We start from the raw sequence: 57671 nt of genomic DNA on the forward strand, positions 1-57671 counted from the left end.
TTTCCCACCTTTGGTAATGCATCACCTGCGACTTCATAGTCTTCGACTAACCCACTGCCTGCCGTCTTTGTACCATTCAAGTAAAGAGCTATTAACTTATCAGTAATGCTGAGTACCCCAGCAGCGTTAGCCTCGACGGTATAGTCAAAATGAGGCTCGATTGCTGGTTGCGAATCAAGGTACTTATTCCAAAATGCCAATTCAGATTCTGTTAATTTCAATTGCTCCTCCTGAGCTGCAGTACGCTTAACGTCGCAATAACGGGCGCTTACCAAACCGCCAAAACTGCATTAATCCTTTGTATTAATGACACTTTTAAAAGCTGCCACAGTGACAAAGCGTCCACGTTTATTACCTTGTTATGCCTGGGCTAAACGCTGACAAATCTCTTCATATTCATAGCTAGTAATCTCATAAGGATTACCATATGGGTCAACAAAATAAATAGACCAAGACAGGTTATGATCACTTTCTCTGAAATCAACACCATGATTAGTCAGTTGAATTTTCCACTTATCGTAATTTACTGAATCCACAGAAAATGCCACTGTTGTATTTACCAAAGTTTCAGACTCAAAAAGGGCGATATGAACACCTCCGTTTTCCATTGTTAACGGCCCTCCCTCTAGAAACCAACATTCGAGCGACTCAACTCGAGTGAATCCCAGCACTTCGTTGTACCATTGCTCTGCTATCAAACGATTTGGTGCGTAAATATGAACATGATCTATCTTTTCTAACTTTGGCATGACTACAACCTCCGTGAACTTTTAGGTTGAAAGGAATAACAGTGTATTAGATGACAAAGTGTCGGAATTAAACACGACATTTAGTCCCTTAGTAACAATGCACCATACCTTAACTATTCGTGAGTATCTGATTTTAAAGACTTGTTTAGTCGTTTGGCATTTCAGTTTGTGAAAAAGCTCCAAAATGTCATTTTTCATCACCATGTGTTGGATTTCTTCGATGCTGTTGTTATCAACAGCAAAAAGGTCGGTTCAGATTAGAAAGGGTAGGGTCAAAGGAGGGAGCTATTATTCGAGCAGACAATGCGGAAGAGGGATTCCGCATTGTCGCTATTCTTTGTGTCTTCTTATGACTTGGAGTTCTTCAGCGCCTTCTGTGCTAACACATCCGTCAGTTGGTGCATTTCAGGCATGATTCGGTGAATCAAATGCAGTTGCTGCAACACCATTCTGGCAGAACTGCTTTCTTCATCTCGCCATCTTTCCAAATGCTTACCTAACGCATCAGATAAACATGGCGAGTGTGTCTCAGAGTTGCCTGAAAGGGTGGTGATCAAACAATCGAGTTCTTCATGAATGCCCCGGTGTGCTTTGGATACCAGCTCATGGATGCTGTCATCATCCATTTGCATGCGGTGCGCGCCCAGCGTTGAGATATAGCTCAGCATTGCGTGATTCAAACAAAGAAAACGGAAGCTTTCGTCGATAGCGGTGCGGTAGCGCCCTGGCTCTGCCAGCATATTACTGATGGCGGTGGTGAGTTGGGCGTCTTGGTTGTGCGCTTCTCGACGCGCAACGCGATAGGCCATGGTGTCGCGTTTACCGATGCGATATTGGCCGATGATCTGCGCAAGGTAGTCGCGGTTTGCGGCCACAGAATCTTTCATGATCCCGCGTAAGCGGTGAGCCTGCCAATCTGGCAGTACAAAGCGCACCGCAGCAACCGCGAGTAAACAGCCAATCAAGGTATCACCCAATCGTGGCAGCATCACGGCATAGCCTTCTCCGAGTTGGTTGAAACACATCAACACCAATAAGGTAATAAAGGCGGTTGCAGCGGCATAGTGGGTGGTTCGGAAGGCAAAGAACAGCACCCCAAATAGCACCATCAATACCAGTTGGCCTGTTAAATCAGGGAACAGCGTGAGTAACGGAAGGCCGACGAGTAAGCCAATCAGTGTGCCAGATACCCGTTCTGTCAGCTTACTGCGTGTGGCGGAATAGTTGACCTGACAGACGAATAGCGTCGTCAGCAATATCCAGTAGCCTCGTGTCAGGTCGAACGCTTGAATGATGCCGTAGCCTACGCCCAGCGCCAAACTCAAGCGCACCGCGTGACGAAACAGCAAGGATTTTGGCGTCATCTGCGCCCAAACGCGGACACATTTTTCTTTGAAGCCGTGGGCATTGGAATCTGGGATTTCTTTGTCTTCGTCGTTGATCGTTGCATCAGGATTGCTGATGTTAGATAGCTGACGCTCAACCGTGGCGAGGTTATTGAACAGGAAATCGAGTTGCCCTAGTAGCAGGTTCCACTCAGGGTTGTTTTCCGCTTTGATATACAGCAGCGACTCATGCAGTTCATCCAGCGCTTTCACGCTTTCTTCGCCATGGCGATAGGGGCGAGACAAGGTCAAGCAGTGAGAGACTTCCAAGCATGCTTTGGACTGCAGGTGCAACAAACGTTGAAGGCGGAACATGACATCGCTATGGAAAAACACTTCTGCTAAATCTTGGTAGCGAGAGTGGGAAGAGTTAGCGCGTTCGTGAATATCTTGAGCCAGAAAGTAAATCTTGAGCAGCTGACGTGTGTCGCTGTTCACGCGACCACGACGCATTCGGTTCATGAGAGCTGTTTTGGCGCCGTTCAGCGCGTTAACGACTTTGATGTTTTCATTCGCATCTCTCAGGCGCAATGGCTGAGGGTTGATGTTTCTGCTGGGATGAAACATCTGAGACTTTTGGTCGAGATACTGAGACAAGGTGTTAAATACAAGGGCGAGGCTTTGTTGTACCGGCTGCAAAGGCCAAAGAAGCAGCCATACTAATGAAATAAAGCCGTACCACGCTGCACCTGCGATAAGCAGGGAAGGCTGATACCACAAAGAGACTGATTCATGCGCACCGAGCATGGTATATATCGCGGTGAGAACGGATGCAAATGCAATGCTGGTATACCGCGGACCAATCGCCCCCAACATAATGAAGCTGAAGGTAGAAACAACCATTCCTGATACAAATAAAAGGGGATACTCAAACAGTATCTCGACAGAAAAGGTGGTGATGGCAAAACAGAATAACGTGGTGATCAACGCGGAGAATCGGCCGGAGAAATTGTCATCCGTTTCCGCCAGTGCAGAAGCAATAATGCCTAGAACTAGGGGCGTGATTGCTTCTGACGCGCCATACCACCAACAAGGAATCGCGACGCCTACCAGAGCAATGAAAACTCTCACGCTATAATTGATACGACTGTTGGCCCAGTATTCACGGAATGTAAGCGAAGTGCGTTTTGAAATCATGAGAACGAAACTGGAGGAAGAATGGGAGTAAGATAGCAGATTGACGCCTTCATCCAAGGGGTGAGATCAAATTCGATGTCATTTTCGCTTTTATCATCCCAAGCATCTTCAGATTTCTTGGATACAACATCATTTTGTTGTATTTCATTCACCTAGTCCCTGCTAGACCGTGAGAAGGAAGCGAGAAATTGTTATCATCGGTGTTGTTATTCCTAAGATAGAAACCGTTCATGAAATTGTCTGCCAGTAAGCTTGCTCAATGGTGTGTGCAGGGCGATCACTACAGCATCGCATTGTGCGACTACCACCTAGTCTTTGAGTCAAAACAGCTCACAGAGACTGTTCCTTTTGCGATTTGGGACGGTCAATGCAGGCTTACCCGTGGTTTGCTCTGGGGCAAAGTCACTTTTATTGTTTCTCCTTCTGATCAACCCGCGCGTTCTATCTCTGTGTATGGCCTGCCTTGGCAAGATTTAACCGCGTTTGTAAATCGCATCACCGATGCGTATCAATTGTGGCTGGGCAAACAACAAAACAAATTCATGTTGATTGAGCACGAGTTGATCGCGCTGCGTGACGAGATCCGAGATCACAAAGGTTACTTGCGTGATGCTGACTTGCAGCAATGGCTGGCGAAAGCCCGTTCGCAAATTGAAGAGTTAGGTGTTAATCCTCAGGTTGCCGCCTTGGCGAACCCTGAGCTTTATCAGTCGCTGTTCGTGTGGCTACAAAACGGCAGCGCCATGCGGGATGCGCAAAATGCCAAATGGACGAAAAACCAACTAGCACGCTGGTCTCAGTGGTTTGATGGCATAGAGTCCTCACCGCTCAATTCTTCGCAGCGACAAGCGGTTCTTATGGATGACAACCATAACTTGCTGCTCGCGGGCGCGGGGTCGGGCAAAACCAGTGTGTTGATGGCGCGAACGCAATATCTTGTAGCCAGCGAACAAACCACGGCTGATCGCATTGTGATGTTGGCGTTTGGCAAAAAAGCCAGTGAAGAGATGTCTCAGCGGTTGCTCTCTGCCGGTTTGAAAGAGGTACAGGTGGCAACGTTCCACAGCTTTGCGACCCGAGTAATCAAAGAAATCACAGGAAGTGCGCCAGTATTGTCGTCGTTAGCAACGGATGAAGAAGCGAAACTGGCGTGGATGACATTGTGGTTGGCAGAAAACTTGTCACAGCCAGCAATTGAAAAACGATGGTTGAAGCATCTATCGCAGTGGCAAGTTTCAGGGTTGAGCAGCGAAAGAGCGCTGGCAGAACAAGCGCATGAGCCTCGTCTTCATAAGTGGTTATGGCGACAGGTTGATTTGCTTATTCAGCAAGACAAGTCGCAATCGGCGTTTCGTGGTGTGGTGAAAGGGGACGCCCGAGCGGAAAGTGAATTCGCATTGGTATGGCCGTTGATGCGCAGCTATCAACAGCATCTTTCTCAAGCCAATGAGCACGATTTTAACAGCCTGATAAAAACAGCAACCAAACTGCTATCGAAAAAGAGCAACACATTCTCCGCGCAATATGACCACATCATGGTGGATGAATACCAAGATATTTCGCCTTCGAGAATGGCAATGCTAGAGGCGCTGTGCGGCGGTAAGCGAGAACGTTCGCCTTCGCTGTTTGCAGTCGGGGATGACTGGCAGGCCATTTATCGTTTTGCAGGGTCAGATGTCAGCTTAACCACTGACTTCTTGTCGCGATTCCCTGCTGGCGTGATTAATTATTTGGATGTGACCTATCGCTTTCACTCTCAAATAGGGGCTGTCGCTAACCCGTTCATTCAAGAGAACCCCAGGCAAATCACCAAACCACTCAATAGCCAGAAAGTGCAGAAGAAGAAAGGCGTGCACCTTTTGGCGACGGAATCGATGGAAGAGACGTTAGCTAAGCTGGCAAATACCGTGGGTGATCGCGATGTCACTCTGATGATGATTGGGCGTCAACACGCCAGTAAACCAGCTGATTTGGCATCGTGGCAAGCGCGTTGGCCCTCACTAAACATAACGTTTGTGACGGCTCACGCCAGTAAGGGCTTAGAGGCTGATTTCACATTTATCCTTGATGTGAATGAGGGGGTGTTTCCTGCCAATAACCAAAGTGAAGGGCTTGAGTATGCACTGTTAAGCGTTGATGGCGAGATGGTTCATGCTGAGGAGCGACGCTTGTTCTATGTGGCACTCACCCGTGCTAAGCAAGAGTGCTGGATCTTCTCACAACCAGAGAAACCTTCTGAGTTTGTAAAAGAACTCTGGCAAGGTGATTATCCGGTAACGGTAAAACTGCCCAAAAAAGCGCTCCAATCTACCCAGTGATGAATGTCTGGTCTTTGTTGAGGGCGGATAACGCTTGAACGCGTGAGCGGTGGAATGGGGTATCAAGCGGCATCCGCGTCTTTGTCACTGTATTGCGCGGCAATATCAACAAACTGATGTTCGCACGCAAGAAACGCGTCAACGATGGCGGGGTCAAAATGGGTTCCATTGCCCTGCAAAATGATCTCTTTGGCTTTTTCATGGCTAAACGCGGGTTTATAGACCCGTTTAGAGATCAACGCATCATAAACGTCCGCGAGGGCCATTAAGCGCCCTGACAGCGGGATTTTTTCTCCGGTTAACCCTAGCGGGTAACCAGATCCATCCCATTTTTCATGATGTGTCGCCGCAATTTCCTTGGCGAAGCGCAAGAACGCAATGCCATCAACGCTTTTTTCCGTGATTGATAACGCATCAGCGCCTAACTGCGCGTGGGTTTTCATGATCACAAACTCTTCATCGGTCAGTTTGCCTGGCTTGAGAAGAATCGCGTCAGGAATGCCAACTTTGCCCACGTCATGAAGCGGCGCGGATTTATAAAGTAGATCTATCGTTTCATCGTTAAGGTAAGCCGCATATTTGGTTTGTCTGCGCAGCGTATAGGCGAGTGCGCGAACGTAATTTTGTGTACGGAGAATATGTGCGCCTGTTTCGTTGTCCCTCACTTCCGCGAGCGTCGAAAGCCCAATGATGGTGGCATCCCGTGTTCGATTGATTTCGTCATAACTGGCATGAAGGTCGCCCAGCATCTTGTTGGTGTAGTGAGCAATAATGCCCAGTTCACCCACATGATTGGAGGGAAGGGTTTGATCTAACTGGCCACTCGATGCGAGCACCATAGTGTGGGTTTGACGCTCCAATTGCTGGTGGATCAAGTCAGCCCCATTTTTAGAGATCACCGCGATATAACCAACGACCACGAGTGCAACGAAGAAGAATTCCTTCAGAATGCTATCAATATCGGCAATCGCGGGTTTGTGTTCAGAATGCTCGACCAACCAAAGCAAATCTTTGGTAACGACCAAGCCCAAGAGTACGGTGACCATGACAACGAGAAACATCGCCCCCAAACCAATTTGCCCAGCTAGCGGCGTGCATTGATCTGGTTCATCTTGCCATTGAGCGGGGCATTCAAAATGATGGCGCGTGTTGTCGATGGCCAAGTCTAGGCTGATCACAATGCCCAATAGTGTTATGCCAAACATCACCTTCAAATTGCTGTCCATAGGGAAGTCATAGAGCACGCCGTACCACGTCGCAAAACCTATTCCTGCGATCGCGAACGTAGTGATATTCGCCAGCAGGCTGACCTCACCATGGTAAAGGGTGCGAAGAATTAATCGCACGAAGAAGAGGGCGATAAAGACTGTCGCTGTTTGAATCAGTAAGACAGCCGTGGGGAGAGAATCAATAAAGGGGCACACTTTAGAGCCATAGAGGGTGAACACAATAACCGCGACGACATAGTGAATGATGGCCCGTTTGGGAGACTGTACCCTTGCTCTTTCCGTCATATTCTCTTTCTCTTTTGGGGAGTGAAAGCGTTTAGTTTGTAAGGCTGGCGCTAACGCCACATTGCATCAGCGTTTTTTCAGCGAGCAGTTCCGTCACCAGCACATGAAAATAGAACGGCGCCTTGCCAGAACGCATTTGTTGTTCAGGTTCATTCAAGGCGTTTTTCGTTAACGAACCAAACTTCTTGAAGACAATGGATGACGACTCACCCGTTATCGCCATGCCAAGCTTCGCGCAAGTGGAGAGGTTGTTCATCAAGGATATATGCATCCTATGTTCGTCTGCGTCGCTGACCCCTAACACCGCAAAATAGTCATTGTTCCGCAGCCAAATCTCTCCATTTTCGATTATCTGTTTTTCTCCCGAACTCATGCTTGCCCACGGCTTTTCAAACCCCAGCACTTTGAGCGTTTTCTTGATGTTCTCTGTTGGTGGATAGCCTTTTCCTTCGGAAGAATATGCTGACACGGAGTAAGCCGAGAACGTCATCACACACCCAAAAAGGAGAAGAGCGGACGTGAAACGCCGCAAACCGCTGTTAACCACATGCACCACGTTTATCTAAGAATGTTCTCTAAGTGTAGACGGATGAATTAATTTTTCGATGAATCCCTAGTTCGAAGATTATGTCTGGCTGATGATTCACATCACAGAACCCATGATTCCCTGTATTTTCACGTGGGGGTAATAAGTAGCGAATGGGCATAAATCAATAAAATATAAGGAAATGAAGAGTGAGTTACGAATAAAGACAGCCAACTAGTTTGTTGAATTTACGCGATCTTTTGCCTATATATTAATGATAGAAAAAAGAAATGTTGGTCATGAGATATGCGAGTGATGTGTTAAAAATTCTGACATTTACCATCAGCATGTAACTGACTCTACGCACTAGAAATACGTATTTCCGGCGAGGGATAGCAATGAATACAAACTCGGCACCAGCAAAAAGTCCGCCGGCAAAAGCAAAAGAACGTGTGATCATGGGCCTTCAGGCCATGGATTTTATCCAGCACGGTACTGAAGCGTCATTGGAAATTGTCACGCCCCTCGGACAAAGGCTTAATTTCAAATCTAATTTTATTGGTTTTGATGACCAACAACATATTTTCTTTACGATGCCAAAGCTGAATAAACGTGAATATGAAGAGTTTTTCATGGAAGGCTTTAACGTTGATATCGAAGGCATCTCTGAGCAAGGCGAAGGGGCATTGGTGCGTTTTAGAACACGCATCGCACATGTGGTGTTACGTCCTATTCAAGTGCTGGTTTTTCCCGTTCCTCAGCAAGCAAAACTGGTGTTACTACGAAACGAAGTGAGATATGACTTGCGTTTGCCGGGCGATATTCAGCTGTCGAACAGAAAGTTGGGTGTGATTTTGACGGACGTGTCATCAGGAGGTTGCGGATATAGTTATGAAGCTATTTCGCCAGAATTTGATGTCGACCAAAAGATCGTTTTAGAAGTGGTTAACAAAGCAAACGGGGATACTTACGCACTGAGTGGTTCGGTGAAAAATGGTCGTAAAAAGCGAGGTAAACAAACGTATGGGATGGTGTTTGATGAACCCGGAAAGGCTAACTGCCGTCGCTTACTGTCAACCTTGATTTATGATGGGACGAAATACGTATTTAGAAACCCCAAAAAAGACACAGGGCCAGGTGGAAGTTAAGCACTAGCGACATGAATTGTCGTGAAAAAACAAAGCGCGAAAAGCACCGGATCTCATCGGTGCTTTTTTTGTATTTGTGTTGTTGAGTTTGTTAGTCAAAAGGCGCTAAGAGCTGCTTCAAATCAAATAATTAACAAAAAACGTCTCATTTCTGATTACATGAGAAATCTTGTCTAAACTTAGCGGATAGCGTTATAAATCAGAGCTTTTCATGAATGACCTGAATGTTGATAACCATTTTGTTACAGCTGCCGTTGTTGCCGCAGAACTGTACAAAGCACGGGAAATCGCCAATGACATTTCATTGACGGCGAGCAATGCTCGTGCGCTGGCGTTGCGCGCAGGTCAAGGGGCGGCGGGTTTTCGTGCCATCACTGATTTCATTGATCAGTTAGCCGAAACCACGGTTCAGACGTCAGATACCATCAATTTTAAGGCTGTGACTATCAGTCGCTTAGCGACGGATATCGTGCGGAGTGAACGAACAATTGCGCGTTTTAATCAGGCAGCGAAAGCCAGCCACGATGCTCAGTTTGTGCAGAGTATTATTGATCCTATCGTGCACATGAAAAATGACCACGCGATCGTGCTACGACAGTTTCATCGCGAAGTGGCTCAATTATCCGAACTTCTGGAAAACCTTGCGAGAGAGATAAAAACGGCATCTGTGCTGTCTGCCATGTCTCGTGTGGAAGCGTCCCAATCAGGGAAAAAATTTGAAGAAGGGCTAAATGTGGTGGCAGACAATGTATCAACTGCTGCTGAGCGTATTCAAGTACATATCATGCTCTCTCAGTCGCTATGTCGAGAATTGTCAGACGACTATTACTGAGGTCATTAGCAATTATAGGAACGGCTCTTATGCCTCGGAGATAGGCTTTAATGATTACAAAAGAAATCTATTCAGGCGAAACACATCAGTGGTTTATGTTTGGTCGAGATCCCTCTAAGCCCGAAAAAATCATAGATACAAACCAGTATATGATTCGCACCCCCAAAGGTGCCTTGTTGATGGATCCTGGTGGCATTGAAATATTCTCGGCGATGCTGGCATCTGTCGTAAAACAAATTCCCATCACGCACATTACGCATTTGTTTGCCTCTCACCAAGACCCCGACATTATTTCGTCGCTAGGGCTTTGGGACACGGCATTAAAAGGCGCGAAGCTTCATGCGCCTTGGCTGTGGGAAGGGTTTATCCGTCATTTCGGTATGGAAAATATCGAATATGCCCCGATTGCAGATGAAGGTGGTACGCTGGTTTTAAATGGCGTTGAAGTGCGGTTTATTCCTGCTCACTATCTGCATGCATCAGGCAATTATCATGTCTATGATCCTGTTGCTAAAATTTTAATGAGTGGTGATGTTGGTGCCGCTTTGGAAGCGGATGATGCGCCATTGGAAGTGGAAGATTTCGAAGAGCATATCCCGAAAATGCAGGGGTTCCATCAACGTTGGATGCCGTCGAACGAAGCAAAAAATGACTGGGTCAAGCGAGTCAGAATGTTAGATATTGAGATGATGTGCCCACAGCATGGTCGCGTGTTTACAGGCAAAAACGTTGGTAAGTTTTTGGATTGGTTTGAAAAGCTCGATGTCGGTGTTGCTATCAAATAGGCCGATATCCTGACGTTGAGATACTCTGCAGATGCCCTGATTACTGAATAGAAGCAATAGAAAAGAGCGCCAGTGGCGCTCTTTTCTATTCTCTGAAGACAAGCAATAGATTGAGCGCTTCACCGGGGTCAATTTGGTGATTTGCGTCATCGGAAAAAAAGCGATTAAAACCTGCGAGCCTTGGGTCGTCATTGTTGATGTGATGAAAGCCCATACTCCAATTGCTAAATTGACGCTTGGTGATACTTTTGCGCATGAGTTCGACAATCGAATAGTGCCGATGATCGTGACATATCACATCAAAAAGTGGGTAGAGCACGTCTTCCTCACCTTCAATGACCTGAATAAAGTCACCGTCTTTGTAAAGAAGCATTCCGGTCACACCGATCTCTTCGTTGTTTTTGCGCATCGAAGCAAGCATATTTGAAAGCTCAAGCTCGCTAAAAGGGTGTTCCCCGCTACTGATATAGACAAGCTGTCTTAGTGTGTCACTCATTGTTCGCCCTATTCCCTCGATCTATGCCTCACCTAGTAAGTATGTATTAAGTCTCGGTATTTGCACGACAATTTAATGCTTTCACGTAGAGAACAGAACTTTCTATGTGTTGTTGGTTTAAGAAGTTGAGCCAACGGATTTGGTGTGGCTGAAGTTTGTCTCCGGGACCTTTAATTTCCACAAATTGGCATTGTTTTCCTTTTACCATGAATAAGTCCGGATGCCCGGCTCGGTTGGATTTTGGATCAAAGAGAATGCGCTCAACACATCGAATGATCTGCGTCGCAGTGAACGTAGTGCTTATCGCCTCTATCAATGGCCTATCGACGAGCTGCCATTGCACCCAATCATTGGTGATGCCGGTTTTTTCATCGTATACATCAAGCAACGAATAGGTGCCTTCTTGAAGATCAAGGAAGCGTTTCTCTATCAGCGAGTTCCTGTTTTCGACAAATTCAGGGGAATACATGTCTCTCGGTGAACGCTGAAAAGGGTGCATAAATGCCCCTTTAGTAGGAGAAAAAATAATGTCCCAGAATAGAAGCCCAAACACAGCGTTCAGCACCGCATTTTCACAAAACCAAACTGTCCATCCTTGCGCTTCATAGGCCAATGCTGCAACACGCTCAACGCGTTGTTCGATGTCCATTGAGCACGTAACACTGGAAAACTGTTGGGGTGGAACGGCAATATTCTCCAAAAGGAGAGGGGACAAGGATCCGTCGGATTTTGCGGCTTTTTTGGCGATTTGCCTTGCGAGTCGCTGCGCCACCTCTTTTTCATCTTCGTTGATGGGAAGGCGCAACATGGATTCGATCCATTCACATGCGAGGTTAACGTTCTTTTGCTTAATCGCGATGCGCGCGAGCCTCTCGCGTGCTGGCGGTAAGTCGGATTGAGCAAACAAGGTTGTCGCTGTTTCTAAATCATCAACGCGTTCTGCATCTCTTGCTAGTCGGTTAGCTAAACGATCCCATTTTCTGCGTAGTGGTGGCCAATTTGGCTTTTGAGGCAGCGCATCTATCATTGAAAGTGACGATTTAACCTCTTTATTTTCAGTGAGTTTTACTAAATCGTCGTTTAGTGTCGAAAAAATTAGCCAATCTTCCACTTGGTCTCTGGAGTTAAACAGTCTGTCTCGATAAAGAAGTGGTACTCTTTCGAACCGATAAATACCTAAGTCACTTAAAACAAACTGGCTAAGGTCTTGTCGTGAATTACCAAAATATAACAAGAGAAAGACAGGCAGCACGTCATGCGAAATGCAGAGGCAGTCAAATGTCATTGGCGGGATATCTCTCCCTTCTTGTAACACCACAATGTCGTCTACGAGATCAGCTTTCTTAGCTGATGGTTTGAGTACGGATGATAAGTGCGCATCTGAGGATGAAAAGTGCTTAATGAGTTCAGGCTTGGTCATGAGATCGGCTGCAACTCGTACTGGTGGTGTTCGTGTGGCGCGAATGATGTCGCACTCGACAATCTCTCGAATTGCCACATCAATATCAGTGATTTCGGCGTAATGGAGTTTGTCTCGACGAAACCAGTTTCCTTTGCGTGAAAGCAATCTCACCGTCAGCAGCTTTGCGTCTGTGGAGAGGTCTGCAAAAGAAGCTAGCCAAGTTTTTTCTGTTTTTGTCAGCAGATCTTCATAGCGTTGCGTGACGATATCTACGATGGATAAAAAGTTGTCGAGATAATAGCGCGCAGGCAAAACCTCGGTAGGGTGGTTTTCCATATCATCCTGTTTTTTCAAGGGGTACGCACGCTTCATAGAATGGTATTTTTTGATGTTTATCGACCCAGTATGGCAGGGGTCATTTTGTTTTGATAGAGGTTCTCGGCTCGTGAAAATCGTTCGCTTAATGACTGTGTTAATGGTGTTCTTGGCATTCAACGTGTTTGCTAAGGCGGCAGACAATGCAATCAATAGCACCCTGCCCATCAAAGCGGCGGATTGCCTGATCGTTGATGATGCGGGCAATATCTTAATGGTTCATGAAGTGATAAGCGGCAAGTACGCCATTCCTGGCGGAGCCATCATTGATGATGAGTCGCCATCAATGGCTGCTATCAGAGAAGTTTATGAGGAAACCGGTTTTCATGTCTCAGTAGGAGAGATGATTGCACGAACGTATAACTCTGCGATTTTTGCGTGTCAGATAAACTCACCGACGCCCTATTTTGTCGATCAAACCGGCAAACGCGTTGTGATGGGATGGTCTGCTCCGCACTTTGGTAAAGAAGTGAAGCGGGTTCTCCTTTTGCCAAACACGGCACGTGTTCGAAATAACTACCGCTTTCCTGAACATAAATGGAGGTTCCCCAAGTGGGTGCCGATGGTTCAAGCCAGTGATTTTGTGTTGTCCCCAAGAGAAGATAAAGCGCTGACGCCGTTTTATCGGGGTCAGTTACATGCCCTTCAAACCTTACACAGCGCAAGCATTTCGAGCCGCGGATACACCTATGTCAGTAATACTGTGATTGCGTTTGGGGGGCTGTTTACGCCACTTTTCTTCGTTTTTTCTTTGGCCTTTATTCGCGCGTTTCACGGACACCGTGCTTTGTTAATTTATGGGGCAGGTTTGCTCGGGGTATCAGTTCTTTCGTTGTTGCTGAGCACGGCGATTGAATTACCGAGACCCTATTTCATTGACCCTGTGTTTGGTGAGCAAGATACCATTGGCTACACACTCCCTAGTATGAGCTTGGCGTTGACTGTTTTCATGTTTAGTTGGTTTGTGCTGTGTTGGGACAAAGAAAAACAACCGAAAGGACGAAAGCGATTGGCACTGTTGGGTATCGTTGCCGTCATTGTAGTGAGCGGAAAAGCCTTGCTGCAAGGCGAACATTTTCCATCCGACCTTGTTATCGGTGCTTTGATGGGGGTGGGGGCGAGCTTTGCACTTCGGTGGGTAAAAGATTTACGTTTTTCTAATCGAAACCGCATGCTGACGTCGGCGAGATTTTGGCTGCTGGCTTTTGTGTTTAATGCGGTAATCGGGCTTTGGATTCATAAGCCCCAAATTATCTACCTCTCAGCGATTTGCTTGGGCACATATTGCTCATTATTGTGCTTAAAGCTATACCCGATTTACGTGTCGGCCGTTCGGCGTCCGGCAAAAGTGACATTTTTCGCGTTGGCGACAGGGGGTATTCTGTTGCTGGTAACGGGGAATCTGTATGTGACGGGCAAGTATGCGATTAATCAAATCGTCGTCGCCATGAATTGTGGAACTGCTTGGGCAATCGCCGTGCTGCTGTTGGTTGTCACACCGAGAGTGTTTCTGCGTTTGATGCGCTAATCGTATTGTTGATTACGTGTTTGAATAATTTGGATTAAAAAGCGGTTGAGTATGCACAGCGATGTTGTGTGTTTTCAGCCGCTTTTCGTTATTGATGAGCATCATTTCCACTTTGAAGCACCTCACACCTGAGGTAAAGTGTGTGGCATTGAATTCAACGCAATTTGCCAGAAACCGTATGGAATAACGGTGAGCATACTGGCCTCAGGGAGCATGATGTTACCAGCACTTACCCATCAGCACACACTTGAACCTGTTGTTGGGCGCTATCTGGATGCGCTCAAAAGCAATGGTTTTCATGGTGATGTAGAAACCTTCTACGCAAGCCGACTTGCTGTCGCGACAGATAACTCTGTCTATCAACTTTTGCCACAAGCCGTGGTTTTCCCTACGTCAATTCAAGATCTGTCGATGATTGGCTCGCTATGCCAACAGTCTGAATTTGGTGAGATCCGTTTCTCTGCGAGAGGGGGCGGCACGGGGACCAATGGGCAATCTTTGACTCAACACATCGTGGTTGATTTGTCTCGACACATGCGCAGCATCCTTGAAGTGAACGCCGAGGAAGGCTGGGTTCGTGTTCAAGCGGGTGTGGTGAAAGACGCGCTCAATGACGCGCTTAGACCCCACGGTTTCTTCTTCTCTCCTGACCTTTCCACCAGTAATCGCGCAACGGTTGGTGGCATGGTGAATACTGATGCATCGGGTCAAGGGTCGTTACGCTATGGCAAAACGTCGGATCATGTTTTGGGTCTTACCGCTGTCATGGCTGATGGTTCGCTGTTGGAAACAGACACGTTTTCAATGGAAGAGATTGCCGACAATCAGCGCCAAGATTTTGCAGGGCATGCATTGCGAACGGTCGCGGAAATTTGCCGTTCAAAACGTGCAGAGATTGACGCCAAGTTCCCACCATTGAACCGCTTTTTGACAGGCTATGATCTTAAAAATGCCTATCAACCTGAGTCAGATACTTTCAACATCGCGCGCGTGCTGTGTGGCGCTGAAGGCTCCTTGGCATTTATTGCTGAAGCCAAACTCAATATCACGCCAATCCCGAAAGCGCGCACCTTGGTCAATGTGAAATACGACAGCTTCGACTCCGCTCTGCGCAGTGCGCCAGTGATGGTGGAAGCAAAAGCATTGTCCGTTGAAACCGTTGACTCTCGCGTATTGAACCTTGCGCGAGAAGATATTGTTTGGAACACGGTGAAAGACTTACTGACCGATGTTCCGGGCAAAGTGATGCAAGGTATCAACGTGGTTGAATTCGCGGGCAATGACATCGAGGAAGTTAACGCTCAAGTCACGGCACTGGTGGCACGTTTAGACGTGTTGGTTGAAGCGGGCGATCAGGGTGTGATTGGGTATCAAGTCTGTGACGATCTCCCGTCGATTAACCGCATCTACAACATGCGCAAAAAAGCAGTCGGTTTGTTGGGCGCGACCAAAGGCGCAGCCAAACCTATCGCATTTGCTGAAGACACCTGCGTACCGCCAGAGAACCTCGCTGACTACATTGTTGAGTTTCGTGAATTGCTCGATAGCCACAAGCTAGATTACGGCATGTTTGGCCATGTTGACGCAGGTGTACTTCACGTTCGTCCTGCGCTTGATATGTGTGACCCTGAACAAGAGCGTCTGATGAAGACAATTTCTGATCAGGTTGTGGCGCTGGTCGCCAAATATGGCGGTTTGATGTGGGGTGAGCACGGCAAAGGCTTCCGCTCTGAATACGGGCCTGAGTTCTTTGGCGATGAACTGTTTAACGAGTTGCGTAAGGTTAAAGCAGCATTTGACCCTGATAATAGAATGAATCCGGGGAAAATCTGTACGCCGTTTGATAGTAACGAAACGCTGGTGAAAGTAGACGGAGAAAAGCGCGGTGCGCTAGACCGCCAAATCCCAGTCGTGACGCGAGACAGTTTCCGTCAGGCGATGGAATGTAACGGCAACGGGCTGTGTTTTAACTACGACACAAGCTCGCCAATGTGTCCGTCGATGAAAATTACCTATGATCGTCGACATTCGCCGAAAGGTCGTGCCGGTATTGTTCGTGAATGGCTGCGTTTGCTTGCCGAACAGGGCGTCGACCCACTTGCGCTTGAAAAAGACCTCAACGAGAAAACACCGTCGGTTCGCCAGATTGTTGCGCGCTTCAAAAACACATGGCTTGCTAAGAAAGACGAATACGATTTCTCGCATGAAGTGATGGAGGCCATGAACGGTTGTTTGGCGTGTAAGGCGTGCGCAACGCAATGTCCGATAAAAGTGGATGTGCCGAGTTTCCGCTCTCGCTTTATCAATCTTTATTACAGTCGCTATCAGCGTCCTGCCAAAGATTATTTGGTCGCAAACATTGAATCCATGCTGCCTTGGATGGCCAAAGCGCCCGTTATCGTTAACACCTTTACCCAACCTAAGTGGGCACAGGCGGCCACCAAGAAAGCGATAGGGTATGTTGATACTCCTGCATTATCGGTGCCTACGCTGATGGAATCACTTGACGGTCATCATGCTGTTAAGTTTGATTTGGAGTGGCTGAAAGCATTGAGTGTGGAAGAGCGCTCGCGTTATGTATTGATCGTGCAGGACCCATTTACCAGTTTCTACGAAGCGGATGTCGTGAGCGACTTGGTTCGCCTCGTTGAAAAGCTGGGTAAGAAACCGATGTTGCTGCCGTTTAAGCCAAACGGTAAGGCACAACACATCAAAGGGTTTTTGAAGAAGTTCGCTAAAACTGCGGCAAATACCTCCGAGTTTCTTAATCAGGTCGCTGAGCTGTCTATTCCAATGGTTGGCGTCGACCCTGCTTTGGTACTTTGCTATCGCGACGAATACATTGAAATCCTCGGTGACAAGCGCGGAGATTTTACGGTATTAACTGCGCACGAATGGCTATTGGATGAAATCCAAGAAGTACCAGCGAAAGACAATGTCGACAATGACGCTTGGTATTTGTTTGCGCATTGCACAGAGAAAACCAAGTTGCCTAACGCTGAAGCTGAGTGGGGACGTATCTTCACGCACTTTGGCGGAAAACTGGAAACCGTTCCTGTAGGTTGTTGTGGCATGGCGGGTACCTACGGACATGAATCAGACAAGTTGGAAAACTCCAAAGGCATCTATGGCCTAAGTTGGAAGCCAAGACTCGAAGATCTGCCAAAATCTCGTTGCATGGCGACAGGCTATTCATGTCGTAGTCAGGTGAAACGTTTTGAACATAAAAAACTGTTCCATCCGGTGCAGGTATTGCTGAGAATGGCGTAAAGCTTGGCATAACCGTCCAGCAAGCGACGATGTATCACAAGTATCTAAGGGAGCGATAAGCTCCCTTTTTGCTGACTAGGTGGACATGAATGTGAGTGCTGTCTTAATAGTTAGCCGAGGCTAAATGAGTCAACTGATAGTCTTACCCATAACGATGTCGTTAATGGTGAGGAGTTGTCATGAATATGCTTCAACCACATATTACGTTTCATGGTGTTTGCAGAGACGCCTTACTTTTCTATCAAACTGCTCTAGGTGGCAAAGTAAACACGGTGACCACTTTCAATGATTCGCCGGTTGAGTTTCCTTCCCACATTCTCGATCGAGTCATGCATGCCGAGTTTGTTTCTCCAGAAGTGCGTTTTCTAGCGTCTGACGGGTTGGATGATTCATTGGCCCAAGGCTCTGGAGATGTGGCTTTTCATGTTTCGTTCAGTGAAGAACGCCGACAAAGTGAAGTGTTTATGGCACTGTCGGATAGAGGGCAAGTTATTATGCCGCTGGATTATACGTTTTGGGGGGTGAAGTTCGGTATTGTCACTGACCAATTTGGTATTCGATGGATGTTAAGTTGTTCCGAACAGGAAGGTTAAAGGCACATTTGCATTCGATCACGCTTCTATCGTGTGTCGATTAAACTCGATCAAACACCAATCAAATTCTCATAAAAAGAAAGCCCCAGCCAATGAAGCTGGGGCTTTTTATTTCGGAACAACAGTGACGTTTTGAACGCCAAAAGTTCCTGCGCTGTGAGGTTTAGTCTTCGTTAGGGCTTAGCCAGCGGTATGTCACACCAGCAATAAAGGCGCCGATCAAAGGAGCGACCCAGAACATCCAAAGTTGCTCAATCGCCCAATCCCCAACTATTAATGCAGGCCCTGTACTTCTTGCTGGGTTAACTGAGGTATTGGTAATTGGGATACTGATCAAGTGAATCAGAGTGAGAGACAGACCGATTGCGAGCCCTGCAAAACCTGGGCTGGCAAGTTTATGGGTTGCCCCCATGATGACAATCAAGAACATGAAGGTCATGACGACTTCGGTGAGGAAACCTGACAGCATGTCATAGCCACCCGGAGAGTGCTCGCCATAGCCGTTAGACGCTAAGCCGCCGGCAAGGTCAAATCCAGGTTGTCCGCTGGCAATGATGTAGACAGTGAAAGCACCGAGTATGGCTCCTAAAACTTGAGCAACAATATAGGGGAGGAGATCACTCGTAGGGAAACGGCCACCTGCCCATAAACCGACTGAGACAGCAGGGTTTAAATGACAGCCTGAAATGTGGCCAATGGCGTAAGCCATGGTGACGACAGTGAGACCAAACGCAAGAGCAACACCTAAGAAGCCAATGCCAAGCTCGGGGAATGCAGCGGCAAATACGGCGCTACCACACCCACCGAGTACGAGCCAGAATGTGCCGATGAACTCAGCCGTAAGTTTTTTCAACATATTATAACCTTCTATTACAAAAAGTTTTGGAGAGAGGGAATACCTTACTCAGAAAGTCTAGTAGAGCTTTCACCCGCCTAGGTAAATAAATCTAGCGAACTATACTGAGTGATTGATGAATACTGTTCTTTCGTATGGGCGCGCCAACAAATGGTAGTAATGACTTACCACAGGCTTTATGTGTCACAACTGAGTGTGGCTATCGGAGAGAGGTAGCCGCTTGATCCATTCATCGCTGTCCAGACGTATATGTGTTAACGTTGAAAAATCATAGAGTTGGCTAACGAGGCTATAAAATGATTAAAATTGCGGTGATTGTTGGACTGATCATTGTCGGTTTATTGGCTGCCAAATTTCTTGATGAAAACGCACAGAAGAAAGTATTGATTGGCCTGTGTGTGCTCGCGGCGCTTGCGTCCTTGGGACTGGTGATTTCTGAATTGATGCGATAGAAAATGTATATGACGAACTAAAAAGCGAACCTAATGGTTCGCTTTTTTGGTTTTGGATTCAGTTATCGAGCCGCTGGGCGATTTCGATTTCCTGACGGGCGATTCTTATTCGCTCCAGGCTTAGAACCTGATGGCCTAGACGTATTAGGCTTACCACCTGTTGGCTTCGTACCTAGTGGCTTAGCACCTTGCGATCTTGAACCTGGTTTCGAAGCAGGTTTAGAACCGCTAGCGCCTAAAGGTTTTGGCTTGCCAGTTGCAGGTCGTTTCTGACCATTTGCAGCCGATTGCCCTTTTGCCCCTCTCCCTTGGCCCTGAGGTTTACGGATGTCAGGTTGATTAGGGTGCTTAGTGGCAAAACTTTTCTTGCCTGAGCGGTTTGAATTACGACGCATCAAAGCTGCCATTTCCGCATCGCTACCTTCACGCGGGATCAAGCAATCTGCGCGGTCACCAATCAGGTGACGCTTACCCATGCTGATCAAGGCTTCACGAATCATCGGCCAGTTGGCCGGATCGTGATAGCGTAATAGCGCTTTGTGTAAGCGACGTTGTAATTCCCCTTTAGCGACAAACAGTTCTTCACGCTTCTTGTACTTCACGCGTTTCAGTGGGTTCGTCTCAGAGTGGTACATCGACGTGGCGTTACACATTGGCGATGGGTAGAAGTTCTGTACCTGATCACATTGGAAGTCGTTCTCTTTAAGCCACAACGCCAAGTTCAACATGTCATCGTCAGTACAGCCTGGGTGGGCTGCAATGAAGTAAGGGATCAAATACTGTTTCTTGCCAGCTTCCTTCGAATATTTTTCGAAGAGCTCTTTGAATCGGTCATACGTGCCCATGCCCGGTTTCATCATCAGATCCAGCGTACCTTTCTCGGTATGCTCTGGTGCAATCTTCAGATAGCCGCCAACATGGTGAGTCACCAATTCTTTGACATATTCAGGCGATTCAATCGCAAGGTCATAGCGAACACCGGATGCGATAACGACTTTCTTCACGCCCGGCAATTCGCGAGCTGAACGGTATAGGTCGACCGTGTGCTTATGGTCTGTGTTTAGCTTTTCACAGATTTTCGGGAACACACAAGATGGGCGACGACAGTTCTTCTCAGCACGTGGGTCTGAACAACCAAGGCGATACATGTTTGCCGTTGGGCCGCCGAGATCTGAAATCACGCCAGTGAATCCAGGTACCTTTTCACGAATGTCTTCAATCTCGTTCAGGATTGATTCCTTAGAACGGTTTTGAATGATGCGTCCTTCGTGTTCGGTAATCGAACAGAATGAACAACCACCAAAACAGCCACGCATGATGTTGACCGAGGTCTTGATCATTTCATACGCAGGGATTTTTGCATCGCCGTATTTCGGGTGAGGCACTCGTGCGAATGGCAGACCAAACACGTAATCCATTTCTTCTGTTGTCAGAGGAATGGGTGGGGTGTTCACCCAAAGCTCGCGTTCGCCATGTTTTTGTACAAGTGCGCGAGCAGAGTAAGGGTTGGCTTCCAAGTGCATCACGCGGCTTGCGTGTGCATATAACACTTTGTCGTTGACCAGTTTCTCGAAAGAAGGCAAGCGAACATAGCTATTTTCAGCATCATGACGTGGTGGGCGAACCATGATAGGTTTCGCTTCGTTGTCTTTTTTGCCTTCGGTCTCACAAGCCGTTTCCGTGGCATACGGATTAGGCATGACCATGGATTTACCCGGTTTGTCGATGCGAGAGCTATCAACTTCGGTCATGTCCTCTGGCGCATTTTTCAACATCACGGCTGTGCCAGCAATGCGGTTCATGGTTGCAACACTTTCGCCTTTAGAAAAGCGATGGGCAACTTCAACCAAAGCACGTTCAGCATTACCAAACAGAAGAATGTCGGCTTTCGCGTCGCACAGCACAGAGCGACGTACTTTGTCTGACCAATAGTCATAGTGCGACAAGCGGCGAAGGCTGGCTTCAATACCACCCAGCACAATCGGTGTTTCTTTATAAGCTTCTTTACAGCGTTGAGTATAAATCAACACTGCACGGTCAGGACGCATTCCACCTTTGTTATCAGGCGTGTAAGCATCGTCATGACGAATTTTTTTGTCTGCGGTATAGCGGTTGATCATGGAGTCCATGTTACCCGCAGTAATACCGAAGAAGAGGTTTGGCTGACCCAGCGCCATAAACGCTTTTTTGTCCTGCCAGTCTGGCTGCGCAATGATCCCAACGCGGAAACCTTGAGCTTCTAATGTACGACCAATAACGGCCATACCAAAGCTAGGGTGATCGACATAGGCATCGCCTGTAACAATAATAATGTCACAGCTGTCCCAACCGAGCTGATCCATTTCTTCCCTACTTGTTGGTAGGAAAGGAGAAGTGTCATAACACTCAGCCCAATATTTAGGGTATTCGAAGATGGGAGTGACGGAATTGCGCATTTCTTAACCTCTTTTTCGCAAGGCGGCAATTATAGCGGCTTGTAGAGAGGAGAGCCAGAAGCTTTAAACCCGCAATTTTGCAAGGTTTTTGGTAGGAATAGGCTGCACTCCCTGAGAATGCAGCCAATTAGTGTCAGAATTTGTAGCTTACACCCAGCGAAAATAGGTACTGGCTTGTGTTGTAGAAATCAATATTTGAGTCGGTGTTGTTGTAGCCTGCCAGCGAAATGAAAGACAAAGATTCCATTCCAAAAATCTCGCCGTATTCATAGGCAAGGAACGCACCGTAGTCTTTATCTTCTCGTGTGGTGTTGAATACAGGATTCATCGCATCGTAATCACGGACGTGATATTTAGCCGTTAGGACGATCTTGTTGCGACCCGCAAAGCTGAAGTAAGACAGTTCTCCACCAATGGATTGGTATGACATTGCGTCGCCATCGGCATCGTGATTGAGGTAAACCACGGCAGGCGCTATACCAAGGCCGCGACCTAGAAACTGACGATAACTGGCTTTGGTGTAAAAGGTATCGCCATCACGAGCAAGCTGGTTTTGCTCAGAGAGTGAAAAACTGTTCGCGCCGCTTTGCTCATTGTCGATTTCAGTTTGCGCATACGCGAAGTCCAGCGACAGGGGTGAACCGCCGATTCGATTGACTTGCAGGCGATACGCATTGCCAGACTTGTCTGTTTCACTGCGGGCCGAATCGGTGAGGTAAGGATTCGCCCACACTTCTTCAGAAACAACAGTAGGAAGATAGGCGGCAGTAATTTGCGTGCCTGATGCTAATTCGTGTTTGTAGCCGATCTCCAGCGCAATGGTACCTACGGCGATATCCTCTCGCGTCGTACCTGCGAAAATCTGATGGTTTAGCCCTTCGCCCCATGTGAACGCCACACTGCCTAGGGGGCCAAAAATGCTATCTGTTTCGCTGTTACCACTGCTATTTAGAGGAGAGTTTTTGATGGGGTCACTGCTGGTGGAAAGGTTTGAGTCGGTGGAAACGACACCCCCAATCAGCGAAATCTCTCCACTGAGACCGCCGCGATCTGCTAGACCAGCGTGAGCAAACATAGGCAGCAACGCTAAGCCTGTTAGAACATGATGTTTCATTTTCATGGGAGCAATATCCTTTGCTTTGGCGAACGCCTGTTATGTGTTTTTGTGATGAGCAATACATTGAGTATTAGAATCATCTTATCAAACTCGATGGCAAGAAAAATAGTCATAGAGCCAAGGTAATCATGTTTAATGTCATGATCTGCCCAAGCAAACTGAAACCGAGCATCTGCTGTTTGCTTAGGCACACATCATTACGGAACGCTTGAACAAAAACGATCACCATTGTTGAGTAAATTTATGGGGTTACTGTGCAGCTTGATTCTAGGCTGACTATTAATCCGGCCAACACATCAATTTTTGCATTTGAAAGTTGGCGATAGTCGAAATAGGGACAGATGAGAATCGGCAAGGAGGGGTGTTTGGCGAACTCTTGATCAAGCCATACGCATTCGTGCGAGATGTTTAGTTGAGCAGCATGAGTTCTTCCCGCAATAATGTGAATACCATTCGTGTGAGGTGCTGAACTTTGGATCTGCGTTTTAAGATCCTGTGCCCCAAAGTATAAGCGTGTGTTCGAGTCGGCTTGCAGAAGCGCTTTGTCTCTAAATACCTGCCACGTCTGGAAACCTTTGGGTTTTAGGCGTGAGTGTTCGGGCAGAGCGCAAAGCAGTTTTGCATACACGTTGAACACCTTGCGCCAGCCATTTCCGCCAACTTCTCCAACGGCTTTTATCTCACCTACTGAAAGGGGAGTATTGCTTCCTGCATTCGGCATATCGCCCCATATCATGTCTAGTGGCGGTGATTTTTCAACATAGACATGGATTGAAGCGTTGGGCGATCCTAAAGAAAATGCATGCACAGCGTTGGTCCTGTTATTTGTTTTGTTGTACGAAGTCGATGAATGCGCGGTCAGCCAATGACAAGTAGCCATGTTTTCGCCATGCCATGGAAATGTCCAAGGTAACGGGCTCTTCAAATGGAATAGCAACGAGACCGGGTTCGTGTTCGGTGACCAGTTCCAGCAAAGCCGTGATGGCAAAACCATGACGAACAATATTGAGGATCATGGCAAGCAGGTTGGTTTCAAACGACAGGTTGGGTGTAATTTTATGACTCGTGCATATTTGGTCAATGAACTCGCGATGGAAGTAGCCTTTTTTAAACATCACCAATTCTTCGTCAAAAAATGAACGAAAGCTGATAGAACGCTTTGCTGCCAATGGGTGATCGGTGCTGGTCACCGCCACCATTTGCGAAGTAATTAGATGGGAGGTGTCTAACGCGGCGGGTACATTTTGGCTGTGTATCACACCGATATCTAGCTCCCCGTCGAGCAGCATTTGTCGTATCGATTGCGTCCCTGCTTCGACCACACTCAGCTTGAGATCAGGGTATTTGGATTTAAAACCCATCAGAATAGACGGAAAAAAATAGGAACCAAGCATACCCGGCACACCGACTCGCACCTCGCCTTTTTGTAACCCACGTAGCTCCGCCATTTCTGTATTGGCATCTTCCATCATCTGTAAGATTCGATGGGCGTGGGGCAGCAAAAGCTTACCTTCATGAGTTAGGTGAACTTGGCGTTCGTTGCGGTCAAAGAGATTCAGTCCAATGCTACTTTCGAGCTTTTTGATCGCAATGCTCAATGCAGGCTGCGCGATGTGCAGCTTTCTTGCTGCGCGAGTGAAGCTCCTTTGTTCCGCGACACACGCGAAATATCGAAGTTGGCGAACATCCATGTGCAGTAGCCTTTAGGGGGGAGGTTATTTGGGTATAACTATAAACAAACGATCTTACTTCTATATATTTAATATACTTTATATATCATCAGTAGGTTGCTAATTTCATTGTATGTTGTGAAATCAGTAATGTAGAGAATGATTGAATTACAGACTCCCGCTTATCGCAAAGCCGCTTTTGCCCTTTCATTTGGTTCATTTCTGGTGTTCTGCAACTTATATCTGTTTCAACCCATGCTCCCCGTTTTCGCCGAGAGTTTTGATGTGACAGCGACCAAAGCCAATTGGTTGTTGGCGTCTTCGACTCTTGGGCTGTCATTGAGTTTATTGCCTTGGGCTTTGTTGTCAGAAAAAGTCGGTCGACGTCCTGTCATGTTTACGAGCTTGCTCTTACTCCCTATCGTGGGTTTTGCGTCATGGTACGTCGACGCATTTTGGGGGCTGGTGGCGTTAAGAGGCTTAATGGGTATCGCGCTTGCAGGTTATGCCGCCGTTGCAGTGGCATATATGGCCGACGAATTTAGTCCCACTGCGCTCGTCGTTGCGGTGGGTGGCTATATTAGTGCTAATTCTTTGGGCGGGATTTTTGGCCGATTGTTTGGCGGCCTGTTTTCTGACCTATTCGGTTGGCATGGTGCCGTTATGGCTATGGCCGCCGCCACAGCGATAGGTATTAGCTTGGTGTTCTGGCTACTTCCGCCACAGCGCCGCTTTGTTCCGTCCCCGACCTCTTTTCTTACTCAAACCAAATTGATTGGTCGGCATATTCGCACGCCGATAATTTGGGTCGCCATGATCATTGGGGGCGTGAACTTTGCGTTGTTCATTAATATCTATTCAGTGACCACTTTCAGATTGCTGGAAGCGCCTTTTAACCTGCCTGTGGGCATCGCGTCTGCGATTTTCATTTGTTACCTCGCTGGCACTTTGACCTCACGCCTGAGTGGTCGTTGGGCCAATCGATATTCTCCTATCTCGGGCATGACGTTCGGCACTGTTATTACCTTGATAGGTGTATTACTTGCCAGCATTGAAACCCAAATGACTGTGATTATCGGGCTGCTGGTTGTCAGCGGTGGCGCATTCTTCACCCATTCATTGGCGTATGGCTGGGTGAGTCGTCGCGCTGTGAACGGCAAAGCAACGGCCACAGCCTTGTATCTGGTTCACTATTATGTCGGCGGCAGTCTAGGAGGGTTCTATCTGATTGGCTGTTGGGAATACGGAGGATGGGGCGCAGTGACACTGGGAGCAGTGTCGCTGGCTGCAGTGAACCTCGTTTTGGTGCAGTTTTTGGGTTCGCTAGAGAAGAAAGCCGTCGCCCATAACGTTTGTACGTGATGTCGCGTTAGGGCTTAGTTTGTTGCTTCAAGCCAAGGGCGCTTGTATTTCTCTTGCACATGTTCACCACAATTATCAAAGGTTTGGCTGCAATCTCTGCCATTGTTCTTTGCGTGGTACAAAGCAAGGTCCGCCATTTCAAGCAATTGGTTCATCGTATCTTGTGCTGAAACACTCGTACTAATACCAACCGATGTTGTAACGTGAATAGGCTTAGAAATACCTTGTACTTCAATATTTAAGTTTCTGATTCGACACATTATCCGGTCAGCCACAAGTTGCGCATTTTCCGCAGTACACTGAGGTAAGAACAGGATAAATTCTTCGCCACCAAAACGCCCAAAGATATCAGATTTCCGCAGTGTTTCTTGCACTGACTTGGTAAAGGCTTGTAACACCAGATCACCAGCAAAGTGACCATATCTGTCATTGATGCGTTTGAATTTGTCGAGATCCATGATCAAAACAGAATAAGGGCGCGCTCTGGTTCGTGTATTTTCAATATCACGCTGCGCTAAGGTGAGCAGCATTCGACGATTGTAGACACCAGTTAGCGGATCCAATGTCGCATGGCGATAGAGACGAAGCATCATGTGCAATTTTGAGGTTTGTCCCCAAATGACCAGCAACCCGACAACTGTTTGAAGCCAGTAAATGGCAAATGTATCAAGTGATAACAATGCGCCGCTATGGTAATCGACAAACAACTGTGTGAGGGCGGTAGCTAAAATCAGCGATGACGATTCTCTGATGGAAAGCGGAAAAACGGTCAACATGATGACGTGTAGAAACGGCAATAGGGTATAGCAGAAACTAAATGAGTTGACGGTATGGGGGTAACCTAATGTGTGATTCGCCAGAAGGTAGAAAACATTGAAACTCATCACCATGCTCACTAAGGCGATTCGGCAATCATGAAGGCAGTTGCGCACACTGACAGCGCGAGCGATAGAGAGTAATACGACAGCGAGACCCACTCGTAAGATTGCCAATGAGTAATCATCAGGCGCCATCGCAAGGCGATCGACAGGAATCCAAGCAAGGGTTAATGCCGCCCATACATAACACAGCGCGATGATACGACTACGTAGGTAAGTCGATCGCGTGGTGTTGAAACTGCTCGCATGGCTCTTCGCGCTCCAAAGTTCACGAAGAGAAAGTTGATAATTTCGGTAGGTTAACTCCATGTTTCCTTAGCCTAAAATTATTTGCCATTGCCCATCAGTACGTCGTTACAAAGTCCGACAGATCGTTATATATTTTTGAACCGCATTCACAATATTCATTTCTATATTAAAACAGTTACATATCAATGCGAGCGAAAGCAACATAATCATCAATATCTGTGAGGTTAACTACGTTGTTGTGTGAATGAATCATCGGTTTGCATATGACAAAAATGAATGTTAGACGATGTGTGGAAACCTGCATCTTGAGTGAATTTGGGTATAATCGGTCGCATGTTTCTATTGGGTAATAAAGAATGTACGAATTGTTGAGTTCAGTGGTGATGTCTGGGGCCTTGGGGGCTCAGTGTGTTTTGACGTTAGTGTTACTCAAAGGGGATATTTGCCCGGGACAACGTGGTCGTCTTCACAAAGCGTTTTGGTTTGTGGTTGCGGCATGGGCGTTAGTGATTCCATTCTCGTCATTCGCGGTACTGCCATTTATTGCTCTTGGTATTTTCTCATTACGCTCAAAATCAGGAAAAACGAGATTGTCTGGGCCTATCCCAGTTTTGCATCTCGCGAATGGTTTTGGTGCGTTGGCTGTATTGGTGTCGGCTTGGCAGCAGGGCAGTGCAGCAGGGTTATTGATGCTCTCTCAAGTGGTTTTGGTTGGCGCTATTACAGCGCATTGTTTACTGGTTCGAGCTCGTTCTCGTTTGCAGGCTTTCCACCGTATTCTGCCTGTTGTTGGTATTGTCGCCTCAATGTTTATGGCTGTGATCATTGCGGTAACGAGCGCTTCAATGCCTGAGTCCGAAGCCAATGCACTGATCACTTCCGTGCTTTCTAGTTTGGGTTTGGTGTTGCTTGGTGTTGTCATTTGGGCGTCTCATTTATTGCGCCAAACAACACCACATATTGTCCAACTCTGTTTCGCGCTGATCGCCATCGTGAGTGCGTCTGGCGTCGCAATGTCGGCGATGGTTTAAGCCCTCGACTGAAGAGAATATTGCACGATTCGTGGTGATGAATGGATTGCAGTTTGCTGTATCAAGCATAAGAAAAGGCACGTGAAGTGCCTTTTTTGATCCGGTTGGCCGTAGCATTTGATTGGTCTGAACTAAAATAGACATGAGCTTTATGGCGACAGAGGAAAGCGTTTATGGAAATTCATCATCTCGATCATCTTGATGGCGCGATCATGTATGGCATCGTAAATGAAAAGCTGCGTTTGGAATGCAGCAGTTTGGACGACTTGCTGGTGCAATTTGAATTGGACCAACATGCTTTCCAGAACAAACTGGATGAAATGGGCTGCTATTACGATCCTGTCGTGAATCAGTTGAGACAAAAATAGCAGCCTTTATCCAGCAACCTGATAGCCAAGATCTGATAACAAGTCGCTGATAATCAAAAGCCGATAACTAGGGTCAGCGGATCCTAGGGCTAAACTTTCTTTATCCCATCCAAATGCGTGTGACACTGGTTACGCGCCGTGGCGAAAAACGCCTGAAGATATGGACGGTCGCTTTCTTGATGCCTGACCGCTGCATATAGTCGCCGCCACAACCCTTTCCCTAGCGGTCTATCAACCACCAATCCTTGGCGTGAAAACTCGCTAATCGCCCAATTTGGTAGGGCGGCAACACCAAGGCCCGCCGTGACCATCTGGATTAGCATCAGTGTGTTGTCTGCTGATTTAAAGTTTGCCGGTTCGACGCCTGCCGGATTGAGGAAATGTTTGATCACATCCATTCGCTGACGTTGAACAGGGTAGGTAAGCAGAGTTTCGGCGGCCAAATCCTCAGGCTCGATAACACTTTTCGACGCTAAAGGATGCGTGTCTGAAAGGACCAATCGCATTTCAAAATCAAACAGCGGCTCATAGTGGATTTCGCTGCGAGGGCTAATGTCTGATGAAATCACCAGATCCAATTCTCCACTCGCCAACGCGGGTAAGGGTTCAAATCCAAATCCTGAAGAGAAGTCTAACGTCACCAATGGCCAACTCATTCTGTATTCCTTCAATGCTGGCATTAACCATTGAAAACAGGAGTGACATTCGATCGCCATATGTAAGCGACCTTGTGCGTCTTCCTTCAGCGCAGCCAGCTCTGTTTCGGCTCTAGCAAGGCGAGGGAGCATGTCATCCGCCAGCGTCAGCAATACTTGGCCTTCTGCGGTAAAACGCACCGGACGCGTTTTTCGAAGGAACAACGGAGCACCAATACGTTGCTCAAGATCCTTGAGCTGATGGGACAACGCAGACTGTGTCAGACAAAGCTGTGTGGCTGTCGCAGTGAGTGAGCCTGTATCTCGTAGTACGGAGAGCGTTCGCAAGTGCTTAACTTCTAACATGAATTATTCTCAACATCCGTTTGAGTAATTTGAGTTTGTTTTATGCACTCTAATGAATCAAGGTGGACATGTAAACATCTGGACGGCTAAAAAGGAGAAGATCATGTCCACTACACATATTCTTGGGTACCCGCGCATCGGCAACAAACGTGAATTAAAATTTGCATTGGAAAGCTACTGGCAAGGAAACAGTGACCAACAAGCACTGCGTGATGTTGCAGCGACCATTCGCCACAACAACTGGCAATCACAAGCAGATGCTGGCCTTTCCTATGTGACGGTCGGCGACTTTGCTTGGTATGACCATGTGCTTCAAACCAGCCTGACCTTGGGTCATATTCCTGAGCGTCATCGCAACGGTCATCCGGACTTGGACACCTTATTCCGAATTGCTCGTGGTAAAGCACCGACAGGTTGCAGCTGCGCAGCATCAGACATGACAAAATGGTTCAACACAAACTATCACTACATCGTGCCTGAATTCACTAAAGACGATGATTTTTCTTTAAGCTGGAATCAGTTATTTGAGGAGGTGTCTGAAGCACAGAAGTTGGGTTACAAAGTGAAGCCTGTGGTTTTGGGACCTGTTTCTTACTTGTTCCTCGGTAAAGAAAAAGAATCTGGCTTCAACCGCTTAGATTTACTTCCACGTTTACTGTCTGTGTATCAGCAAATTTTCACCAAGCTAAAATCACAAGGTGTTGAGTGGGTACAAATCGACGAACCTATTCTGGCGCTGGACTTGCCGGAAGAATGGAGGAAAGCCTACAAGCTGGCCTACCAAGTGATTAGCGGCGACGTAAAGCTGCTTCTTACGACGTATTTTGAATCTGTCGAGCAGCAGCTTGATGTGATCGGCGCGCTGAAAGTTGATGGTCTTCATGTTGATTTGAGTGTTGCACCACAGCAGTTGGATGCGGTGATTGACGCAGTACCTGCCAATTGGGTGGTTTCGCTGGGTGTGGTGAACGGACGCAATGTATGGAAAGCCAATTTGAACAAATGGCTGCAAGCGCTGAAACCTGTTGCAGATAAGCTGGGTGATCGCCTTTGGGTTTCCAGCAGTTGTTCGCTTTTGCATTCGCCTATCGACTTGAATTTAGAAACTCGCCTTGATGAAGAAGTACATTCTTGGTTGGCCTTTGCGAAGCAAAAACTGGACGAAGTCGCCTTACTCGCAAAAGCCCTTGATGGAAACGAATCTGCCATTACGGCTTGTGAAGTTTATAGCGAAGCCATTGAAGCACGTGCATTCAGTGAGCGAGTAAACAAACCCGAAGTACAAGCGAAAGTGAATGGTATTACGGCGGCTTTGGGTGAGCGAGAGTTACCTTATGAAGCGCGCGCAAAGGCGCAAAAAGCCGCGCTGTCGTTGCCGCTCTTCCCAACCACTACCATTGGTTCATTCCCACAAACGGCAGAAATTCGTCAACAGCGCCGTGATGTTAAATCTGGTGTTTTGACTGCGAATGATTACACCGTAGCGATGCAGGGACACATCAAAGACGCCATTGAACGTCAAGAGAGACTCGGCCTTGATGTGCTGGTACATGGCGAACCAGAGCGTAATGACATGGTGGAATATTTCGCTGAGAACCTTGATGGTTTTGCCGCCACGCGATTTGGGTGGGTACAGAGCTATGGCTCGCGCTGTGTGAAACCTGCGGTCATTGTGGGTGACATTTCTCGACCTGCGCCTATCACGGTGGATTGGACGGCCTATGCACAAAGTCTGTCTGATAAGCCCGTTAAAGGTATGTTGACTGGTCCTGTGACGATTTTGGGTTGGACTTTCCCTCGCGAAGATCTGTCTCGCCAAGTTATTGCAGAGCAAATTGCGTTGGCACTTCGTGATGAGGTGGCAGACTTACAAGAAGCGGGCATTAACATCATTCAAATTGACGAACCTGCAATTCGTGAAGGCATGCCTTTGAAAGCGGGTGATTGGAAAATCTATCTGGATTGGGCGGTGAACGCATTTAAGATTTCAGCAGCCAGCGCCAAACCTGAAACGCAAATCCACACCCACATGTGTTACAGCGAATTTAACGACATCATTGATTCGGTTGCCGCGCTAGACGCAGACGTGATCACCATCGAAACTTCTCGTTCAGACATGGAATTGCTTCAAGCGTTTGAAGACTTTGCGTATCCGAATGAAATTGGCCCGGGTGTCTATGACATTCACTCGCCAAACATTCCTGAGGTAGACAGTATTGTTGCCTTACTGGAGAAAGCGCGTAAAACCATTCCAGATTCACGTCTATGGGTGAATCCAGACTGTGGTTTGAAGACACGCAACTGGGACGAAGTTGAAGCTGCGCTGTCGAGTTTGGTCAACGCTGCAAACGTATTGAGAGATAATGTCAAAGCAGAGAACCTATAAGTCGAGTACGTAGACTCGCGATCATTGTTCTTTACGTTTACAGCGACGAACAATCTTAAAGATCGCTCCTTGCCCTGATGGTTTTTGCCGTCAGGGCGAATTTATTTTCATGTCCACACTAAAGAATACAAGCGCTTAGTTTGACCAACGGTGGCGCGATCCGGAAATATGACTAACAATTAGTTAACATATAGCGGAGGGTATAAAGAGGATGGCAAAGAAGGTTTTGTATTCAACGATTGTAACGGTCCTCGTTGGGCTGTTTTTTTCGTTCCTCGCAGCCGTGTCTTTGTATCAATCCGAGAAGCAATCCGTTAAGCATGAAATTCAAAAAGATGTTGAAAATGCTGCGCTTTCTTTAGGCCGAGAGCTAAATATTAGCATCGAGCTTATCTACGCACTCCGCAGTCAACTCTCTCTTAGTCACGAAATCAACGAAGATTCTTTTACTGCGTTGGCGAACAACGTGATGGATCGACACCCCAATATACGCGCAATGGAATGGGCAGAATTTGTCACCAACGATGAACGCTCGCTTTATGAAGCCGAGGCGGCGTTAGAGTTTTCATTGTTTGAAATCGTCGAACTTAATGAAACCGGAGATCTGGCGAAAGCAGGACTGCGGGATCGGTATTTTCCTGTTCGATATGTGACGCCTTACGCTGAAAACCAGAACATGTTGGGTTTTGATTTAGCGTCCCGAGCCTCAATGAAAGACGCCTTAGAAATGAGCTGGTATCGCGGTGTTCCTATTGCGACACCCGCCATGCGTTTGAAAAGAGAGTTTGAAGACAACAGCGGCTTTCTCATGTTACTGCCCGTGTATTTTGGTGAGCCTGAGACGGCAGCTGATCGCCAATCGACGTTGAGAGGTTTTCTGTTAGGGCTATTTGCGGTTGGTGATATTTTTGATTTAGCCATTAACAATACCGTGAAAGAGTCTATCAACTTAGAACTGTTGGATGTAGGGCTACAAACGCGAAGTGATGTGATATATCGCAACGTGGTGGATTTGTCTGAGCCGCCTGTAGCAACATTGAGTTATACCTCTGCGCCCATCTATTTTGCAGGAAGAGAGTGGTTGTTAAAAGGCACCCCTTCATCTAGTTATGTGAACGAACGGATGAGCGTATATCCTCACTTAATATTCTTCATTGGCGTTCTGATTTTTACCTTGTTGGCGTATCTACTCTATATGCTTCAGCACCGCGCACTGCTGATACAAAAGCGCGTGGACTCGAAAACCCGCGAGTTGCGCGAAGCCAACAAAAAACTGGAAAGAATCTCAAAGAGCGATGGCTTGACGGGGTTTTGTAATCGAGATTATTTTGAAGAGTGTGTCGAGGCTGAAGTGAAACGCACTCAGCGTGACAAGCTCGCGATCAGCATGATCGTGATCGAAATTGATAATATGTCACATTACAATGCGAAGCATGGTCGCGTTGCGGGTGACAAGGCCATCCGTTTGATTGGGCAGTCTTTGGTAGACACATTAAAGCGTCCTGGAGATCTGCTTGCCCGTTACGGAGGCGAAACGTTTGCCATACTCCTGCCAAACACCAAAGATGGTGCCCCAATTGCGGATGCATGCTTAGCGTCGATTAAGCAGTTGAAATTACCGTTTGATAAAGAAGAAGGCTCTCAGCTGATGACGGTTTCAATTGGCGGGGTGACAGTGCTAAATGCCGACAACATGGACGCTTCGAAAGTGATTGCTTATGCGGAAATCGCTTTAGGTAAAGCGGTTGTGTCCGGGCGGGATCAGTCTAATTGGATTTATACCGATACCCAAACAACCTGAAATTCTGAATCGTCAGGTTGTTTGGGTATAAGCCCCATGATGACGCTTCTGAAACTATGATACCGAGCAATAAAAACAGCCTCCCATAGGAGGCTGAAAGCAGGTCTGAAAATCCCAGCGAGATTCACGACAAAAGGGAATTAATTTACCCAGTCACGAAGCTGAAATGACAGTACATGTTCGTCATTTTTCAGTACAAGTTTTTGTTTGGTCAGTGTCACGTCGCTCCAATCACCTAGCACATCGGTCATCACGCCTTCAAGATTCATCGCAGGCTCTGGGCATGCCATCATGGTGCTTGCCATTTTGTCGATGCGGAATTGGTCGCCCTTCAGTTCACCTTGACCGAAGTAACGGTTGCAACCGCCATGGCCGTTCGCCGTGAATGATTCACCGATTTCTAGACTTGGTGCAGCAAAGCCCTCTGGCAGGTTGAGTGGCTGGCCATCAACACTTTCCAAAACCCAGTTGTGGTGCTGCATGTTTACAACAGAAACATCCATAGCGTCGCTTTGTACTGAAGTGCTTGCTGCACAGCCGGCTAAAATTGCTGGCGCAACCAGCATCGCAATTGCCATTTTTTTCATTTGTTACTCCAGATATGTCACTGAATGCATGTATTAAAGACAGTGCTGATGAGGGAAAGTTTCCTCACTATTCAAACACGGTGTTATGAAAAACATTGTGCTTATTATACCCCAGTATTTCTGGGTGGCGCGGGTATATTGCGTATCTAATGAGCAGTTCAAGTCAGAAATCTGTTAAATCGGAATGACGTACGGCGATTCGTTCACTTTTGCTACTAATTGGCAGTGTAATTGGCGGGTATGTGGGTCTTGGTGGCTGGTGGTTATGACATCGGAACGATTGAACAGCGAGAAAAAAGCTCTCACCGAAGTGAGAGCCACGAGTTTGGAGCTATGAGCTAGAAGCCGATGAGAGCGGGTTGGCAGCAATGATGCTGTCGCGAGGGCGATTAACCGAAATCACCATTCACGTAACCACGTGTACGGTCATCGCGTGGGTTTGCGAATAACTGATGTGTTTCATCATGCTCAACCAGTTCACCCATTAAGAAGAATGCGGTGCGATCTGAAATACGACGTGCTTGCTGCATCGAGTGAGTGACGATAACGATGGTGTAGTTCTTTTTAAGCTCTTCCATCAAATCTTCAATCTTCTTGGTCGCAATAGGGTCAAGTGCCGACGTGGGTTCATCCATCAAAATGACTTCGGGTTCCATGGCAATGGTGCGAGCAATACAAAGGCGCTGTTGTTGACCGCCAGACAATCCAAACGCGTGAGATTTCAATCTGTCTTTCACTTCATCCCACAGGGCTGCACTTCGTAAACTTTTTTCGACCACTTCATCGAGCGTCTTTTTACTTTTGACGCCTTGAGCGCGAAGGCCGTAAGCCACGTTGTCATAGATGCTCATTGGGAATGGGTTAGCTTTTTGAAACACCATGCCGACTTTGATGCGCAGGTTGGCAATATCGATGTTGCCGTAAACGTCCTCGCTGTCCATATCCAAGCGACCGTCAATTTTTACCCCTTCAATGAGGTCATTCATACGGTTCAGACAGCGCAATAGGGTGGACTTTCCGCAGCCAGATGGGCCAATCAGTGCAGTCACTTTTTTGTTCGGAATCGGTAGGTTGATGTTTTTAAGTGCATGGTTTGCACCGTTACCGTAGAACAGGTTTAGGTTTTCAATGTTGAATTTATTCATGATTATTCTTCCGGACTCAGTAAGTGGCTTTGCTGAATTTGCTAGCGATGATTTTGGTCATCATGTTAATAAGCAGTACGACAACAATCAGTACTGTTGCAGTGGCGTAAGCTTGGTGCCACTCGTGCACTGTGTAGAGCTCCTGAGTCAATTTATACAAATGTACGGTGAGGGTTCGGCCTGAATCCAACACGCTTTCTGGGATTCGGGCGACCATACCTGCAGTAAGAAAAACGGGGGCAGACTCGCCGATAACGCGGCCTACACTTAAAATGATTGATGTCACGATGCCTGGCATCGCGCTCGGTAGTATCAGTTTCCAAATGGTGAAGATTTTCGACGCCCCTAAGCCATAAGAGCCTTCACGATAGGTGTTGGGTACGGCCATTAGCGCTTCTTCGGTGGTGCGAATAATGACTGGTAGAATCAAGATACTTAACGTTAATGCACCCGATAGAATCGAGAAGCCAAGCCCTAATACGGCGACGAAAAACGTCATACCGAATAAGCCAAAAATAATTGATGGAATGCCCGCGAGTGATTCTGTGCAAAAGCGCAGAACTTTGACCCACTTACTGCCAACTTTGGCGTATTCGGTGAGGTAAATGGCGGTCATGATGCCAATCGGTGCTGCGATGGATATGGATGCAATCACCATGTAGATGGTTGATACAATCATCGGCCAGATACCGGACTCTTCGCCAATGCGGCTGTAGTCGCTAGTAATAAATGACCAGTTCACGTATTGCAGACCGTTGCTCAAGATGTACCAGATAATCCAGAACAGAAATCCGACGGTCATACCTGCGGCTAGCCAAACGGTGACTAGCGAAATTTTGTCTTTAAGTTGACGTGTCATCATGAGATTACTTCGCCTTTTCTTGGTTTAGATAAAGCAGGGCAGCATTCAAAATCATGATGAATACCAAGAGAACGATGCCGGTTGCGTAAAGGGCATTGGCGTGAATGCCAGACGCGTAGGACATTTCCAGCGCAATGTTTGCGGTTAGCGTACGTGCTGATTCAAGAATACCTTCAGGCATTGCAGGTGCATTGCCCATCACCATGATGATGGCCATGGTTTCGCCGAGAGCGCGAGCGATACCCAAGATAACCCCCGTCATGATGCCAGAACGCGCCGCTGGAATGAGAAGCTTGAACGTTGTGAACATTGGCGATGCGCCAAGTGCAAGAGAGCCTTCTTTATAGGCTTTGGGTACGGCGCGCAACGAGGTTTCAGAGACAGCAATAACAGTCGGTAGAATCATGACAGCAAGTACGATAATGCCAGCAAGAAGCGTGTTGCCCGCCGGCACGTTGAAAATGTCTTGAATCATAGGGACGATGATCACTAGGCCAAAGAAGCCGTAAACCACCGAAGGAATTCCGGCAAGCAACTCGACCGCTGGACGAATAATGTTGGCAAGCCATTTTGGCGCGACTTCTGCAATAAAAATCGCTGTTAACACTGCCACAGGAACACCGATGGCCACTGCGCCAGCCGTTGATGCTAACGACGCCACGATCATCGGGGCGATACCGTAAAGCGCGGGTGGCAACCATTCTGAACCTGTCACTATGTTGACGAGGCCAGCCTGTTGAATGGCAGGGATCCCTTCACGAAAGATGAAAAAGCCAATCGTGGCGAGAGACAACACGCCAAGCGCGGCAGCGGTGAAAAACAGGGCGCGGAAAAACTCTTCACGCCAGTCGCGGTTTTTGCCTCGACCGAGCTTGCTTGTCGGAAGGGTTTCGATAACGTGTTGGTGTATGGTGGTCATGGTCACTCCGTGATGCCAATACTGGCATTGAGGAAGTTTGTTAACGTGGCCCAACAAGAAGCACGTTGGGCCAATGTGGTTAGTAGTAGAATTTGATTAGTTAACGGGTACGTAGCCTTGCTTAGACACGATTTTCTGGCCGTCTGCAGACATGATCCACGCTAGGAAGTTTTCTGCTTCAGGTGATGGTTCACCCACTTTATTGAGCACCAAGAACGGACGTGCTACTTGGTATGTACCCGCAGACACTGCTTCTGATGTTGGTGCTACACCGTTCACTTTCACTGCTTTTAGAGAAGTATCGATAGAGCCAAGAGAGATGTAGCCGATAGCAAATGGGTTGTTGGCAACGATGGTTTTCACTACGCCATTGCCGTTACCGACCTGAGCGCGTTGGGAGATAGCAGATACTGACATACCGTTGATTTTGCGCTTAAGACTCATGATGTCTTCAAACGCTCCACGTGTGCCTGAAGCAGTATCGCGGGTAACAACAACGATAGGTTTGTTCTCACCACCGACTTCTGACCAGTTCTTAACGTCGCCGCGATAAATTTTAGCGATTTGTTCGACAGTAAGGTCAGCAAGTGGGTTGGCGTTGTTGACGACGACGGCGATGCCGTCACGTGCGATTACGGTTTCGGTGATAGATGCTTCTTTCTCTGATTCTTTCAATTCGCGAGAAGCCATACCAAACATGGAGGTTCCGTTCTTAGCTGCTTTAACACCTGCAGAAGAACCCGTGCCTTGCACTTCGATAAATGTGCTGCTGTGTTGCTTGTGGTAAGTCTCAGCAAGTACTTCCATCACTTCTGTCACAGAAGTTGAACCAGAAACGGTGATTGATTGTTGTGCTGAAGCGGTGGTGGCCATCAATGCGCCTGCTACGCACAATGCAGAAAATACTTTTGATTTCATTGTCGCTTTCCTTTGAGTTGCCTTTTTGTAAGGCGCTGTATGAGTCAACGAAAGCAACTTTAGGAGAGTTTTATGACAACTATGTTTCAGTAATTTGAAGCATTAATGACGAGACGGGTGATTCATTTATGAATCGATTGTTTTGTGTTCAAACAGTAAGTTGGTCGAATAAACGAGGGAAAATAGGAGGGTTTATTTCAACATATTGTGAGGACAACGGGTGAACGATCGATCAGTTTTGGCTAGCAACTCTGAAGTTTACGAGGTGAGATTCTTGTAGCCAAGCATCAGTCTGGGCCAAGTTCATGGGTCGCCCATACCAATAGCCTTGTATCTTGTCACACCCGATAGACATCAAATACTGGCCCAATGCTTCGGTCTCTACACCTTCTGCGACGACACGACATTCAAGGCTGTGTGCCAGATAAATGGTCGACCTAACAATGGCTTCATGGTTGCTGCTGTAGAGTAGATCGGTGACGAAACTGCGGTCGATTTTGATTTCGTCGATCGGCATATTGCTGAGAATTGATAATGATGAAAAGCCTGTACCAAAATCATCGATGCTTAGGTGCACGCCGAGCTTTTTAATTTGCTCAAGGACTTCTCGTGCTTTGCAGGGGTTTTGCATCATGCTGGTTTCTGTCAGTTCCAAGGTTAATTGGGCGGGGTCAATGGCGTAGGTTTTGAGTAATCTTTTTAAGTAGGGTTCAAGGTTGTTATCTTCTAAATCTTTAACAGATAAATTCACTTGTACCTGCGGAAAAATTGCGTGTGATTGCCATTCAGCAAGCTGGGAAATGGTTGTTTCCAGCACCCAATGCGTGATCTGCTTAATGGCGTTGGTTTGTTCCGCGATAGGAATGAAATCATCTGGGCGTACAATATATCCGTCACCCAAAGTCCATCGTATAAGGGCTTCAAACGTTGTTTGGCGTGGGTTTTGAACATTCATGACGGGTTGGAAGTAAAGTTCAAAATCCATTGTTGAAATCGCGTTGTGTAGCATGGCTGCTAATTCGGTTTGATCGTAAAAATGACTGGATGTTGATGGCTCATAAATGGCGTAAGGCGCTTGAATCCGTTTCGCGCTATACATCGAAATTTCGGCTCGTTTTAACAACTCTTCTGCGTTGGAACCATGCTCTGGAAATAGAGCAACACCGGCGGTGTTGGTTAAGTTCATATCATGATCATTAATGGTTAAAGGATGATCGAGATACGCTTGTATACCTTCAATGTAGGCGGGAATATTGATGGTTTCAGGGTTGAGCAGAACCAAGGTAAACCGGTTGCCACTCGAACGCGCAAGGAATACATCATCGTCAACGTACTCTTTCAGCCGTGTTGAGAACTGAGCGAGTAAAATATCGCCTTTCTGATGGCTAAATACTTCATTTAAGTTGTTGAAGTTATTAATATCAATAATGATTAAGGCAAATTTATGCTGGCCTGCACCGTCATCGATGATTTGTTCACTGATGGTGCTGAGGAGAAATCGTCGGTTGGGTAGGCCAGTGAGTCGATCATGTGACGCATTGTGGCGCTGTTGGAACTCCGCATAAGCGATACGCTCCATACTCTGAGACACGACGCCAAATATCATGACGCAGAAAATCCCACCACCAAAAAATATCACAGCGACGACACACTCAATAAAGGCGATTTCGGGCTTCATCGTGAGAAAGGCGGCATAGTAGATATAGCCAATGATGAAGCCAAGCATGACGGGAACAAAACTGAATGTGGAAGGGCGTCGATCACGTCGATATAAGGAGATCGACGATCTTAACGCCGAAAGGAGCGCAAACATACCCATGATAACAAGGACAATAGATAGGATTTTTATCATCGTTGTTGTAATGCATCCACACAAAAAGGAACGTCTCTCTGTTGATGCTGTGATGTGAACTAAGCAGTCAGCAGAGGCCTTCCTAATTGTAGTAGATGTTTTCTATATTGAGATTTCTGTCACTTAATAGAGGTATGAGTGTTAAGTGGAGCAGACACCGCAGCTCGGGTTCTTAGGTAAAGAAAACGACCGCCATTCGCTACTCAAAGCGTCGTAAAGCATGATTTTACCCGTAGGTGCTGATGCAAAACCTGATATCACTTTGATGGCTTCAAGCGCTTGTGTGGCTCCAATGATCCCCACCACAGGAGACAAAATCCCTGCTTCTACACAGCTCAAAGCCTGTTCGCCAAACAGCGTGCTGAGGCATTGATAACAGGGCTCGCTCTCGCTGTATGTGAACACGGCAACTTGCCCTTCCAAACGAATAGCAGCACCGCTGATCAATGGCGTTTTTGAGTGGAAACAAAGTTGGTTGAGTTGGTTTCGTGTGGTGATATTGTCTGAGCAGTCAATAACAATATTGTGTTGCTCGATCAGCGCTAGCAATGCTTTGTCATCTAATCGCTTTTCGATGGTTTCGACAATGACATGTGGGTTGAGCTTGCGTAACGCTGTGGCTGCGGATTCGACTTTCAACTCACCAATCGTGCTGTCGCTGTGAAGCACTTGTCGCTGCAAGTTGGAAAGTTCAACGTGGTCGTCGTCAATGAGCGTTATCTTACCAACCCCTGAGGCTGCTAGGTATTGGCTTGCAGCACAGCCCAAACCGCCAGCACCAAGAATCAGGACTTGGCTCTGTTTTAAGGCTTCTTGACCATCGAAATCAAACTGTCTGAGTACAATTTGGCGGTTATATCTGAGTTCTTCTTCCGGAGAGAGAATGTCCACGTTGTCCCTTAGCGTTCGGGTAGATGAGTAGAGAAAGGGGCGAAGTAGCTGGTCAATGTCAGCGAGACGTTTAATTTACACCAGCTACCACATTGGCGAGTTCAATACAGGATTAGTTCAACACTGCACTGAATGGCTCAATCATGACAGTATCACCCACTTCTATATGGCCGCGTTCTTGTTCAAGAACCGCAAAGCAGTTTGCCAATGAAAGTGAACTAAACGCGCCAGAACCTTGGTTACCTGTTGACGCGACAACGAGTTCACCCTGTTCATTCATACGATAGATGGCACGTTGGTAGTCAGCTCGCCCCGGCGCTTTTTTGAAGCGTGTTTCTGCTTTAGCTTTGATTGCGATGGTTGGTTGCCATTGCGTGTGGCCCGCTAATTTCGCGAGAAGCGGTTGAACTAGCACGTGCAAAGTGACAAGCACAGACACTGGGTTACCAGGCAAGCCACAGAAAAGTGCATCTTTAACGGTGCCAAAAGCAAAGGGTTTGCCTGGCTTGATAGCAATTTTCCAAAAGCCAACTTCACCCTCTTGATCCAAAATGTCTTTGGTGTAGTCGGCTTCTCCTACACTGACGCCGCCGGATGTGACGATCACGTCAGCGTCCTCTGCGGCACTTAAAAAGGTTTGTCGTAGCTTTTCAGGGCAGTCTGGCACCACACCTAAGTCAATCGCTTCACAGTGCATTTTTTCTAGCATTGCACGAATGGTGTAGCGATTGCTGTCATAGATTTCGCCTTTACCCAAAGGTTCACCGACTTGACGTAATTCGTCACCGGTAGAAAAGAATGCGACTTTGGGTTTGCGAATCACGGTAACATTTGCAATACCCAGCGTTGCAAGCATAGGCACTTCACGAGGCGTTAACAGCGTGCCCTTAGGAATCACGACTGCGCCTTGCTTAACGTCATCACCGATAGGGCGAATGTTCTGTTGAGCGGTCGCTGATGCAGTAAAGGTAATCTGATCACCGTTTACTTCGGTTTGCTCCTGCATAATGACCGCATCTGCACCTACTGGCACTTCTGCACCGGTCATGATGCGAATACAGGTTCCTTCTGGCCATTCGCCTTCAAAAGGAATGCCAGCGAACGATTTACCTGCCAAAGCAAGCGTGTGAGATTTTTCTAAATCAGCACAGCGAAGGGCATAGCCATCCATTGCTGAGTTAGCAAAAGGTGGGACATTGATCGGAGATCGAATATCTTCTGCCGTAATGCGATTTTGTGCGTCAATCAGCGACACGTTTTCTGTTTGTGTCAGTGGCGTGGTTTGATCCAAAAGAATGTCGATAGCCGTTGATACAGGCATCAAACCAGGAGTGTCGCAGCAACCCATAATGAACTCTCAGTAGTTTTGAGCGAAATATGCTCAATACGTAGAATAAAGCGGGCATTATGGCAAACTTTAGCCGTTGAAACTAATGCCCACACGCATTTCGAGGTGTAAATTTTTTACTATAAACGCTATGCTTCAAAAATCTGACAGAAATTGATCCTTGTCTGTGAATGACGAGTAATTAATTAGATAACAACATTGCAATAATTCAAGGATTTTCCATGACAGCATTGAGCGATTCAGCAACACGAGTCCGCGAAGCCCTTATCGCACGCGGTATTGAGACACCAATGCAGACCGGCTCCACAATGACCGCGGAAGAAAAGAAAGAACGAATTGAATATCACATGCGGGAAATTTTGTCTGTTATCGATCTTGACCTCGATGATGACAGTTTGACGGAAACACCAGCGCGCATTGCAAAAATGTACGTTGATGAGGTGTTCTCGGGACTCGATTACGCAAACTTCCCTAAGATTACCGTGATCGACAACAAAATGGGCTGTGATGAAATGGTAAGGGTGAAAGACATCACCATGACCAGCACATGTGAGCATCACTTAGTCACGATTGATGGCAAGTGTACTGTCGCGTATCTCCCTAAGAACAAAATCATTGGCTTGTCGAAGATCAATCGCATCGTGCGTTTCTTCGCGCAGCGCCCACAGGTTCAAGAGCGTTTGACTCGTCAAATCTTGGTGGCTCTGCAAACGCTATTGGAAACGGATAATGTTGCTGTTCACATGCATGCAACGCACTATTGTGTGAAAGCGCGTGGGGTGATGGATGCAACCAGTGCGACGACAACCACAGCATTGGGCGGTAACTTCAAACAGAATGCCTCCACGCGAGCAGAGTTTTTGCACGGCGTCGGGTAACTCAACATTTGGTGATACCCAAAATAGATTTCAATTATCTGAAATAGAAACAAAAAAAGCGCCGAAAGGCGCTTTTTTATTAGATGCGGTTTAGGGAATTATTTCAGTACCGCAGCGATAGCTTTACACAGTGGACCCATGTTAGAGCGCATCATGCCGGCAACACTGATACGGCCAGAACCCACGATGTAAACACCGAATTCTTCCTTCAGGCGCGTCACTTGATCTTTGTTTAGACCAGAGAAAGAGAACATGCCGTTTTGGCGCTGAATAAAGCTGAAGTCACCTTCCACGCCTTCTTCTTTCAAGGTTGCTACGAACAGCTCACGCATTTCTTGAATGCGAACACGCATGTCTGCCACTTCTTGTTCCCACTCTGCGCGCAACGTCGCGTCGTTCAGAATTGCAGTCACAACCGCTGCGCCATGTGCTGGTGGGTTAGAGTAGATAACGCGAGCAATGCTTTTCACTTGGCTAAACGCGGTAGCGGTTTCAGCTGCGTTATTGCCAACGATGGTAAATGCGCCAACACGCTCGTTGTACAAACCAAAGTTTTTCGAGAATGAACTTGCCACCAATAGTTCAGAACATGCTTCGGCAAAAATACGCAGACCAGCAGCATCTTCTTCTACGCCAGATGCGAAGCCTTGGTAAGCAAAGTCGAACATCGGAAGAAGGTTTTTCTCATTACACAATGCAGCAAGTTGTTGCCATTGTGCGGCATCAGGGTCGATACCTGTAGGGTTGTGACAGCAGCCGTGCAGAAGAACCACATCGCCTTCGCTTGCGGTTTGAAGGTCTGCCAGCATCGCTGCAAAATCCATGTCTTTGGTTTCTGCGTTGTAGTAGCCGTAAGATGCCACTTCCAAGCCAGCCGCAGCGAATACACCGTTGTGGTTCGCCCACGTTGGGTTACTTACCCATACTTTTACATCGCCAAGTTGACGCTTGATAAATTCAGCTGCCACACGCAGTGCGCCTGTACCGCCAGGTGCTTGTGCCGTTTGTGCGCGCTTATCTGCAATAAGAGATGCATCGTTACCAAACAGCAGCTTTTGTACGGCTAAACCATATTCAGGCGTACCTGGGATGCTTAGGTAAGATTTTGTCGTTTCATTTTCAAGTAGAAACGCTTCGGCTTTCTTAACGGTAGCCAAAACTGGCGTATTACCGGATTCATCCTTGTAAATACCGACGCCCAAGTTGATTTTCTCGGCGCGTGTATCTGCTTTGAATTCTTCAGTAAGACCTAGAATAGGGTCGGCAGGGGCTGCAGTTATTTTTTCAAACATCTCATTCATCCATGGCGTTAGTAAAGGGAACTACCTTTGTTTATACCATTTTGATCCGTTGTAATAAAACCGAAATTTCCTGAAATTTTATTGTTCTTTGTATCTGTCGATTCACGCGATCAATCGCACATTTTTTCGCAAGAGGTGGAATCATGTTCTTATCGCCCTTTTAGGCAGGGTTGGCGTTGAGTCCGGTGTTCTTAAGGTTGCTTGGATAGCTAAGAAAGAATGATTCTGAATCGTACTTTTATCATCTATCAGCGTGTGGAAAGTGCATTGAAATAGACGAAGTGGGTTGGGAAGGGCGTTTTGAGGGAAAATCACATAAAAAAAGACCGCGAAACCGCGGTCTTTCGGAAAGTGTTTTGAACCAACTAGCGATTCAAAAACTTAGAAGTTTGCGCTGCGTGGTGCGCGTGGGAATGGGATAACATCACGGATGTTGCCCATACCTGTTACGTAAGAAACCAGACGCTCGAAACCTAGACCGAAGCCAGCATGTGGAACGGTGCCGTAACGACGTAGGTCGCGGTACCAGTTCATGTGCTCAGGGTCTATGTTCATTGCGCGCATACGTGTATCCAGAACGTCTAGACGCTCTTCACGCTGCGCACCACCAATGATTTCACCGATGCCCGGTGCAAGTACGTCCATCGCAGCAACGGTTTTACCGTCATCGTTCAGGCGCATGTAGAAGGCTTTGATGTCTTTCGGGTAGTTTTTAACAACAACCGGTGCTTCAAAGTGCTTCTCTGCAAGGTAGCGCTCATGCTCAGATGCCAAGTCGATACCCCATTCAACTGGGTTTTCAAACGTTTGGCCAGACTTAAGCAGGATGTCAATCGCGTCGGTGTAGTCAATCTGAGCGAAATCAGAATCAACGAACTTCTCTAAGCGAGTGATCGCGTCTTTGTCGATGCGTTGAGCAAAGAACTCAAGGTCATCACGACGCTCTTCCAGTACCGCTTTGAACACATATTTCAGCATGTCTTCAGCCAGTTTCGCTACGTCATCCAAGTCAGCAAACGCAACTTCAGGCTCAACCATCCAGAATTCCGCTAGGTGGCGGCTGGTGTTTGAGTTTTCAGCACGAAACGTTGGGCCGAAGGTGTAAACCTTGCTCAGCGCACAGGCATACGCTTCTGCGTTCAACTGGCCTGATACTGTTAGGAAAGTTTCTTTGCCGAAGAAGTCTTCGTTGAAATCAACTTTGCCTTCGTCAGTGCGAGGTAGGTTTTCCATGTCCAGTGTAGAAACACGGAACATTTCGCCAGCACCTTCTGCATCAGAAGCCGTGATCAATGGCGCAGATACCCAGAAGTAACCTTGCTCGTGGTAGAAACGGTGAATCGCTTGAGACAGGCAGTTACGAACACGTGCCACTGAGCCAATCACGTTGGTACGTGGGCGTAAGTGAGCAACTTCACGTAAGTACTCGATAGAGTGACGAGTTTTAGCCATTGGGTAAGTATCAGCATCTTCAACCCAACCAACGACTTTTACGTCAGTTGCTTGCAGTTCGAAGGCTTGACCTTGTCCTGGGCTTTCTACAACTTTACCTGTCACTTCAACAGAGCAGCCTGTGGTAAGACGTAATACATCTTCCTTGTAATTATTCAGCTCATTAGAAACAACCGCCTGAATAGGGTCAAAACAAGAGCCGTCATAAATGGCGAGGAAAGAGATACCGGCTTTTGAATCACGACGGGTGCGGATCCAACCACGGACAGTAACTTCGGTGTCGACTGCCGTTTTGCCGCGCAGGACGTCTGCTACAGGCATATAGTTCATAATTTGCATCTAACTCCATTGAAGAATGCCTGACAAATCGTGTCATCAGGCTAGGATAATTCGCGATTAAGCAGGCAAGTTTACCTTTAACGCCAAACTACCTCAAGATACTTGATTTGCTGGGGTTGCTTGTAGGTTCTGTTCGGAGAAAATCTAAGCGAATGCAGCACGTATCTTTGTGGCAGAGAGGAGACACGACTGCCTAAATACGGTGTTTATCTTAAGATGAAAGCCCGAGGTCAGTGATTCAATTTGAGCTCGGCACAATTATTCAGTAGCATCGCCCCCGCAAGTGATACCCAAGTGTGGTTATTTGGGTATGCCATTATCGATCACAGGAACGTACAAAATGCACACCGAACTGTTTAAAGAATTCATGTTTGAAGCGGCCCACCATCTCCCACATGTGCCAGAAGGCCATAAATGTGGTCGATTACACGGTCACTCGTTCCTTGTGCGTATCTATGTTGCGGGTGAAGTTGACCCTTATACGGGTTGGGTCATTGACTTCTCGGAGATCAAAGAAGCATTCAAACCGATTTATGATCGTCTAGACCACTATTATTTGAACGACATTGAAGGGCTAGAGAACCCGACCAGTGAAGTGCTGGCGAAATGGATCTGGGATGAGCTTAAGCCATCACTGCCATGTTTGAGCAAAGTGATGATCAAAGAAACGTGCACAGCAGGTTGTATTTATACCGGTGAGTAGCATTTCAATCTGACTCGCATCGGCACATGCAGCTGGATGTGGGATGGACAACAAAAAAGGGCCTAAGGGCCCTTTTTGTTTGGGTTGACGATGAGCGAAACCCAACGTCGACAATGTCTTTGCGGGCTTAGGCGATATCCAAGTATTTATGTGTCTGGATCGACAAGCGCCAGTTACGCGCGATGCACGTTTTAATGCAAAGCTCAGTCGCTCTTGGTTTCTGACTGATAGGTTGCAGTGCAATTTCTTTACTACTCAAATTAATTCCATCAAGCAGGGTATCGAGCTTCTCAATATCAGACTCCGTACCTACAGGATGCTTGATCTCGTTTGCTCTCTCTAATGCTTCTACCAACACGGGGAGTTTTCCTCGCATGTTGATTTTAGGCGATACCGTTACCCATGTGTCTTTGGTCGCTTTAATTGCGTAGGTGCCGCTGGTTTCGATTTGGCATCGATAACCGGCAGATTCAAGGCGCGAGGTGAGGGGGATTAGGTCGAAAATGCATGGCTCCCCGCCAGTAATAACCACATGTTTTGCCGTGTAATTTTGCTCAAGGTGAGCAAGGATTGCATCTGCTGATACCTGTGCCCACGTTGGGCTGTCGCCTGTTTTGGCAAGGACGGTACCAAAATCTCGCTCATCGTTTGGGAGCGTATCCCACGTTTGGCGCGTGTCGCACCATGGGCAGCCAACAGGGCAGCCTTGAAGGCGAACAAATACGGAAGGTACGCCTGTAAAGGTGCCTTCTCCTTGAATGGTTTCGAATATTTCGTTGACGTTGTACATACCGCTTCAACAATCAGAATTTCATGTGGTGCAGGATTATGGCAGTTTCCCTAGCAGCTGTCTTGGGAAGAAATAATTTGATGCATAAATTACAGAATGGCATACATTTAAATCGTTGATTTTTAGTGTCAGATACTGATTTGTTTGAGATGAAACAAATAGCTCGTGATGTGTATCACGACATCTAACTATGAAGCTTCACAATTACTTCGCAAAGTAAAAAAATTCACTGTTAATGAATTTTATAGGGAAAGTGGGATGATTCTCGCCCAACCAGGACACATAGATCACATCAAGCGCAACAATGCTGGCGCGGTTTATAAGCTGATCGATCAACTTGGGCCTATCTCTCGAATTGAGCTTTCTAAACGCAGCCAATTGGCGCCTGCGAGTATTACCAAAATTACACGTGAGCTGATTGATGCTCACCTTGTCAAAGAGACGGAATATGGGGAGCCTGGCAGCCGCGGGCGACCAGCTATCGGCCTAGTATTAGATAATGAAGGTTGGCAGTTCCTTTCGATTCGTCTCGGGCGAGGATACCTGACGCTGGCTTTGCATGAATTGGGCGGAGACATCTTGGTGGAAGAGCGCCATGACATTCTCGTGCTCGATCAGGACGTGCTCATAGAGCTGATTCAGCAATACATTAATCAGTTCTTCTCAACGCATTCAAATATTGTCGATCGTGTCACGTCCATTGCCGTTTCCCTCCCAGGGCTGGTTAACAGCACCCAAGGCATTGTGATTCAAATGCCACATTATGATGTTTACAACATGCCGTTAGGTGCAGCCATTCATCGTGCAACGGGTTTGCCAGTGTTCATTGGTAACGACACGCGATCATGGGCATTGGCTGAAAAGCTGTTTGGAAATGCTCGTGATGTTGATAACGCCATTCTCATTTCTATTCATCATGGCGTTGGTGCGGGCATCATGCTCGATGGAAAAGTGTTAGAAGGCCAAGTGGGTAACATTGGTGAGTTAGGGCATATACAAATCAAACCGTTTGGAAAACGCTGCTTTTGTGGCAACAACGGTTGCTTGGAGACCGTGGCTAGCCTTCAAGCGGTGCTCGATGATACGCAGGTTCTGCTTGATCAAGGCCACGAGAGTGTATTGCATGATAAGCCGCTAACCATCGACAGTATTTGTGATGCTGCGTTGGCAGGCGATGGCGTTGCTCAACAAGTGATTACTGAGTTGGGTCATAACCTTGGGCAGGCTATCGCAATTATGGTGAACTTGTTTAACCCGCAGCGGGTATTGATTGGCGGCGAGTTTAACCGTGCCAAATCGGTGCTCTATCCTGCCATTATGGAGAGGGTGTTGAATCAAGCATTACCACATTACTGTGAGAATCTGATGATTGATGAGAGCTACTTTTATACACAAGCGACCATGCCCGGCGCGGCATTGGTTAAGCGAGCAATGTATGACGGCTACTTGCTAATGAAGGTGCTTGAAGGTTAATCCTTGTCGGAGAGATAACAAAAAGGAGCGTATATCGCTCCTTTTTTTGTTGTGTCCGTTAGAGATTTTCACACGCTATTTTACGCTGCAATTTAGCGTTGTGATTTGGCGCTGCGATTCTCTGACGTTAGAACGGATACCAAATGGTTGCAGCGTCTGTGTAACGTTTGTAAATCGCTAAAGCCACCAACAGAGCGATGATGATGAGTGCAATGCCATCTTTAGTTGCTAGAGGACGAGCGTTATACCACGTCCGTTTTGCATTTCTGCCAAATCCTCTGAGTGTCATTGCGTTCGATATTTCATCGGCGCGATCAAGACTCGAAAAAATCAGTGGGATTAAGATTTTCGCCACGCCTCTGAATCGCTCCATCAGTGGCGCATTTTTCGAGAAATCGACACCACGAGCTTGTTGGGCGTGCATGATATTAACGAAATCATTTTTCACTTCGGGTAGATAACGCAATGTCAGGCTTACGGCATAAGCGATTTTGTATGGGACGCCAATGCGGTTAAGGCTGGAAGCGAATTCTGTTGGATGCGTTGTGAACACAAAAACCAGTGCAATGGGGAACATGCTGAAGTATTTCAGTGTCACTGTGCACAGATAAAACAGAGTTTCTTGCGTTAGTGAATAGTTACCCGGTAACGAAAGCAGTGGTGTGGTGGTACCAATCCATTCTGGTCCTTGTTGAGGGGCGACGAGGAACATGAATACCGCATTCATGCTGAGGACACTTAATGTGCCCAGCAACAGAGGCTTATAGACGCGAAAAGCCACACCCGTCATGTTAAGCAGCGCCAAGCCCAATGCGACCATACTTAGGATGATACGCAGATCGAACGTGGTGAGCACCACCGTTACCCATGCCATAAACAAAGCAAACTTTGTGATGCCGTTGAGTGCATGGAGCGGGGAGTTCGTATCGATGTAGTTGATACCAAATTTCATCTTCGATGCTTTCATTTGGTATGACTCTCAGTATGAATGAATTGCTGCATAAAACCGTTAATGTCTTTGATGCCTGCTCGGTCAGCTATCTGATAGAGGCTGGTGGTAGCAAGGTTGGCTTGGTCGAGTAAGGTTGGCTGGCTAAATACTTTAGTCATCGGTGCATCCGCGATGAGCTTACTGTCGGCAATAACAATCGAGCGAGTGGTATATTCAAGCACCAAATGCATGTCGTGTGAGATGATCATGACAGTGATGCCGCGCTCTTTGTTTAGACGCTGAATAAACGACAGCATGGCGCTGTAGTTGCGATAATCCTGACCTGCTGTTGGTTCATCAAGAACCAGTAACTTTGGCTCCATCACCAAAATCGAGGCTATGGTGACACGCTTTTTCTGGCCATAACTCAACGCATCAATCGGCCAGTGGCGGTATTTGCTCAAGCCACAGAGATCGAGAGCATTTAGGGCACGTTGCTCAATGTCTTCTTCACGTAGACCTAGATTTTTAAGGCCAAATGTCACTTCATCCATGATCATATGATGAGAAATCATGTGATTAGGGTTTTGCATGACAACGCCCACTTTTTTGCTGCGCTCAAAGATAGAAAGTTTGCTGAAATCGTCGCCATCAAAAAGGATGGTACCCGCATCCGGTTCAAGCACGCCCATGACCAGTTTTGTGATGGTGGATTTACCCGACCCGTTCTTGCCAAGCACAGAGACGATTTCGCCACGATTAACCGAAAATGACACGTTTTCGAGTGCATTTTTTTCGCCATCGTAGGAATAGGTTAAACCTTCAATCGTCAGCAGCGCCGGTTTGTCAGCTTTCGCTGGCTCTGGCGTATAGTCGTCGGCCCATTGCAACAATGGGGCCGCGAATTGTTCAACATCAAGCAGATTAAGATAAGCAGGGTTGTCCGATTCTGACAGTTGGCAACCCGCATGTTTGAGCGCTGAAAGATACAGAGGCTGGCGAATGCCATGCTGGTCGAGCAAGCCAGACATCAAGATCGCATTAGGCGTGGTGTCTGCGACAATCGAACCGTTATCCATCAAGATCACGCGATCGACCGCATGTGTCAGCACATCTTCAAGACGATGCTCGATGATGATAATGGTTTTGCCTGTATCACGATGGAGCTGATCGATGATTTCAATCGTGCGTTTGCCGGTTTTTGGATCCAGTGCCGCTAGCGGTTCGTCAAACAACAACACATCCACGTCATCAACTAATATCCCAGCAAGCGATACGCGCTGCTTTTGACCACCAGATAGATCATGAGGTGCGTGGTTGAGTAGTGCCTCTAAGTCGACCATTTGGGCTGTGGCTTTAACCAGTGGGTACATTTCTGCCACGGATACGCATTGGTTTTCCAGTGCGAAGGCAATGTCTTCCCCTACGCTGAGACCGACAAATTGGCTGTCGGTATCTTGCAAAACGGTGCCGACTTTCTCTGTATATTCTATCAGAGACATGGTTTGACTATTCTTGCCATCAATCAGCAGTTCGCCGTGAATGTGACCTTCGATGGCATGTGGAATGAGCCCATTAATGCATTGACCCAGCGTGGATTTACCACTGCCGCTAGGGCCAATGATGAGGACTTTTTCGCCCTTTTCAATGCGAAGGTTGATGCCTTTCAGTGTCGGATTGACTAATGCATCGTAGCGAAAAGTAAAGTTCTTAAATTCGATGGACATATTGGCGCTTAAGCCTCTTCCAGATTGCGGTACTGGCTGTTGCGCTTGGCAACGGATTGAAGAATGAAATAGCCCACAACAGTCACTAACAAGGCGTTACCTGCGGCAATAATGCAAAGTTGAATGAACACTTTGGTGAAGGGCTCTGCGTATAACAAGGTGTCTAAAAACGCTGAACAGCCATACCCCAATACATTACCCAGTAACGCGAGCACTGAAAATAGTGCGATGTCTAGGGCAGGGAAGCGGCCGTATTTGAGACGATTTTTGGTGAGCAAAGGGAAGAAGCCGATGATCATACCTACAATGCCAGAACCGAGCACCCAAGTGAGCCATACTCCCCATCCAGCGAAAAGGTCAGTCACCCAATGGCCGATAAAACCGACAAAGAAGCCAACGCCTGGACCAAAAAGTACAGAGAAAAGTGCGAGGATAGCCATTGCTGGTTTTAGCGTTGTATTGGCAAATACGGGAATACCAAACATGGGTAAGCCGCCAATCCCATAAAGTGCCGCGCCAATCGCAATGATAACGACAGTTTTCGCTGAAAAGTTCATAGATAACCCTTGATGCCAGAACGTCTCAATGTAACGTCCGACACGAATTTAATGCTTTTGTTGATGTACTTCACAAAAATGAGGCGGGATTATATAGGATAACCGCCGGAAAAAGAAAGCTATCAGTCTAGACGTCTACAACGCTGTGTAAACCATGATAGACAGAATGGCGATTGCGTGAGCAATCAATGTTGGGATTGTTGGTCGTTTGCCAAAACATAGTGCAGAAAGCAGAAAGCAGAAAGCAGAAACGCAAAAAGGCGCCGAAGCGCCTTTTGATATATCAAATACGGTTTATTTAGCGATATTCTCTTGCATCGCTTTCATCTCAACTGCACGGCATGCGGCAGCGGTGAAGACCACATCGGTTGAACTGTTTAACGCAGTTTCCGCCGAGTCTTGAACCACACCAATAATGAAACCAACCGCAACAACCTGCATCGCGATATCGCTTGGGATACCAAACAAGTTACACGCCAGTGGAATCAACAATAGTGAACCGCCAGCAACACCTGACGCGCCACAAGCAGAGACTGCTGCAACAATACTCAGTAGTATCGCCGTGGCCAGGTCTACTTGAATACCTAGCGTGTGAACGGCTGCGAGTGTTAGCACGGTAATGGTAATAGCCGCTCCGCCCATGTTAATGGTTGCACCTAGCGGAATGGATACTGAATAGGTGTCTTCGTCTAGCTTCAGCTTGTTACATAACTGCAGGTTTACAGGAATGTTTGCCGCTGAACTGCGGGTGAAGAATGCAGTGACACCACTTTCGCGTAGGCACTGGAATACCAACGGATACGGATTCGTTCGTGTTTTGGTGTAAACGATGAGTGGGTTAACGACCAGAGCAATGAATGCCATGCTACCCAGCAGCACACTTAGCAGATGCGCGTAACCGAGCAATGCGTCGAACCCTGTATCAGCAAAGGTATTGGCAACCAAGCCGAAGATACCGATAGGGGCAAGCTTAATGATAAAGCGCACGATGAACGACACGCTCTCCGCTACGTCACCGAATACGGTTTTAGTGGTTTCCGATGCATGGTGCAACGCAATACCTAGGCCGATTGCCCACGCCAGAATACCAATAAAGTTACCTGTCATCAGCGCATTGATTGGGTTATCCACCACATTGAAAAGCAAGGTCGAGATAACTTGAGCAATGCCTTCCGGTGGAGAGATTTCCGCTGTAGATGGCGTCAACGTTAGCATCGTTGGGAAAAGGAAGCTCATGGTGACCGCGGTGATGGCGGCGGCAAATGTGCCTACAAGGTACAGTGCTACGATTGGGCGCAGGTGTGTGTTTTGACCTCTACGTTGGTTCGCAATCGATGCGGCAACAAGGACAAAAACAAGGATCGGTGCGACAGCTTTTAATGCGCTGACGAACAGACCACCCAGAAAGCCAACGGCTTTGGCACTGTCTGGAGAAATGCTCGCCAGAACAACGCCCGCGATAATACCGATCAAGATCTGAATCACCAGACTTGAATTGGTCACGCGAGCAAGAGGGGAAGGTGTTTGCTTCATTTTTATCTCACTTCACTGTGTTTACCAGAGCAACCTGTTTGAAGTTACTTGGTTATAAAGCCCAAAAAGCCCTCGCGTTAACATTAAACGCAGGGATATTGAGAAAGCTGTTAATGGGTGGTTAGCGATCGGATTAAATCAGGTGAATGAGTGGTCTGTAAAGTGATAATTAGATCATAAATTCTAATATCTATCGCAAAGCGTGATTTTATGTTTATAACAACTGAGCGTGCGATGTAAAATATTGTCGAGATAACTGTGTGATTCGTGTTAGCTGACAAAATAAAAAGCACCTCAAAAGAGGTGCTTATATGTACATGTTAAATGCTTTTATGGTGCTATTTGTTAACCAATGGTTTATCAACAAACAGCTTTCTGCCGTGAGCTCTATTAATAGATAACGCGTCCTACAGCATTAAGCAATTGACTGACGCCTTTAGTGAAGTGTAATGGGGCATCTGCCACCGTGTAACATAAACACCCGTCATGAGTCTGCGGAGTATGGTGATTTGCACTGTCTAGGATGATGAAATCACCTGGAACATATTGGTCGTATTCATCTTCAAAGTGCCCACTAAGTAACAAGGTCACTTCCGTCCCTTTGTGGGTGTGACTTGGAACGCCACTATTCATACCAATGTGAAGCAAGCTCGCATGTGTATCGCCTTCATTAAGTGGCAATCTCGCTCGGCTTATTGCGCCAATGCTGCTCCAGCCTAGATGATGATAACGACGCAATGCTGTTGGGAGAGTGTAACGCTCGCCAGCTACATCAATATTCGCTTCTGGAGAGGGCGCGACCAATGTACTTGGTAAATGCTCATCGCTCATGATGGCAGCCATCATGGCATCAAACTCATCACTAGCTTGCTCTTGAGGCTCGTCTTGATGCAATTGCGATGCGCTGAAAGCCTCTTCAGCGGCCTGATTTTCAAACGCGACAAGTTTGTTTGCGCAAATCTCGCACATTTCACTGTGTGCTGCGACTGCAATTGACATTGAAGCGGGGAGCGTACCCGCAGCGTGAGCGAGTAAAAGCTCGTCGGCCGGATGATACTTAATCATCATTCACCTCCAAATGAGTGCGCAGTTTTTGCAACCCCAAACGCAGACGCGATTTTATGGTGCCTAAGGGGACATTAAGTTGGTCAGCAAGTTCTTGGTGGGTAAGTTGCTTGATGTAAACGCCCTGAACCACTTGCTTTTGTAAGTCAGGGAGCAAATCGATGTAAGAGAACAGTTGGGTCTGCAGCTGGCTATGAAGAGCGTCGTCTTCTTGGTCGCCAGACTCTCCTTCAATAAGAGGCCAAATATCGCCACTCAAGCAATCTTCTCGGTTGCTTTTCACCTTGCGCAACATATCAAAGCTGACGTTTCGCATGATGGTGAAAATCCACGTGGAAGCACCACCTTTAGCGCCATTGTACAAGTGGGCTTTACGCCAAACCAATAGCATGGTTTCCTGCACTAACTCTAATGCTTGACCGTCTGCGCGTAGATGTCTCAGTCCGTAAGCTTTCACCTTGGGCGCAAAATGCTTGAATAACGAAGCATAAGCGGACTGATCCCTGTCTTCCGCGACACGATGAATTAACTCTGCCAAATGTTCCGGGGAGAGTGCTGACATACTTTTTTTACTACTCGGGCTGTTTATTGATTTCGTAGTATAAGTGCCTTCGACCAATTCCATGACGATTGAATCCTAAAATTGCAAATAGAGTCATGACTTACATAACGAGTGGCATTACCAAAAGGATCACTCCTCGAGTATATTTTCTTCTTTTAATAGAACAGCGATGAATTGTTTCGCTTCTTCGAGATCGTTTTGGGCGATAAACCATTGTCTTTGGTTGTTGGCAAGAGGTAGCACTTCTAACCACCGCTGGCAGACCCAGTTGAGGTCATCAAAGTGTCGATCAGTACCATATTGAGCGGCATGCTCTGGGTGAGCTTCAAACAGTGCTGAAAGTGCGTCACCGAGAAAGCCTGGGTGTTCTTTACTGTCTTCCCATGTGGGCAACGCTTCTGCGTCTGCCACCCAAAGTCCATCTTCTTCTTGACCGATGTTTGAGAGCTTCACACGTTTGCTCCCTTTAATGGTCACTCCAAGCAGCCCATCCGGCAGGGTTTCAAAATCGATGATATTAACGTGCGTGCCGAAGGTGCAAAGCGCATCGCCTTCCTTCATCGCCAGCACGAATCCCCGGTTGTCTTTCATTGATTCTTTTACGAGCCTCACGTAGCGAGGCTCAAAAATGCGTAAACGAGTCACGCCTTCGGGTAAAAGAAACAGTGGTAATGGGAAAAGACCTAATTGCATTCGTACCTCCATAAATCGTATTGAAATTTACGGGTGTCGTTGGCTTGTCGATCACAATTGGTCTTGCAATGCATTGTTAATGGCATCAATAAGTTGTTTTAACTGGTCTTTGGCCATGTCGTACGGTGGCATAATGTAGATCAAGCGGCCAAATGGACGAATCCACACGCCCGACTGAACAAAGTGTTTCTGTATCGTTTCAACGTTAACGCTTTGATGGGTTTCCACCACACCAATCGCCCCCAACCAACGTACACTTTTCACACACTCTAGGCTTTGTAACTCAGGAAGCATTTGCAATAGGTGATGCTCAATGCCCAGCACCTTTTCTTGCCATGGCGTATCTAGCAGGAGGCCCAAACTGGCATTGGCGACAGCACTGGCTAACGGGTTACCCATAAATGTTGGGCCATGCATAAAGCAGCCAGCTTCGCCGCCACAAACCGTGTCAGCCACGTGTTTGGTCGTGACGGTAGCCGCCATGGTCATGTATCCCCCCGTCAATGCTTTGCCTAAACACATAATGTCTGGCGAAATCTCTGCATGTTCACAAGCAAAGAGTTTTCCGGTTCGCCCAAAGCCGGTGGCGATTTCGTCACAAATCAATAAGACGCCATGTTCATCACAAAGCTCTCGTACGCGCTTAAGGTAAGTCGGATGGTAGATACGCATACCGCCAGCACCTTGGACGATAGGCTCAAGGATAACCGCTGCGATATCGTCAACATTGTCTTCAAGCTTGGCTTTGAAATCGGTGATGTCGGATTCCTTCCACTCATCGTGAAATCCGCATTCGGGCGAATCCGCAAAGATATGTTCAGGCAGAAAACCTTTGTAGAGTTTGTGCATCGAGTTATCAGGGTCAGTCACTGACATCGCTGCAAAACTGTCACCGTGATAACCATGGCGAAGCGTTAAGAATGTCGATTTAGGTGTGCCCTTCGCATGCCAATATTGCAGGGCCATTTTTAAGGAAACTTCGACGGAAATTGACCCTGAATCACACAGGAATACTTTTTCTAAGGGAGCTGGCGTCATCTCAACCAGTTTTTTGCATAGGTTGATCGCGGGGTCGTGTGTGATACCACCAAACATGACGTGCGACATTTTACCGACTTGGTCTGTAACGGCTTGATTCAAAACAGGGTGATTGTATCCGTGAATCGCCGCCCACCACGATGACATGCCATCGAGAAGCTTGGTGCCATCTTCTAAATATAAGTACAACCCCTCTGCGCGGGAGACAGGGTAGCAGGTCAGTGGGTTGAGAGTAGACGTGTAAGGGTGCCAGATATGGTCACGATCAAAAGCTAAATCCATGTATAAATAATATCCAGTTGTAAACCATGGGTTGTTGTTACTGTTGACATTGTAATGGTCGACTTTAGACTGAACAAGTCATCAATCTCCAAATTACTTCGAGATGCAGGGTCAGCGCACATGAAGTGGCTGATTAAGTATCCCGATGTGGTTTGGATGCG

49 protein-coding genes are annotated in these 57671 nt (G+C 47.1%); 16 read left to right on the forward strand and 33 right to left on the reverse strand.

All coding sequences use genetic code 11. From position 1 onward, the window contains the following. The 3 genes from Q365_RS25945 to yccS form a co-directional block, all read right to left on the reverse strand. Positions 1-221: ASCH domain-containing protein (locus Q365_RS25945; protein ID WP_028025966.1), on the reverse strand; the 221-nt coding region annotated here is incomplete at its 3' end. 138 nt (positions 222-359) lie between these two features. Continuing rightward, entirely contained in the window at positions 360-749 is a 390-nt protein-coding gene (locus Q365_RS0121240) for a VOC family protein (protein ID WP_028025245.1), read from the reverse strand. A gap of 347 nt (positions 750-1096) precedes the next feature. Beyond that, the gene (gene yccS, locus Q365_RS0121245; protein ID WP_028025246.1) at positions 1097-3271 is read right to left on the reverse strand and encodes a YccS family putative transporter; all 2175 of its coding nucleotides are present in this window, start codon (positions 3269-3271) and stop codon (positions 1097-1099) included. A 230-nt stretch (positions 3272-3501) separates the two neighbouring features. On the opposite strand from yccS, the gene helD reads away from it, so the two are divergent. Then, entirely contained in the window at positions 3502-5589 is a 2088-nt protein-coding gene (helD, locus tag Q365_RS0121255) for a DNA helicase IV (RefSeq protein WP_028025247.1), read from the forward strand. A gap of 62 nt (positions 5590-5651) precedes the next feature. Here the strand turns inward: helD and Q365_RS0121260 are convergent, their stop codons facing one another. Together Q365_RS0121260 and Q365_RS0121265 are read right to left on the reverse strand one after the other, a co-directional pair. Further along, positions 5652-7103 (reverse strand): HD-GYP domain-containing protein, encoded by a 1452-nt coding sequence (locus Q365_RS0121260; protein WP_028025248.1) that lies wholly within the window; start codon positions 7101-7103, stop codon positions 5652-5654. 31 nt (positions 7104-7134) lie between these two features. Continuing rightward, on the reverse strand, positions 7135-7572 hold the full coding sequence (locus Q365_RS0121265) for a hypothetical protein (RefSeq protein WP_028025249.1): 438 nt from the start codon (positions 7570-7572) through the stop codon (positions 7135-7137). 455 nt (positions 7573-8027) lie between these two features. On the opposite strand from Q365_RS0121265, the gene Q365_RS0121270 reads away from it, so the two are divergent. The 3 genes from Q365_RS0121270 (at position 8028) to Q365_RS0121280 (ending at position 10394) form a co-directional block, all read left to right on the forward strand. After that, the gene (locus Q365_RS0121270) at positions 8028-8777 is read left to right on the forward strand and encodes a flagellar brake domain-containing protein (protein WP_028025250.1); all 750 of its coding nucleotides are present in this window, start codon (positions 8028-8030) and stop codon (positions 8775-8777) included. 211 nt (positions 8778-8988) lie between these two features. After that, positions 8989-9609, forward strand: coding sequence for a hypothetical protein (locus Q365_RS0121275; protein ID WP_028025251.1), 621 nt, complete (start codon positions 8989-8991; stop codon positions 9607-9609). 50 nt (positions 9610-9659) lie between these two features. Then, positions 9660-10394: an oxygen-binding di-iron domain-containing protein gene (locus tag Q365_RS0121280; RefSeq protein WP_028025252.1), complete on the forward strand. Its 735-nt coding sequence runs from the start codon at positions 9660-9662 to the stop codon at positions 10392-10394. 85 nt (positions 10395-10479) lie between these two features. On the opposite strand, the gene Q365_RS0121285 is transcribed toward Q365_RS0121280, so the two are convergent. Continuing rightward, positions 10480-10890, reverse strand: coding sequence for a BLUF domain-containing protein (locus Q365_RS0121285; protein ID WP_028025253.1), 411 nt, complete (start codon positions 10888-10890; stop codon positions 10480-10482). 46 nt (positions 10891-10936) lie between these two features. After that, entirely contained in the window at positions 10937-12628 is a 1692-nt protein-coding gene (locus Q365_RS0121290; RefSeq protein WP_028025254.1) for a VRR-NUC domain-containing protein, read from the reverse strand. 52 nt (positions 12629-12680) lie between these two features. Here Q365_RS0121290 and Q365_RS0121295 point away from each other — a divergent pair, with 52 nt between their 5' ends. The 3 genes from Q365_RS0121295 to Q365_RS0121305 all read left to right on the forward strand — a co-directional run bounded on the left by Q365_RS0121295 (position 12681) and on the right by Q365_RS0121305 (position 18058). Further along, the gene (locus Q365_RS0121295) at positions 12681-14195 is read left to right on the forward strand and encodes a bifunctional NUDIX hydrolase/phosphatase PAP2 family protein (protein ID WP_081796349.1); all 1515 of its coding nucleotides are present in this window, start codon (positions 12681-12683) and stop codon (positions 14193-14195) included. Positions 14196-14411: 216 nt separating this feature from the next. Next, the gene (gene ydiJ / locus Q365_RS0121300) at positions 14412-17465 is read left to right on the forward strand and encodes a D-2-hydroxyglutarate dehydrogenase YdiJ (protein ID WP_028025256.1); all 3054 of its coding nucleotides are present in this window, start codon (positions 14412-14414) and stop codon (positions 17463-17465) included. 179 nt (positions 17466-17644) lie between these two features. Further along, positions 17645-18058, forward strand: a complete 414-nt coding sequence (locus Q365_RS0121305) for a VOC family protein (protein WP_028025257.1) — start codon at positions 17645-17647, stop codon at positions 18056-18058. 163 nt (positions 18059-18221) lie between these two features. Here the strand turns inward: Q365_RS0121305 and aqpZ are convergent, their stop codons facing one another. Next, positions 18222-18911: an aquaporin Z gene (gene aqpZ, locus Q365_RS0121310; RefSeq protein WP_407637622.1), complete on the reverse strand. Its 690-nt coding sequence runs from the start codon at positions 18909-18911 to the stop codon at positions 18222-18224. 299 nt (positions 18912-19210) lie between these two features. Here aqpZ and Q365_RS27025 point away from each other — a divergent pair, with 299 nt between their 5' ends. Next, positions 19211-19366: a hypothetical protein gene (locus Q365_RS27025; RefSeq protein WP_028025259.1), complete on the forward strand. Its 156-nt coding sequence runs from the start codon at positions 19211-19213 to the stop codon at positions 19364-19366. 62 nt (positions 19367-19428) lie between these two features. Here the strand turns inward: Q365_RS27025 and Q365_RS0121320 are convergent, their stop codons facing one another. From Q365_RS0121320 to Q365_RS0121340, 4 genes are all read right to left on the reverse strand, one after another. Beyond that, complete coding sequence (locus Q365_RS0121320; protein WP_028025260.1) at positions 19429-21801, reverse strand: YgiQ family radical SAM protein; 2373 nt, start codon at positions 21799-21801, stop codon at positions 19429-19431. Between the two features lie 133 nt (positions 21802-21934). Continuing rightward, on the reverse strand, positions 21935-22921 hold the full coding sequence (locus Q365_RS0121325) for a DUF2860 domain-containing protein (RefSeq protein ID WP_028025261.1): 987 nt from the start codon (positions 22919-22921) through the stop codon (positions 21935-21937). A gap of 238 nt (positions 22922-23159) precedes the next feature. Next, positions 23160-23726 (reverse strand): DUF6942 family protein, encoded by a 567-nt coding sequence (locus Q365_RS0121335; protein WP_028025263.1) that lies wholly within the window; start codon positions 23724-23726, stop codon positions 23160-23162. 13 nt (positions 23727-23739) lie between these two features. Beyond that, complete coding sequence (locus Q365_RS0121340; RefSeq protein ID WP_028025264.1) at positions 23740-24609, reverse strand: LysR family transcriptional regulator; 870 nt, start codon at positions 24607-24609, stop codon at positions 23740-23742. Between the two features lie 138 nt (positions 24610-24747). Here Q365_RS0121340 and Q365_RS0121345 point away from each other — a divergent pair, with 138 nt between their 5' ends. Next, positions 24748-25950, forward strand: a complete 1203-nt coding sequence (locus tag Q365_RS0121345; protein WP_028025265.1) for an MFS transporter — start codon at positions 24748-24750, stop codon at positions 25948-25950. 14 nt (positions 25951-25964) lie between these two features. Here the strand turns inward: Q365_RS0121345 and Q365_RS0121350 are convergent, their stop codons facing one another. Next, the gene (locus tag Q365_RS0121350; RefSeq protein ID WP_028025266.1) at positions 25965-27137 is read right to left on the reverse strand and encodes a GGDEF domain-containing protein; all 1173 of its coding nucleotides are present in this window, start codon (positions 27135-27137) and stop codon (positions 25965-25967) included. Positions 27138-27433: 296 nt separating this feature from the next. On the opposite strand from Q365_RS0121350, the gene Q365_RS0121355 reads away from it, so the two are divergent. Together Q365_RS0121355 and Q365_RS0121360 are read left to right on the forward strand one after the other, a co-directional pair. Continuing rightward, positions 27434-28108, forward strand: coding sequence for a hypothetical protein (locus Q365_RS0121355; RefSeq protein WP_028025267.1), 675 nt, complete (start codon positions 27434-27436; stop codon positions 28106-28108). 173 nt (positions 28109-28281) lie between these two features. Continuing rightward, entirely contained in the window at positions 28282-28476 is a 195-nt protein-coding gene (locus Q365_RS0121360; RefSeq protein WP_028025268.1) for a DUF4250 domain-containing protein, read from the forward strand. An 89-nt stretch (positions 28477-28565) separates the two neighbouring features. Here the strand turns inward: Q365_RS0121360 and metR are convergent, their stop codons facing one another. After that, a complete protein-coding gene (gene metR, locus Q365_RS25950; protein WP_051563849.1) occupies positions 28566-29477 on the reverse strand; it encodes an HTH-type transcriptional regulator MetR in 912 nt (303 codons plus the stop codon). A gap of 103 nt (positions 29478-29580) precedes the next feature. On the opposite strand from metR, the gene metE reads away from it, so the two are divergent. Next, complete coding sequence (gene metE, locus Q365_RS0121370) at positions 29581-31863, forward strand: 5-methyltetrahydropteroyltriglutamate--homocysteine S-methyltransferase (protein WP_035025550.1); 2283 nt, start codon at positions 29581-29583, stop codon at positions 31861-31863. 211 nt (positions 31864-32074) lie between these two features. Further along, the gene (locus Q365_RS0121375) at positions 32075-33664 is read left to right on the forward strand and encodes a CHASE domain-containing protein (protein WP_028025270.1); all 1590 of its coding nucleotides are present in this window, start codon (positions 32075-32077) and stop codon (positions 33662-33664) included. A gap of 140 nt (positions 33665-33804) precedes the next feature. On the opposite strand, the gene Q365_RS0121380 is transcribed toward Q365_RS0121375, so the two are convergent. The 8 genes from Q365_RS0121380 to moeA all read right to left on the reverse strand — a co-directional run bounded on the left by Q365_RS0121380 (position 33805) and on the right by moeA (position 42186). Beyond that, positions 33805-34251: an META domain-containing protein gene (locus Q365_RS0121380; protein ID WP_028025271.1), complete on the reverse strand. Its 447-nt coding sequence runs from the start codon at positions 34249-34251 to the stop codon at positions 33805-33807. A gap of 389 nt (positions 34252-34640) precedes the next feature. Next, the gene (pstB, locus tag Q365_RS0121385) at positions 34641-35396 is read right to left on the reverse strand and encodes a phosphate ABC transporter ATP-binding protein PstB (protein WP_028025272.1); all 756 of its coding nucleotides are present in this window, start codon (positions 35394-35396) and stop codon (positions 34641-34643) included. 16 nt (positions 35397-35412) lie between these two features. Then, entirely contained in the window at positions 35413-36258 is an 846-nt protein-coding gene (pstA, locus tag Q365_RS0121390) for a phosphate ABC transporter permease PstA (protein ID WP_028025273.1), read from the reverse strand. 4 nt (positions 36259-36262) lie between these two features. Next, positions 36263-37177 (reverse strand): phosphate ABC transporter permease subunit PstC, encoded by a 915-nt coding sequence (gene pstC / locus Q365_RS0121395; protein ID WP_028025274.1) that lies wholly within the window; start codon positions 37175-37177, stop codon positions 36263-36265. Between the two features lie 96 nt (positions 37178-37273). Beyond that, positions 37274-38095 carry a phosphate ABC transporter substrate-binding protein gene (locus Q365_RS0121400; protein WP_028025275.1) on the reverse strand — a complete coding sequence of 274 codons (822 nt, stop codon included), beginning with the start codon at positions 38093-38095 and terminating at the stop codon, positions 37274-37276. A 232-nt stretch (positions 38096-38327) separates the two neighbouring features. Then, positions 38328-39947 (reverse strand): putative bifunctional diguanylate cyclase/phosphodiesterase, encoded by a 1620-nt coding sequence (locus Q365_RS0121405; RefSeq protein WP_028025276.1) that lies wholly within the window; start codon positions 39945-39947, stop codon positions 38328-38330. A 141-nt stretch (positions 39948-40088) separates the two neighbouring features. After that, complete coding sequence (gene moeB, locus Q365_RS0121410) at positions 40089-40838, reverse strand: molybdopterin-synthase adenylyltransferase MoeB (protein WP_028025277.1); 750 nt, start codon at positions 40836-40838, stop codon at positions 40089-40091. A 112-nt stretch (positions 40839-40950) separates the two neighbouring features. After that, positions 40951-42186 (reverse strand): molybdopterin molybdotransferase MoeA, encoded by a 1236-nt coding sequence (gene moeA, locus Q365_RS0121415; protein ID WP_028025278.1) that lies wholly within the window; start codon positions 42184-42186, stop codon positions 40951-40953. Positions 42187-42407: 221 nt separating this feature from the next. Here moeA and folE point away from each other — a divergent pair, with 221 nt between their 5' ends. Then, positions 42408-43064: a GTP cyclohydrolase I FolE gene (folE, locus tag Q365_RS0121420; RefSeq protein ID WP_028025279.1), complete on the forward strand. Its 657-nt coding sequence runs from the start codon at positions 42408-42410 to the stop codon at positions 43062-43064. A gap of 98 nt (positions 43065-43162) precedes the next feature. Here the strand turns inward: folE and Q365_RS0121425 are convergent, their stop codons facing one another. Continuing rightward, positions 43163-44356 carry an amino acid aminotransferase gene (locus tag Q365_RS0121425; protein ID WP_028025280.1) on the reverse strand — a complete coding sequence of 398 codons (1194 nt, stop codon included), beginning with the start codon at positions 44354-44356 and terminating at the stop codon, positions 43163-43165. A 390-nt stretch (positions 44357-44746) separates the two neighbouring features. Then, on the reverse strand, positions 44747-46147 hold the full coding sequence (gene asnS / locus Q365_RS0121430) for an asparagine--tRNA ligase (RefSeq protein ID WP_028025281.1): 1401 nt from the start codon (positions 46145-46147) through the stop codon (positions 44747-44749). Positions 46148-46496: 349 nt separating this feature from the next. On the opposite strand from asnS, the gene queD reads away from it, so the two are divergent. Next, positions 46497-46859, forward strand: coding sequence for a 6-carboxytetrahydropterin synthase QueD (gene queD / locus Q365_RS0121435; protein ID WP_028025282.1), 363 nt, complete (start codon positions 46497-46499; stop codon positions 46857-46859). A gap of 127 nt (positions 46860-46986) precedes the next feature. On the opposite strand, the gene queE is transcribed toward queD, so the two are convergent. Then, positions 46987-47649: a 7-carboxy-7-deazaguanine synthase QueE gene (queE, locus tag Q365_RS0121440; RefSeq protein WP_028025283.1), complete on the reverse strand. Its 663-nt coding sequence runs from the start codon at positions 47647-47649 to the stop codon at positions 46987-46989. Between the two features lie 258 nt (positions 47650-47907). On the opposite strand from queE, the gene mlc reads away from it, so the two are divergent. Continuing rightward, on the forward strand, positions 47908-49122 hold the full coding sequence (mlc, locus tag Q365_RS0121445; protein WP_028025284.1) for a sugar metabolism global transcriptional regulator Mlc: 1215 nt from the start codon (positions 47908-47910) through the stop codon (positions 49120-49122). A 127-nt stretch (positions 49123-49249) separates the two neighbouring features. Here the strand turns inward: mlc and Q365_RS0121450 are convergent, their stop codons facing one another. The 8 genes from Q365_RS0121450 to bioA form a co-directional block, all read right to left on the reverse strand. Further along, positions 49250-50089: an energy-coupling factor transporter transmembrane component T family protein gene (locus Q365_RS0121450; protein WP_028025285.1), complete on the reverse strand. Its 840-nt coding sequence runs from the start codon at positions 50087-50089 to the stop codon at positions 49250-49252. Beyond that, a complete protein-coding gene (locus Q365_RS0121455; RefSeq protein ID WP_028025286.1) occupies positions 50086-51780 on the reverse strand; it encodes an ABC transporter ATP-binding protein in 1695 nt (564 codons plus the stop codon). Before Q365_RS0121455 ends, Q365_RS0121450 begins: the two co-directional genes overlap by 4 nt. An 8-nt stretch (positions 51781-51788) precedes the next feature. After that, positions 51789-52337, reverse strand: coding sequence for an ECF-type riboflavin transporter substrate-binding protein (locus Q365_RS0121460; protein WP_028025287.1), 549 nt, complete (start codon positions 52335-52337; stop codon positions 51789-51791). Positions 52338-52631: 294 nt separating this feature from the next. Further along, on the reverse strand, positions 52632-53870 hold the full coding sequence (gene sstT, locus Q365_RS0121465; RefSeq protein ID WP_028025288.1) for a serine/threonine transporter SstT: 1239 nt from the start codon (positions 53868-53870) through the stop codon (positions 52632-52634). A gap of 390 nt (positions 53871-54260) precedes the next feature. Then, positions 54261-54935: a ChrR family anti-sigma-E factor gene (locus tag Q365_RS0121470; protein ID WP_028025289.1), complete on the reverse strand. Its 675-nt coding sequence runs from the start codon at positions 54933-54935 to the stop codon at positions 54261-54263. Beyond that, positions 54928-55560 carry a sigma-70 family RNA polymerase sigma factor gene (locus Q365_RS0121475; RefSeq protein WP_028025290.1) on the reverse strand — a complete coding sequence of 211 codons (633 nt, stop codon included), beginning with the start codon at positions 55558-55560 and terminating at the stop codon, positions 54928-54930. Before Q365_RS0121475 ends, Q365_RS0121470 begins: the two co-directional genes overlap by 8 nt. 66 nt (positions 55561-55626) lie before the next feature. Beyond that, positions 55627-56190, reverse strand: a complete 564-nt coding sequence (locus tag Q365_RS0121480) for an LON peptidase substrate-binding domain-containing protein (RefSeq protein WP_028025291.1) — start codon at positions 56188-56190, stop codon at positions 55627-55629. Between the two features lie 51 nt (positions 56191-56241). After that, the gene (bioA, locus tag Q365_RS0121485; protein WP_028025292.1) at positions 56242-57510 is read right to left on the reverse strand and encodes an adenosylmethionine--8-amino-7-oxononanoate transaminase; all 1269 of its coding nucleotides are present in this window, start codon (positions 57508-57510) and stop codon (positions 56242-56244) included. Between the last annotated feature and the right edge of the window lie 161 nt (positions 57511-57671).

The organism is Enterovibrio calviensis DSM 14347 (assembly GCF_000621165.1).
GTDB classification, from domain to species: Bacteria; Pseudomonadota; Gammaproteobacteria; order Enterobacterales; family Vibrionaceae; genus Enterovibrio; species Enterovibrio calviensis.

Coding starts and splice junctions, on each gene's coding strand:
- Q365_RS0121240 (WP_028025245.1), bottom strand. CDS start 749: ATGCCAAAGTTAGAAAAGATAGATCATGTTCATATTTACGCACCAAAT.
- yccS (WP_028025246.1), bottom strand. CDS start 3,271: ATGATTTCAAAACGCACTTCGCTTACATTCCGTGAATACTGGGCCAAC.
- helD (WP_028025247.1), top strand. CDS start 3,502: ATGAAATTGTCTGCCAGTAAGCTTGCTCAATGGTGTGTGCAGGGCGAT.
- Q365_RS0121260 (WP_028025248.1), bottom strand. CDS start 7,103: ATGACGGAAAGAGCAAGGGTACAGTCTCCCAAACGGGCCATCATTCAC.
- Q365_RS0121270 (WP_028025250.1), top strand. CDS start 8,028: ATGAATACAAACTCGGCACCAGCAAAAAGTCCGCCGGCAAAAGCAAAA.
- Q365_RS0121275 (WP_028025251.1), top strand. CDS start 8,989: ATGAATGACCTGAATGTTGATAACCATTTTGTTACAGCTGCCGTTGTT.
- Q365_RS0121280 (WP_028025252.1), top strand. CDS start 9,660: ATGATTACAAAAGAAATCTATTCAGGCGAAACACATCAGTGGTTTATG.
- Q365_RS0121285 (WP_028025253.1), bottom strand. CDS start 10,890: ATGAGTGACACACTAAGACAGCTTGTCTATATCAGTAGCGGGGAACAC.
- Q365_RS0121290 (WP_028025254.1), bottom strand. CDS start 12,628: ATGGAAAACCACCCTACCGAGGTTTTGCCTGCGCGCTATTATCTCGAC.
- Q365_RS0121295 (WP_081796349.1), top strand. CDS start 12,681: ATGTTTATCGACCCAGTATGGCAGGGGTCATTTTGTTTTGATAGAGGT.
- ydiJ (WP_028025256.1), top strand. CDS start 14,412: ATGTTACCAGCACTTACCCATCAGCACACACTTGAACCTGTTGTTGGG.
- Q365_RS0121305 (WP_028025257.1), top strand. CDS start 17,645: ATGAATATGCTTCAACCACATATTACGTTTCATGGTGTTTGCAGAGAC.
- Q365_RS27025 (WP_028025259.1), top strand. CDS start 19,211: ATGATTAAAATTGCGGTGATTGTTGGACTGATCATTGTCGGTTTATTG.
- Q365_RS0121320 (WP_028025260.1), bottom strand. CDS start 21,801: ATGCGCAATTCCGTCACTCCCATCTTCGAATACCCTAAATATTGGGCT.
- Q365_RS0121325 (WP_028025261.1), bottom strand. CDS start 22,921: ATGAAAATGAAACATCATGTTCTAACAGGCTTAGCGTTGCTGCCTATG.
- Q365_RS0121340 (WP_028025264.1), bottom strand. CDS start 24,609: ATGGATGTTCGCCAACTTCGATATTTCGCGTGTGTCGCGGAACAAAGG.
- Q365_RS0121345 (WP_028025265.1), top strand. CDS start 24,748: ATGATTGAATTACAGACTCCCGCTTATCGCAAAGCCGCTTTTGCCCTT.
- Q365_RS0121350 (WP_028025266.1), bottom strand. CDS start 27,137: ATGGAGTTAACCTACCGAAATTATCAACTTTCTCTTCGTGAACTTTGG.
- Q365_RS0121355 (WP_028025267.1), top strand. CDS start 27,434: ATGTACGAATTGTTGAGTTCAGTGGTGATGTCTGGGGCCTTGGGGGCT.
- Q365_RS0121360 (WP_028025268.1), top strand. CDS start 28,282: ATGGAAATTCATCATCTCGATCATCTTGATGGCGCGATCATGTATGGC.
- metR (WP_051563849.1), bottom strand. CDS start 29,477: ATGTTAGAAGTTAAGCACTTGCGAACGCTCTCCGTACTACGAGATACA.
- metE (WP_035025550.1), top strand. CDS start 29,581: ATGTCCACTACACATATTCTTGGGTACCCGCGCATCGGCAACAAACGT.
- Q365_RS0121375 (WP_028025270.1), top strand. CDS start 32,075: ATGGCAAAGAAGGTTTTGTATTCAACGATTGTAACGGTCCTCGTTGGG.
- Q365_RS0121380 (WP_028025271.1), bottom strand. CDS start 34,251: ATGAAAAAAATGGCAATTGCGATGCTGGTTGCGCCAGCAATTTTAGCC.
- pstB (WP_028025272.1), bottom strand. CDS start 35,396: ATGAATAAATTCAACATTGAAAACCTAAACCTGTTCTACGGTAACGGT.
- pstA (WP_028025273.1), bottom strand. CDS start 36,258: ATGATGACACGTCAACTTAAAGACAAAATTTCGCTAGTCACCGTTTGG.
- pstC (WP_028025274.1), bottom strand. CDS start 37,177: ATGACCACCATACACCAACACGTTATCGAAACCCTTCCGACAAGCAAG.
- Q365_RS0121400 (WP_028025275.1), bottom strand. CDS start 38,095: ATGAAATCAAAAGTATTTTCTGCATTGTGCGTAGCAGGCGCATTGATG.
- Q365_RS0121405 (WP_028025276.1), bottom strand. CDS start 39,947: ATGATAAAAATCCTATCTATTGTCCTTGTTATCATGGGTATGTTTGCG.
- moeA (WP_028025278.1), bottom strand. CDS start 42,186: ATGGGTTGCTGCGACACTCCTGGTTTGATGCCTGTATCAACGGCTATC.
- folE (WP_028025279.1), top strand. CDS start 42,408: ATGACAGCATTGAGCGATTCAGCAACACGAGTCCGCGAAGCCCTTATC.
- Q365_RS0121425 (WP_028025280.1), bottom strand. CDS start 44,356: ATGTTTGAAAAAATAACTGCAGCCCCTGCCGACCCTATTCTAGGTCTT.
- asnS (WP_028025281.1), bottom strand. CDS start 46,147: ATGAACTATATGCCTGTAGCAGACGTCCTGCGCGGCAAAACGGCAGTC.
- queD (WP_028025282.1), top strand. CDS start 46,497: ATGCACACCGAACTGTTTAAAGAATTCATGTTTGAAGCGGCCCACCAT.
- queE (WP_028025283.1), bottom strand. CDS start 47,649: ATGTACAACGTCAACGAAATATTCGAAACCATTCAAGGAGAAGGCACC.
- mlc (WP_028025284.1), top strand. CDS start 47,908: ATGATTCTCGCCCAACCAGGACACATAGATCACATCAAGCGCAACAAT.
- Q365_RS0121450 (WP_028025285.1), bottom strand. CDS start 50,089: ATGAAAGCATCGAAGATGAAATTTGGTATCAACTACATCGATACGAAC.
- Q365_RS0121455 (WP_028025286.1), bottom strand. CDS start 51,780: ATGTCCATCGAATTTAAGAACTTTACTTTTCGCTACGATGCATTAGTC.
- Q365_RS0121460 (WP_028025287.1), bottom strand. CDS start 52,337: ATGAACTTTTCAGCGAAAACTGTCGTTATCATTGCGATTGGCGCGGCA.
- sstT (WP_028025288.1), bottom strand. CDS start 53,870: ATGAAGCAAACACCTTCCCCTCTTGCTCGCGTGACCAATTCAAGTCTG.
- Q365_RS0121470 (WP_028025289.1), bottom strand. CDS start 54,935: ATGATTAAGTATCATCCGGCCGACGAGCTTTTACTCGCTCACGCTGCG.
- Q365_RS0121475 (WP_028025290.1), bottom strand. CDS start 55,560: ATGGAATTGGTCGAAGGCACTTATACTACGAAATCAATAAACAGCCCG.
- Q365_RS0121480 (WP_028025291.1), bottom strand. CDS start 56,190: ATGCAATTAGGTCTTTTCCCATTACCACTGTTTCTTTTACCCGAAGGC.
- bioA (WP_028025292.1), bottom strand. CDS start 57,510: ATGGATTTAGCTTTTGATCGTGACCATATCTGGCACCCTTACACGTCT.